A 57,671-nucleotide genomic window follows, 5' to 3' on the forward strand; every position below is an offset into this window, starting at 1 on the left:
CTCGACAATCAGATTACCCCTAACAAGGTGGGTCCCGATCTCGTCGACGATGTCCGCTCCTATCTCGATGGGCTCTCCAACCGGCAACTGGCGGAAACCCTGATCGGGGGGCTGTCGACCTTTGAATTTCCCGACTCCATCGGCGGGGAACGCATGAACCTCGTGCGCGACGCCGCGGGGGTGAACGAATATCTGCTGCCCCCGCTCCCCAACACGCTCTATACGCGCGACACCACCTGCTGGATCTATGGCGGGGTGACGCTCAACCCGCTCTATTGGCCGGCGCGGCACGAAGAAACGCTGCTCACGAGCTCGATCTACAAATTCCACCCCGACTTTGCCGGCAAGGTGAATGTCTGGTGGGGTGATCCGACAACGGAATGGGACCTCGCGACGCTCGAAGGCGGCGACGTCATGCCCATCGGCAAGGGCAATGTTCTTATTGGAATGAGCGAGCGCACCTCGCGCCAGGCGATCAGCCAACTGGCGAAAACGCTTTTTGAAAAGGGCGCGGTTGAGCGCGTCATCGTCGCCGCCATGCCAAAGCTGCGCGCCGCGATGCATCTCGATACGGTCTTTACCTTTGCCGATCGCGACTGCGTCTTGATCTATCCCGATATCGTCAATCCCATTGAATGCTTCTCCTATCGGCCGGATGGCAATGGCGGGCTGGAATTGACCAAGGACAAGGGCGGGCTCGTCGAAACCGTGCGCGAGGCGCTGGGGCTTTCTCAGATTCGCGTCGTCGAGACGGCGGGCAATGACTATACGCGCGAGCGCACCCAATGGGACAGCGGGGCAAATCTCGTCTGCGTCTCGCCCGGCGTCGTCTTTGCCTATGACCGCAACACCTATGTCAACACGCTGCTGCGCAAGGCGGGCGTGGAGGTCATCACCATTTCCGGCTCCGAACTGGGGCGCGGGCGCGGCGGCGGCCACTGCATGACCTGCCCGATCATCCGCGATGCCGTGGATTACTAAGGGTTCAACAAGCGTTATCCGAGGTGAAAAATGTCTAGCAATTTCTGGGAAGTTCTCTGGCTGATCCTCTCGACCTTCTTCCTCATCACCTATCTCATCGTGCTGTTCCAGATCGTGGTCGATCTGTTCCGGGACCGCGAGATTGGCGGCTTTGCCCGGGCCATCTGGGTGATTGCCTTGATCTTCCTGCCCATGCTGACCGCGCTTGCCTATCTCCTCACCCGCGGCGGGGGCATGGGTCAGCGGCAGATCCGGGCCAGCCAGGAGGCAAGGGCCGAGGCGGAGACCTATATCCGCAACGTTGCCGGCACTTCGCCGGCCGAACAGATCGCCCGCGCCAGTGGCCTGTTGAAGGATGGCGTGATTTCCGAGGCCGAGTTCAATACGCTCAAGGCCAAGGCGCTGGCCTGAGCCAGAGGTTTTGAGGGAGTGCGTGCCGGCATGACCGACGAAACTTTAGGGCGAGAGCACGACCCGATCATCCCGATTGTCGATGTTATCGTCGCCCAATTGCGCGAACGGGCGGGACGGCCCGATGCCGTCCTGACCTCGGCGGACCTTTTGGTCATGGTGGGGGAGCGCTCGCATGTGCTGGCCATCATGCTTTTTGCGCTGCTCAACCTCCTGCCCGGCCCGCCGGGCTATAATTTTTTGATGGCGGTCGCCATGTTCGCAGTCGCCATAGCGATGCTGCTGCGTCGCCCGATGAGTTTTGGCAGCTGGTTCGGGCGCATGCGCCTGCCGCTCAAGGTGATCCAGAAGCTGCTCGAGGCCCTGTCCGTCATCGTGCGCTGGGCCGCCAAAATTTCGGCGCCGCGCTGGCGGGTGCTGACGGGGCCGGGCGCCATGCCCTTTGTCGCCGTGATCGCCATCCTGCTCGCGCTGGTCAACATGGCCCCGGTGCCGTTCATGAATCTCATTCCCTCGGCGGGGTTGGCCGTCGTCTGCATGGGCGTTCTCAACGAGGACGGCATTGCCGTGCTGGTGGGGGTCGCCATCGGGGCCCTCGGCGCACTGGTGGCGCTCGTGGCCGTCTGGCTGATCCTCGTGCTCGTTTTTGCCTTGGGCGATATCGTCGAGCATGTGGTGGAGGGGGATATTCCCTGACGGCCGAGCTTTAAAAACCGGCCTCCGGGCCAGAGTGACAACACGGTGCAAGGAGAAAAAAATGGCGACGTCTTCCAAGCGTTGGGCAGTGACATTCAGCCTGTTGCGCGGCGCGCTTCTGCTGATCGGCGGGCTCGTCGCCGTGTTCCTCCCCGACTATGCGCTCAAAGTCGTGGTGGTGGTGGGCGGCACGGTGCTGCTGGTCGATGGTATATTGGGGGCCCTCGCGAGCCAGAACTATGGCATCGAATCGAGCTGGCCCTTCTGGCTGAGCCTCGTGCGCGGGGGTCTGGCAGCGCTGGCGGGCCTGATGCTGCTGCTCAGTCCCTTCCTTGCCGGCATGCTGACCGCGGAAATCCTCTCATGGGTGATCGGGCTCGGCGCGATTGCCGTGGGGCTCACCGAAGTCTTCATCCTCGTTCGCTATCGCAAGAATTTTCCGCCCGTCTGGACCTCGGTGGCGGGCGCCGCCATCTATATTGTGCTCGGCGCCCTGCTCATTGCCCTGCCGATGACCGGGGCGCTGCTGCTGATGCAGATCGGCGGCGGCCTCGTCGCCCTCTTCGGCCTGATCCAGATCATCCGCAGCTGGGGCGCGGCCAAGGAAAGGCTGGCGAGGGTCTGACATGGAGCCGTCCGCGCCGCCCCGAACGATCCAGGAGCCTTCGCTTTTAGACGCGCTGATTCCGCTCGTCGTGCTGGCCGTGCTGATTTCGGCGGCGGTCTATCTCTTCGGCAACGACGCCATGGCCGGACCGCTGCAGGTGGCGCTGATCTTTTCAGCGCTCACCGCCGCCCTCATCGTGCTCAAAAATGGCCATAGCTGGGAGGAGGTCGCGGCGGCCGGGCGCAAGGGCGTATCCTCGGTCGTCAGCGCCATCTTCATCCTCTTTGCCATCGGCGCGCTGATCGGCGCGTGGAACATGGCCGGCACCATCCCGACCCTGGTCTATTATGGCATCACGGTCGTCGACCCGGACTGGTTCTATCCGGCGGCGTTCCTCATCTGCGCCGCCATTTCCTTCGGTATCGGCAGTTCCTGGACCACGGCGGGGACCATCGGCGTCGGTCTTGTCGGCCTTTCCGTCATGGTGGGCGTCTCCGCCCCGATCACAGCGGGCGCCGTGATTTCCGGAGCCTATGTGGGGGAAAAAATGTCCCCGCTGTCGGAAACCGCGATCCTTGCCGCGCAACTGACGGACACGCCCATCCATACCCATTTGCGAGCCCAGGCCTGGAGCTCCGGCCCTGCCCTTCTCATCGCACTTATCGGCTTCGTCATCTTCGGCGCCTTCGATGGCACGGCCGGGGCGAGCGACGCGCTGATCGATTCCGAGCTCTCTGCGCTTTCGCAGCTTTTCCAAATCTCGCCCTGGACCTTGCTGCCGGTGGTTCTGCTCGTCGCACTCTCGATTTTGAAAGTGCCGGCATCGCTCGCCATTGCCGCCTCGGCGCTTTCCGCCGCCTTTCTGGCGCCCGTCCTCCAGTCCGAGGCGGTGCTACGCTTTATCGACGCCCCCGATCTGCCCCAGATCGTGGCGCATATAAAAGCCGGCTGGCAGGTGATGGCGACGGGTTTTGAGGCACGCTCGGGCATCGAACAAGTGGATGGCCTCCTCTCGCGCGGCGGCATGGCGAGCATGCTCCCCACCATCTGGCTCATTCTCGGAGCACTGGTCTTTGGGTCCTTGCTCGACGAATTCGGGCTGCTGCTCAAACTCGTGACCCCGCTCATCGCGCGGGCCAAAACCACCGGCGCATTGATCGCCACGGTCGTCGGCTCGGCCTTCGGGCTCAATGTCGTGGCGGGCGATCAATATGTGGCCGTGGTGCTGCCGGCGCGGATTTTCAGCGGCGAGTTCAAGAAGCGCGGGCTGGCTTCGAGCAATCTCTCCCGTGCCGTTGCCGATGGCGGCAGCGTCACCTCGCCACTGATCCCATGGAATTCCTGCGGCGCCTATATGGCGGCGGTGCTCGGCGTGCCGACGCTGGTCTATCTGCCCTTTTGCCTGTTCAACATCGCCAGCCCCCTCATGACCCTACTTATCGGGGTGACGGGCTGGCGGGTGATAAAGCTTGCCGGCAAGGCCTAGCGGAGCGACCCGACAAACTCGCCAAGACTGGGGGCCGTCAGGTTTTTAAGGCTCGGTCTGCGGGGCGCCGGCAAGTGGGTTTCGTGGCGCGCTTCGCTCGGGCTATAGCCAAAATGGCGCTTGAAGGCGCGGCTGAATTCCGAAGGCTCGAGAAAACCGCGTTCGGCGGCGATCTCGTATATCGGACGCATATCGGTGCCCGAGGAGAGAGCCCGGTGCGCATCCTGCAGCCGGGCCACTCGGATATAGTGCATGACACCGCCCAATTGCTCGAAGAGGCGATAGAGCGCTGTTCTCGACATGCCCAATTGGCGGCAGATATCCCTGACGCCGAGGCGGGGAGAAAGCAGGTTCTGGCGGATGAACAGCTTGGCGCGCTCCATCTGTGTCGCCTGCAGGGCCGGCATGGCCTCGGCCAGCGTATCCCTGCCCGGCGCTGTGCAGGCAACGAGCATGGCCCGCGTGGCCGCCACGACGGCGGGCAGATGTTCGGGGCCGAGCTGCGGCAATTGCCGCGCCAGCGAATGCAGATAATCGGCCAGAAGGCCGCCAAGCTGGGAAGCGACGTGCCGTTCGTGGAGGACATCGAGCCCCCGCGCCCCGGCCGGACAGAAATCGCGCGGCACCACCAGGGCGACCGCATCGAAATCGGTGGTCCAACCGGCACTGACGCGGTGCATGGACCGTACATAACAGAGCCCGGCGCCGGCCTTGTTCCCGGCCTCCGAACTCATGACACCACGCTTTGGCGCGACCAGAAGCCAGTGATCCACCGAATCCGCCCGGAGGCGCGGGGTATCGCGACGAAAATCGAGGGCGGGCATGACCGTATGGGTCAAGGCCAAGGCCCCCAGATCCCAGGCGAGCGACTGGGCCGGAAAACCCTTGTCGCGTGGACTGCGTGGTTCCATGGCCACCAGCGGTCGCATGATCGAGAGCCAGGCTTCGAACTGATGTTCCGCCTCCACCGCGGCGGTAGAAAACGCGTAATTGGGAATGCTGGTGGCAGGACTATCGATCGCTTCGGTCATCGTGCCCCCCGGCCGTCCTAGATCCGCGTTGCCGTGAAATTTCGGCGGGAAACGCCGGGAACGGTAGGATGATAGGTGCAGCGCAGCGTTCTGATGCGGGGGGTATCGCCGACGATGACGCGGCCGAGATTGCCCAGGAACCCGAGCGGGCGGCAATCGACCGAGGCTGCTTCCCAGGCTTGCCGGCGACCGCAGGAGGTGCGGTGCAGGTCCATGAAAATATCGCGCCCCGAAGTGTGCCAGTCCATGCGGCCATCGCAACTGGTGCCGCCCCCCCGGACCTGGAAGGAACCGCGCCGATCGAAACAGAAGGTCACCCGATAGGGACCGAAGAGCGTTTCATTGGCGCGGAAGCAGCCATTGACCGACACCCCGCCGGGATGATCAGGAACCATGACGAGGGGCGCAATATCCTGCGCCACCGTCGCAGAGCCGCAACCCGCAACTAATATGGCAGCTGCAAAAAGTAGTTTTAAATTAAAGCTTTTCATCAGAGCGCCCTCCTCCAAATGGTGAGCAGCCATTCCTGCTCATGCCAATCTTAGCCAATGGGCGGGGTGCTTTTGATGTGCATGGCGTCCCACCGCTTTACTCCCCGTCCCTATTTGCAAAGCCGCCCCGGGCGATGCTTTCCCGCGCCCGCATTCTTGGATTAGCTAAAACCGTGTCGCGGTTTTTAAAGAGGAGAGAGTGCATGACGAGGGATCACGAAGAGGGTTTTGATCGCCGCGATTTCATGATCGCGTCCATTGGGGCCGTTGGCGCTGCGGCCGCCTTGATGTCGGGTCCGGCTTTGGCCCAGGATGCTGCTACGCCCAAAGCCGAAGGCGGCACGATTTTTACCGGCGATATCATCAGCGGCAAGCAGGTGATTTCGGCGCTCGACATCGAGACGCTCGAGCCGGGCCGGCATTTTTTCTATTTTCAGGGCGTGCAGATGCCCACCGGGCAGCATTGGTATGTTTCGGTCGCCGTGATCAAGGGGGAAAAGCCCGGCAAGCGGCTTGGCCTGATCAGCGGCGTGCACGGGGACGAAATGAGCCCCATTCACACCATCCAGACCGTGCTGGCTGCACTCGATCCGGCAGAAATGTCGGGCAGCGTGCTGGCCGTTTTCGACCTGTCGCGGCCGGCGATCGAAGACATGACCCGCCGCTGGCACAATTCGGCGCGCGGCATGGACCTGATCGACCTCAACCGCCTGTTTCCGGGCAATGAAAATGCCCCGGACGCGCCGGTGCGCCATGCTGCGCTCGTCTTCAACCGTTTGCTGGTCAACAATCTCGACTATGCCATCGACTTCCACACCGCCGCCACCGGCATGGACGCCACCGCTTTCCACCTCGCGCGCATGGACCTGCCCGAAGTCCGCGCCATGGCCGAGCTTTATCCGATCGACCATATTTTCGATAACATTGCCTATCCCGGCCTTCTGACCAACGCCCTGATCGATGTCGGCATTCCCGCCTTCACCCCGGAAATCGGCCGCCCACGCATTTTCGACTACGAGATGATCCCGCGCTTTGTGGAAGGCACGATGAACGTGCTGAAGCTCCAGGGTATCATCGCCGGAGAGATCGGACGGACGGGGCAGGATAGCGGGGTTGTCGTCGGCGACGCCATGTCGCCCGTCATCACCACCCATGGCGGCTTCGTCGAATTGCTGGTCGACCTGAAGGAGGCGGTCGAGGCGGGGCAGAAGGTGGCGATCCAGCGCAATACTTTTGGCGAAATCGTCGCTGAATACACTGCGGCCCATAGCGGCGAGGTGCTGGCCCGCCGCACCGACGCCACCTGCGAGGAAGGGATGATTATTCTTTCTTTCCTCTTCGACAGCGCGACGCCCGAAGGCGGCGACCAGATCGTCGAATGATCCCAGGGGCCGGGCTCTGTCCGGCCCCGGTTTCCATCCATCTGATTTTCGGGAGTTTCATCCATGACGAACGGATTTCATCATTTTTTCGGAGCCGGCTTGCTGTTTGCTCTGGCGCCGCTGCTGTTGACCGGCGCGGCCGAGGCCGCCAACTGGACCGCGCGCGGCAATGAGCCGGGCTGGCAAGTCGAGATGAGCGACACCGCGATCAGCTTTTCCACCATGGAGGGCGAAGCCTTTGTCATCGAGCCCGTGCCGGAGCCGGTGCGCGCCGAGAGTATCGAGGTCTATTCCGGTGCGGCCGGCGACAAGACGGTGACGCTGGTGGCCATCGACAAGATGTGTACCGATACGATGTCCGGCATGCCCTTTCCCAAGGCCGTGGTGGTGACATCGGGCGAACGGGCGCTTGTCGGTTGCGGCGGCGATCCCCTGAGCCTGCTGGCCGGGGACTGGAAGGCCGAGGAGATCGACGCAAAGCCGGTTATCGCCAAATCAGAAACCTCGCTTGCCTTCGATCTCGACGGCAGCATGCATGGCAATGCCTCATGCAACCGCTTCTTTGGCGGTTTTACGCTAACCGGCGAGGGACTGACCCTGTCGCCCGGCGGCTCGACCATGATGGCCTGCGACGCCGGGCTGATGGAACAGGAACAACGCTTTCTGGCCGCCCTCGAAAAGATCGTCCGTTTTGAAAGCCCATCCGATGGCAGGCTGCAGCTGGTGGATGCCGAGGGCAATACGGTTCTCGCCCTCAGGCGGTAGGATTTGATTGGATGTTCACAACCGGAAATGATCGGGGAGCAATGGCTCCCGATCGCTAAGAAGCGGCAGCCTTGCGCTTCTGGCGCCAAGGCGCATTTGCTTCCCAGTCTAATCCGTGTTTGCCGGAGCAGCCAGAGCATCAGTGATGCCGGGCGCAGGCTGTTCGCCATTTCGCGCCTTGAGAAGGTCAAAGCCAATGATGCTGACCGGCTACGCAAATACCTGGCGCGGTTTGACCTGACTTTTGCGGCGCTCAGCGCGACAACCCTGCCAACAGGATAGCCACCAGCGTTTCTTGCAGCGGCTATTCATGGACGTCGGCAATACGCGTGTCCGGCCCGTGAAAGACTGCGACGCGCTGGTCCCAGTTTAAGGGGCTTGTCATTTTAACACCGCGACGAAATTCAGGTTAAGATTGCAACGCAGGAGTACTTTTCAGCCTAAGACTGCGGTTACAGATTAGGTGATGGAAATTCAAACACTTAAGGCTTTTCGATCCAGGTAGCCGAGTATTGACGGGGCGGAACCTTGGAAGTTCACCCTGTGAAAGACGCCGCGCCGGTAAAACGGCGTGACGGCTGTCTGGGGCGCTTGACCGGCCGCTGTCGGCTCCGGTTCAGGTTCGCAGGGATTCGAACACGGCAAGAAGGGGGCGATAGCCGACCATCAGCTTTGGTCAGATTTCCATGGAAAGCATTACATATAGCGGAGAGAGAGGGACTCTCACGCTAAGTTTCAAAACGCCAGCAAAACATGGGTTTTTGACCGAGCTTTCAGACCGTTGTGTACCAGTCGCGTGTCCGAGTGAATCGCCCGTCGCCTAGCGTGGCCATGCAACGGCATTCAGCTTGGAAAGACACTCGTCGCCGTAGTCCCGTTCGATCTGGCGGGCGAACATCGCCAGGCCGAAGACATGGTTCTTCATGCCGCTGATCGAGTCGAATCCTCGCGCCGCCGCATGAACGGCTATGTCCGCGCCGGGCACGCACAGGTAGTGCAGATGCCGCCTCATGTTCGCCCGGAAGTCCCTGGGAAGCCTTGGCTCGTCGCCGTCCACCAGCAGTCCGAGTACGACCTTGCGCGCCCCCGGCGACGCGACACGCGTCTTGGTTGCATTGGGAGACAGACCGAACTCGCCCATCTTGGCGTAGACCTTGCCGATCACCGCGGCGCAGCGGTCCCGGCCGAACTTCGCGTCTTGGCTGGAAAGCGCGATGTCGTCGGCGTACCGCGTGAAGGCAAGATCATTGGCGTCGGCAAGCTCCTGGATCGCTTCGTCGAACAGCCGGACCGCCAGGTTGGCGAGCATGGGACTTGTCGGGGCTCCTTGGGGAAGGTGCCCCATCCTGCGCCTCGAATAGACCTCGATGGTCGACCTTTCCCGTGTCAGCAGCCAACGCGGGCGCGACCTATAATGGGTAGTGGTGCCGAGGCGTGTACATAGCCTCGCCATCTCCATGCACACGAGTGGTTGGTAGCCGAGCGAACGGAAGACGCGGTAGACCGCGGTCTCGTTGATCGACTCGAAGAAATTGCTGACGTCCAGTTTGATCAGCCACCGCGCCCCGCAGTGGGGTCGCGCGGCCTCGACGAGCTTGTCGCCCTTGGAGAAAGCAACGCTGGCGCCATGGGGCCGGATTCGGGCCAGTATCCGCTGTGCGATCCAGCGCTGCGCCCGCATGAGTCCCGGTTCGGGCACTGCAATGACCCTGAAGCGCTTTTCGCCGTCATGCGCCGGCTTCTTCCTGATACGAAAGAGGCGGTAATGTTCGTTCTGCGACCTCATCGCGATGCCCCGCATCATGAGGTAGTCGGACCGGGTGAGCGCTGCCAGATGCCGAAGCGTCAGCACCGGCGGCAGGTCAGGGTCGACCGAGGTCACCAGACGTGCGGTCCTGATCGCGTTTGCGGTGACGGCGGGATCGAGACCTGCCCTCTCTGCGTCGCGCTTGAATTGCTGAGGGTTCCACCGAGTCATCTACTTAGACACCGAAAAGGTGAGACATCTCCCGCATCGAGGAAGGCTACGCCCTGCGCCGCCGTCAGGCGGACGATGTGGGAGATGCCTTGGCCTCAAGCGCGAGCTAGACCAAAGAGCTGCAGAATCTGCGCCCCGAGCAAACAGCACGGCGGCTGGATGCAGGTGCCGGCGGGGGGCCGGCATCAACTAGAACGTCCGAATGGAACCCTCAACGAGGTCGGATGATATGGTATCTCCTTGTCGTCGGGAAGGGCAGTATATACGGGCGCCGGTCCTCGGGCGTGATCCAACTCGGCGCGGCCTACATCGGTGAGCCTGTACTGGTCCGTGATCCAGCCGTGGCCCAAGGCGACCGCCAGCGCCTTGCGCACATCGAAGATCGTCAGACCGGTCTTCCCGGAGATGACCCGCTCGGTCCGCGGCGGACGGGACAGGGCAGCCATAACTGCCAACCAGGCCCGGGCCTTCGGGGGCGCGTTCTCCAGCCAGGGCGAAGAGGCGAGCCGGGATTGGCGCATGTCCAGCAACCGTGTCCTGACCGTCTCCACGTCGGTCTCGTCCGACACGAAGGTGTCGCGGGTGTCCGCAGTCACCCTCTTTCGGAACAAGGGGGCCCACTGCGATGACGAACCGTGGAGGATCGCCGGCGCGTTGTTCGGCACGCCGTGGGCGAAAGCGACAAGCGCGCCGACGCCTCCGTACCCCAATGGATCGCCGGACCCAGGATTGTACTTCGTGCAGAGACTCTTCAGCCGGTGCTTCCGCGCCATCGGCATGTCGGTGACGGAAACGCATTCCGAGACTACCGACACCAAAGGACTGGACACGTGCCCCTCGACCCGCTCCCGTCCCCCTTTGGTCGAGGCATAGGCGACGACCTCGAAGCCCATGCCCTTGACCGACCGGCTCGACCACCAACTCCTCACGGACCGGACGCGCCATGCCGCCCCGAGATACCGCATGACCCGGTCGCCGCTACCGATGAAGTCCGTGACCAGTACGAAGCGCCTGATCGAATGCTCGCGGATCAGGTTGGGCCCAGGATGGTCATATACCTGCACCGGATAAGACTTGCAGATCTCGGATACCATTTGCGCCACGATACCTTCGCTGCCGACAGCGGGCTTCCAGGGGAGCTCGGGGCGGACAGGTTGAGGACCGACACCGTGTGCGCGCCGAGGTGGTGAAGCTTCCTCTTTGAAAAGCCTGTGCGGTACGCCCTTGCGCTTCGGCACCTCCCTTTCGGCATAAAGTCCGATCGGCCCGTCACCCTCTGCCAAACGGCCCAGGATCAGACCGAGTAGCCGTTCGGCGAACGCGTCGCGGGTGACCAATCCCATATGTCCCAGGAGTTCGATCGCATCCGGCTGGTCCTCGGGTGCGAACTGCCCCAGCCATGCCAGTGTAGCGTCGGCTTTCAAGAACGCGGCGTTTCTCGCCATTCTGCTTTCACCTATCGATGCACCGACGCAGGGTCGTTGCAGCTTGGATGGTCCAAGCCGTTGGAATCTCGATATCTTGCTACAAACTCGGGAGGAATGTAGCAATCCGGGCCGAAGCGGCGGTCCCCCGAGGGTGGCACATCGCTTCCATTGTGACAAAAACCAGACACGGTCGCTGCCGCCGGTCCCTCAAGCGGCTGCATCGGCTTGCCCGGGCATGGCCGGATCCAGTTCTTCCTGTTCCAGTTCGACCGGTCGGGTCAGGCCCGCCATGAAGGTCCACAACGGCCCGATCAAGCTCGTCGTCAGATGGGCGGGCAGCGGCGTCATGCTTCTATCGGCGGAGCTTCCATGCTTGTCGAGCACCGCCGGATCCATGAGATGAGGAAGGAGGGTTATACCGACGCCGGCGAGGCTACGTTCGAGATGGGCAAATATCCTGAGCCCCCCGAGATCGATGTCACCCCAATGGAAGACAGGGCATACCGACTGGCTGATTAGCGATACGATGGCGCCCAAGACCGCGCGTGCGGGGAAGCCGCCGGTATAGATGATCAATCCGCCCGAGTGGCCATTCACCTCGCGGCAATGCCTGACGAACGATGCGTAGTTCTCCACCAGCAGCACATAGGAGGCCTTTTCGACGGTGAGGCGCCGGACCTGGTCCGCAGGCAGTCCGAAGAACGGGGTCGCGGGTAGGGGCGCGCCGTCGATGGCGAGGGTGCCGCCAAGCAGCAGCGGCTGCGCGAACCGCTCAACCCCCAGGCTTGCGAGAAGGTCCGCGTCCTCCAGCCCGCGGTCGGCCTCGATCTCGGGAAAGAATCGCCGGAATAGTTCGACGACGAGCCGGGTTCTCCTTTCCAGGGCCTTACTGTCGCCGGTGTTGCGCCGGGAGAACGTCCGGTAGTCCACCGAAACGAATTCACCCGCCTGTCCGCGCAGACGACCGAGGGCCGCGGCAAGCTTGATGGCGGCGACGAGGTCGTCGACTTCGCCTTGCCGGAGACCGGACCACGCCACGTTCCGCGACCAGGACGCCTCGATGGCGTCCAAGACCGTGGGAGCGGCATCCGGCAATTCCGGCATATCGCGGACGGGCCGTAGTGCGGACCGCGACATCGCCGCTGCCGGCGTCCGTTTGCGGAAGGCATACAGCTTGTCGAGATCACCCAAGGTGACATGAACCAAGGTATTCACGCCGTCGACGCGTGCCCGCTTCGCCCTGAGGGCACCGTCCACCTCGAGCGATCGTAGCCCCGCAAGGAAAGCGTCCTCCTCGGCGACGCTCCGGAAATCTCCTGGATAAGCCAGTAGCCTTCGTGCCTCGCCCCGCTCCTCGACACGGGAGAGCAAGTCGTCGACCAGCGCGACGATGTCAGTGAACCGCCTCATCCTCGTCGGCCCCCGGCAGGTCGGCCGCGTCTTTGACCGTTTCCGCCAGGCGGAGCAGCAACTGCTCGTCCGTCAGATGGTCGGGATTGGCTTCCCACATGGCGTCACGGACGCGCGGCTTCAGCTTGGACACCTCGGCCTCGGCGGCATTGCCGAAACGGTAGACGTCGACGACGCTGTCGAGGTTCTCGTAGACCACGGCCCTCTTCTCCGTCGGCGCGGCGATTAGCACCTGCAGCCCGATCTCGTTGTAGAATTGCAGCATGGTCCGTTGGTTCTGGCCGTCCATCTTGCTGAAGGCCTCGTCGAACACGGCCAGGCCCAAGCCCCTCAGGTCCTCGGTCCGGCGGGTCCCGTGGTAGATGCTCGACAGGGCGGCGCCGATGATCACGTAGAAGGGAACCTGACGCTCCGCCCCGCTGGCCACGTTGCGGCGCCGGTCGTAGGTCGTCTCGTGACCGTTGTCGACGTCCCGCATGCGCAACTCGAAGGTGTAGTAGTTCCGGTAGTCCTGGTAGCGTTCGAAACCCGAGGACTCGTCGCGGAGGAGGCGTTCCACCTGACCCACGACCTCCGCGTAGCGAGGATCCATCTCCTGGTCCGAAAAGAGCAAGGAGAGGATCTTGTCATCGGTCTCGCTGGCGCGAGCCAGATCGTAGAGCTGCCTGAACTCGGGTTTTACGAGGGCATGAAGCGAATAGACCTCGCCATGCAATTGCTTGCTGCGCAGAGCCAGCCTCACGTCGTCGATCTCGCGTTCGAGGTCCCGGAACCTGCTGTTGATCTCCTGGACGAAGGAAGTGCGGAAAAAGAAGGTGATCCGCTCGGCGGCCTCGTCGGCCTGACGCCGGTAGCGGACGAGGTCGTTGCCCTCGAGTATCTCGAGCGTCTGTATCAGCCACGGCTTGATCTGCCCGAAGATATTGGAGTTCGCGTCGAAGGGTCTTTGCACGCCGAACTTGTAGAGATAATCCGAGACATTGTCCCGAATGACGGCCTCGGAGCCTTGGCGCTCGCTCGCTAGACGCTTCAGGATAACCTCGAGATCACGGGCTACGGCGAGATCTGCCTTGGCGCCACGAAGTTCGGGATATTTGGGACGTAGACGACTGAAGAGCGCAACCGACCTCACGCGCTCCCTGAACAGACGCAGACGGTGCTTTACGGACCACCACGAGCCACGCATCTCCTGCGCGCCGTGCAGCATCCTGGCAAGCTGCCCCAATTCCGTTTCCAGGCTACCGAGAGCCTTCTGGTTGGTTTCCCTCTCCTCCCGCAGGTCAGCGATCCTGGCGACAAGCCGTTGACGGGAAGCGTCGAGTTCGGGATCCACCAACTTGTCGACCCGGTCAAGTCTCTCCCAGGCTTCGTCGCGGCGCGCGTCGATGTCGGCAAGCGCGATGGCGAGCCGCTCCAGCGCGTCCTCCTCTTCGAACGTTGTGCCGAGCCGCTGGAGGCGCGAATGTACGTCGACCAAGAGGCTTTCGTTCGCCTGATGCACTCTCGTTACAGCGCTTTCGTCGGCGAACTCCTTTTCAAGCACACCCGCCATGAGGCTGGCGGCCACCTTGCCGATCTTGAATTCTCCCGCACTGCGTATCTCGACCACGAGGCCATCGTAGTAGGTGCCATCGGCCATCACGGCGCGTCCGTCGGCCATCAGTTCGGCCTGAGACCCTGCCAGCCTGACCGTACCGAGACGGAACGTCACGAACGCCATGGCGATCGCGTCGTCGCCGGTGAATACCGAAGCCAACGAACCCGGCGGGGGCATGTGGGATGAGTGTTGCAGCTTTCGGGTGTTGGCAATCCTGCAGCCCGGGAATTCCGACCTCGATCGCCGGAGCAGGGTGACCGCTTCCTCGGCATGTTCGGGATCGACGATGATGGTCTCGCGATCCTTGCCGAGCAGTGCCTCGGCAGCCAGCCGCCAGCGCTCGTCCGACAGGTCGAGCACCTGGGATACGGCCCTCGGCTGCATGCCACGCTCGCGCAGCACTTCCATGAGGCCAGTCACACTACGGTTGAGCGAGAGGCGCCCCTTTCGGCTCTCGGCGAGGCGGGTTCCCAGTTCGGCAGCCCGACGGGCGCTCTCGACGCGCAGCGCGACGGTGTCGTCGCGCTTTGCCGCCACCCTGTCCAGGCGGTCGATGGCGGTTGCCGCCGCCGAAGCGACCAGCTGCTCCATCAGGCCGGGGTTCCGGGGCCATGCGGGCGGGACCAATCCGGCCCCCTCTTCCCTGATGCGCAGGAGATCGTCCAGCAGGCCTCCGAGTCCGAGGCCCAAAGACTGTATCGCCTCGCGGATGTCGAGCAACTTGAGTGCGGCGGCGACGGGTGCATGCCGCTCGCGAAGGCGGAGGACCAGCTTGTCGTGCTGGGCGGTGTCGAGGTCGATTTCCGTCTTGAGCTGATGCCGCTTGGCTTCGACACCGCTCGTGGCGATCTGCGCCCTGACGCTCTCGAGTTCCGCCGTGCAGGATATCACCTCCTCGCCGAGGCGGGCCATCTCGTCGTCGAGACGTCTTTTCTCGTCGGCCTTCCTTCGCCTCAGGCCCAGAAGGCGGTAGTGTTCCTTGGCAACGTCGAGCAACTCGGCGAGCCGGCGCATGCATTCGGCAGTGTCCTCCTGCTCCAGCAGGGAGGCCAGTCGCTCGATCTCTTCTCGAATGGGCACAAGCGCAGCCAGTTTCCGGTCCAATTCGGCGATATCGGCCTGGATCTGTTGGTAGCGCTGGACTGACCCCCTGAGTTCCGCGATATCGACGTCGTCGCGTTGGAGCAGGTAGTTGCAGACGAAGTCTTCCACCGACCGCATGTCCTCGAAAGACAACGCCATGATGAAGGCCTTGATGAACCGCTCGGGTTCCGGGACACGTCTGCCGGTGAACAGGACACGCATGTATTCGCGGATGAACTTAGGGGCCGAGGTTGATTGGTGCTCGAACAGTTCGCCACCGGAAGCCCTGCATTCCGTTTCCAACCTCCCCTTTAACGTCGGCCAGGACGAGGGGCGGGTTTGATCACCTTCGCGGTCGAGGAACATCGTCGAGTCGATGGACACGCCGGTGGCGACATATCGACCGACGACGCGGGCGACATCCTCGTTCTCCGCCACCTCTATGCACAGACCCAACGCGATCGGGCGCTCGAGACCTGCGCCACCGAAGTTGAGAACGAGATGGCTCACGCCTTGCCGGCGCAGGGAGACGCCCTGATCGGTTTGCCCCAGGCAATAGCTGCGCAGGGTACGGTCGGATCGCCCGCCACCCTCGCCTGCGGAACGGTTGAACTTATAGAACGAGGCGGAGCCGCCGGTCATCACGGCCTGGATCAAGTCTATGAGCGTGGACTTTCCGGTCGCGTTCTTGCCGAGCACGGCGGTGTTGCCGGAAAAGGCGATGTCCGCCACCGAGAACAGGTGCCAGTGCACTAGGGAGATACCGGTGAGCTGGATCATCGCTCCTCCTCCACTGTTTCTTCCGGTCCTGTCCGATCGTCGGCGGGCACCGGATTCTGGCCGAGGAAGGCCCCGAGCGAAACCAGGAACTCTTCGCCCGCGAGCAGGCTGACGATGGGACGGATAACCAGCTCCTGGTCCTGCCCCTCGTCGTCGAAGACGTGCAGCTTCACGACTGCCCTCCGCCCGAGGTCCTGGACGGCGTCTCGGAAATCCTCCACTCGCAAAGCCTGGCGACGGGATCGGGACACAAGATCGGTATACCCGTCATATGCCTCGTTGAGCGTCGTCAGGACGCTGCCGTAGTCGCCGACATTGCCGTCCTGAACGCCTTCCTGCCACTGCCGCGCGAGTACCAGCAGCACCATCGTCTCGTTGACGCTCATACGGGGATGGCCGACCCGCTCGACATCGGGAAATATCCCGGCCCACCCCTCGCTCTCGCGGATAACGAGACGATAGCCGGCAGTATCGAAGAAGCGCTCGATCGGCGCGACCACCGCAGGACGCCTCAGGATCTCGAGCATGGGCGGAGATCCACGGTCCTCGGTGTGCAGGAACTGATGCCGCAGCAGATGGTGTATGGTCTGCGTGACGCGGTCCATGACCCGGGGGTCCCGCGCTTCGAGATCCCTGAATTCAGCCAGCACGTGCTACCTCCGTCATCCCGAGCGTCCCGATCCGGCGGATGGAAAAATCCTCGCAGTCAAGCCAATCGTTGTCGACCCTGCTTTCCGGGATCGCCCGGAATTCGTAGACCCCCTTCAACCGCCGCGACAGCGCATCGGGATACTGACCGTTCAGCATGCCGCGGGCCGCTCGTCGCAAGGCCTCGAAAGCGAGGAAATCGTCGAGATCCGCGATGCCCAGATCGCGGGCGAAAACCACCGATTCCGAGACCCGGATATCGAGGAAGGAAAGCACCTTTTCAGGCACGATGGTTATCCGGTCCAGATAGTCGCGCTCGAGCTGCCGACGCAGGAGATGGATAGGCTCGGGCTCTGCCACAGTGACCGATTCCGTATCAACGACCGGTCGATCGCCCCGCGGTCTCGCCAGTAGCCCCGCGGAATATGGGCCGACCACCGGCTGCAGGAACCCCGGAACCGACAGATCTCTCCGTACCCCCTTGCGGTGCTCGATCAGACGGTCGAGGTCGATCGCGAGTTTCTCGCTCAACCTGAGGAAAGCATCGGCGCGCCGTCCGGCGTAGCGGACGGTGTTGCGCAACCGCACCTCCAGTCTCGCCCTTTGCTGCTGGATGCGCAGGAAGGCCTCGTCTATCTGCCCCAGTACGCGACGTATGCGGTAAAGGTCGTCGAACACCAGGTCACGTGCGCCATCGCGTCCTGCGGCGATGCCGGAATCCGAGTAGGCCGCGGCGAGACTATCGATGTCCACAGGAGAATCCTCGAGGCGTTGAATGGAGTCGAGGATGGCATAGCGAAAGCGGTACGGGTGCGCGGTGGTCGAAATCGCCGCGTAGTCCTTGAGCAGGATACGGTCCACGAAATCCTCGAAGAAGTGTTGTAGACGCTCGCTCAAGTCGTTGCTGGCAAGCACATGCCTCTCGATCTCGCGTAGGGAGGAAAGAACGCTGCGCAGATAGCGACCGAAACCCACCGCATCCTTGGCGGCCTTGTGCAATCCCAGGGCGTTGTGGGCGGCGCTCACCCTGACGGCGTCGAGGGCGTTCCGCACTTCGACGATCAGTCCGCCAAGCTGTTCGGAGCCTCCTTGCCGTAGGGTAGAGAGAAAGTCCGCAAGACGCATGGCCGAGGACGGCATGTCGACGGTCACGCGCATGCCATAGCGGGATTCTTCCAGCCAGCCCGTGTCAACCAGTCGGGCGTAGATGTGGCGGGCCCGCACCATGGCCTCTTGCGTAGCCTCCCTGTCCACCTCGGCGCGTTTGCGGGTACGCAGCCTGCGCCCCCGGGACGACACCTGATCGAGGGTGACGAGGTTCCCTTCGTCGTGCCAGAGTTCCGGATGGGATGCCAGCACGTCATAGGCGATGCCGACGAGTTCGTTCCTGGTAGGAAAAAGCAGGTCAGAACCGAAGCAGTCGTCGTAGATACGAAGAAGGACTTCTTCGTAGAGCCTGCGGTTCTCGCCCGCGAACAGCATGAAAATGTTTGGATGCAGCGTACCGAAGATCATTCCGTACAGCCGATCAATAATGAAACCGGGAACAACCTCGCGCTCCGAAATGGATCGACCGCCGCATACGATCGCGCAACCAGAACAACATGCTCAGCAGGCGACCGATAGTCCTTCTCATTGATATTCCACAGATGCCTCCCGCATGGCAAAGTGTCCGGGCTGTCTGAAAGAGACGAGATTCGAAACCGATCCGGTGACCTCCGGCCCGCCGAAAATCGATGGGGGGCAACCGGTGGCGGGAATATCTGGGCTACCTATATTGGCCTCGGAAACACTTGTGCTTCAGGGGCATTATCTTGAACGTGAAGGAAAAGCCGCTACGGACTCGCCGGGTGCTCCTCTTGGTCGGCGCAGGCGCCTCGATCGGATACGGGGCGCCGTCCACATGGCAGCTCACCGACGACATCGGGCACCGGCTTAAAGCACGCGAGTGGATGAAGAGCAGCGGTGCCGTGGAGGCTTATCGGCAGATCGCTGAAACCCTTTCGCGATATCTCAAGCATCCGAAAGGCGCCAACTTCGAGCAGATCTATCACGTGGCGCACGAACTGTCGGCGATGGAGACACCGGGCGACAATGCCGTGGACCAGTATCGGCCGCTCCTTGCGCCCTTCCTTAAAAGGACGGCAGGCCTGGACGCCGAGGCCTGCCGGATTCTTTGCGACGGGATCGTCGATGCCATTTACGGAAAGCTGTCGGAGTGCTGTGAAATCGCCCCGTCCAGGCTTGCGCCGTTGGGCGGTTTCTTGCGCGGCCTGCGCGAAAACTACGTCACACGCGTCTACACCACGAACTACGACGACTTCATTCTCCAGTCTGCGCCGGACCTTTTTACGGGCTTTCCTGCCTCACGCGCCTCCGGCCCGAAAATGGTCGACCCCGCGAGGATATGGGGCCGCGGCGATGACGACTGCGTCTTTCACTTGCACGGTTCGGTACATTTGGGGTTTGCCCCGACCGTGAACTGGGATGCCGACTTAGGCGACTTGTATTGGTATGACGAGAGGGACGAGGCAAGGCGTAATGCAGGATTCCACGGCAGCGATGTATCCCGCATGGACGGCACGGGATACATGAGGACGGCAGTCATTACCGGCTTGGACAAGCTGTCCCGTCTGCAACGCAGCCCGATGTCCCACTACTACGCATCTTTCGCGCGGGACGTGATGTCGGCCGACCTGCTGGTCATGGTCGGATACGGGATGGGTGACCTCCACCTCAATTCGTGGATATCGGCTGCACGCAGGAAGGGAGGAGCCCCGCCGATCGTGCTGATCGACAAGTGGGATCAGCCATTCCTCAGAGCCAGCGCCCATGAATGGGGCCGGCGCGAGACGGCGATGCTGCACGAGTTCCGGATTAACGCCAGGGGCTATGCCGGAGGAACCAAGTTCGGCACGGGCTGGACACTGGCGACGGACGGAGAGTCGGCGATTTGGGACCGTGGGTTCGACGCGTTTCTCGATTCGCCTGAAGAGTTCGGGGAGGCCCTGAGGAAGATCGGTTTCCTGAATACGAGCGAAACTCAGTAGCCCCGTACTGCCTTACCAGTGGCTACGGCGGCGGCGCCAAAAGCTGACGATCGGTACTGCAACAAGCAGGAGAACGGCACACACGGCAAGAATGACCGCGATCAAAGCGATGTCCATGGGTGCCCCAACAACCGATGCGATTGAATCGCGCGTACGCAGTACGGATCGCGCCAGGTCAGCGTGGGTGCTTCGTGTGAAGGAGTTCCTAACGGTGGGAAATCGTGATCAGGACGGGCGACGGGAAGCCTGTAGTTCAGTTCCGTCAACGATCCATAAAAGGAGTGATTTGCCGAGGCCGATTTTTCCTCGATGCTCCCGCCCAATATAGGATTGCCTTTTCCTCCACGAAGCCGCGTAATCAGGCATCGCGTTACTTGGAAGTGCACGGGAAGAACTTCTGCTTGGATAGGTCCTTCCATACCTGTGGGCCGATCTCAATCCGCTCGGGAAACAAGCGGCATCGTAAAACTTCGGTTCGGCCAGATTGGGGGAGAATTCACTTGCTGGAGTGTGATCTTGTTCTCAAAGGCGGCGTCACGTCCGGCGTCGTTTATCCGCAGGCCATCGTCGAGGTGGCGCGCAAGTATCGTCTGCGAAACGTAGGCGGGACGTCCGCCGGGGCTATCGCCGCGGCCGTCGCTGCGGCGGCTGAGTATCGGCGTCAGTCCTCGCCTGGGATCGACGATTTCTCCGGCTTCGACGCCACCGCGGCCATAGCGAAGGAATTGGGCGAAGACCTGCTAGGGCTGTTCCAACCTTCCCCCCCGCTGGCGGGAGTGTTCGCGATCGGAATCGAACTCCTGGGGGCCGAGAAGAAGCATCGTGCTTGGCGGGTCGCCAGGACGGTGGCGAGAGTCTTTCCGTGGCACTTCGCCGTCCCGGCTGCCGTTACTGTCATGCTTGTCGTCTTTGCCGCCCCGACCGAAAACTGGGCTCTCATGGCCCTGGGCACTCTCCTAGGAACGCTCATGCTGTTCGGTTCCCTCGCGTGGTCACTCGGGAGGACAGTCCTGCAGACGCTGCCCCGGCACGACTTCGGCATCTGCTCGGGTTTGTCCCAGCCGGGCTTTGCAAAAGATTCCGCCTCACCCACTGCGGCTCTCACCGAGTGGCTTGCCGACAAGATCGATGTGGTCGCGGGTAGGGATCCGAGCGGCACTCCCCTAACGGTGGGAGAACTAGAGGCAAAGGGAGTCCGGGTCGCTGCGGTGACAACCGATCTGTCGTCACGACGACCTTACGAGCTCCCTCTCAAGAGCAGGCACCACTTCTTCAGCAAGGCCGAGTTCGAATTGCTGTTCCCCAAGCGGGTGATCGACTATCTCGTGGAGGGGCAGGAGCCATTATCCGGAGCCAGTCCGCCGGACCTCTTCCAGTTGAAGGTCGGGGCGGAGTTCCCTGTCATTCTCGTTGCGCGTATGAGCCTCAGCTTTCCGGGACTCATCCGCGCGGTACCGCTCTACCGCTTCGACGATCAATTGCCTGCCGAGGGCGGTGATCGCGGTAGGGTGCGCCGCTGCCTTTTTTCGGACGGCGGTATTTCGAGCAATTTCCCGATCCACTTTTTCGACACCTTCCTCCCGCGGCGGCCGACATTCGGTATCACGCTTACGGATTGGAACGCCGCCCGTCACCGCGAGATACGGGTCTTCCTGCCGAAGCGATGGCGCCAAAGCACCGACCTGCCGATTGCGCCTATCGTCGGGTTAGGCGATTTCGCGGGGAGCATCCTGCAAACCGCGCGCGAATGGCAGGATACCTTGCAGTCGTTGTTGCCCGGATACGCCGAGCGCATCGTCGAAGTTCGGCTTGATCCCGAGAAGGAGGGAGGCCTGAACCTGACCATGTCCAAAGGCACGATCGAGAACCTCGTCGAATACGGTCGGCAGGCGGGAACTACCCTGACGAGCCAGTTCGATTTCGACGAACATCGCTGGCGCCGGGCGCTATCCCTATTGCCGGAACTCGAAACCACTCTTCGAGGCTTTGCGACCAGCCATGCCTCCAGACCCGACGGCGCCGATCCCGACGCGCTGACGTATGCCGCGATACTAGGGGAATATGAGCCGAGGTCGTACGAGAACCCGGCACCATGGCGCGAGACCGTACTCGCGCCGTTCGCCTCGGCGCTGGCGGATATCGGCACGGCGGCCCAGGACAGGCTCGGTTGCACGCCCGTGGAAACTGTTGTCGAAGGAACCGTGCCCGCAGTCGATTCAACCATTCGGCTGATGGCGGCCACCGACCGCGCGCCGCGCCGATCTACCGAGGGATGAGGGACAGGGATGTTCTTTTTCGACAATGCTCGCCGGGGCACCACGTTCCCGCGCTCGCTCGACCAGGACGCCTTGCGTGAACCACTGGACCAGATCCGAAGATACTTCGAGCTCGACGACAAGCGTCGTAGCCAGACGGATGTCCCTACGGTCTGGAAGCGTCCGTTCGATGAAGACGTTCTTCAGGCACTGACGAACCTTTCCCATGGGAAGTGCGCATTTTGCGAGCAACAAGGGTTGGTTCTCCAACCCTATAGGTTTCGCCCCCCTGCCTATGCAGAGCCAAGAACACAGTCCGATGACAAGGACAGCTACCTGTGGCTGGCGTTCAGCTGGGAGAACTTGTTCCCCATCTGCCAAGACTGTCGTCAATCGACGAAATCGATGTTCCCGGTGGAGGGAATTGTTCGGGAAGCCAAGCCTTCTCCGATGCTCCTCGACCCGCGCGCTCGCCTGAAGTTCAACGAGCGGCCGATCCTTCTCAGTCCCGGAGAACGCTCGGTAAGCTCGAGTGCCTTCGGAATTCGACTTGATGGAATACTTGTCGGTAAAGGGCCCCGGAGTCGGGAAACCGTCGAACGTTTCGATCTCAACCGCCGCCAGCTGGTAGAACGGCGAGCAATCGCACTTCAGGCTGAACTTGACCGTATATCGATGGGAAGTCCCACCCAACCCTTGCGCGACGCCGAATTCGGCGGCTCCATCTTTCTGCTTCAGAAGCGGTTGGCCGATGCAATGGGACGCCCCCCTGTACCAGCGGCAAGAATTGGCAGGGTATGGAGGGAGGCGGCTCAGGGCCCGCGGTTCCGAGAGCAATTCGCCGAAGCAGTCGAACGGTTGAAAACGCAGGATGCCGGCATCGAGGTCGCGCCTGCCGAACGCGTGAAGGCACCGAGAACCGAATCCCCGCTCAACCGCGTTCGAATACGCAACTTCAAATCGCTGGAGTTCATCGAGTTCGACATGCCGAAGGCGACGCCGGTTGCGACAACCACAGACTACACGGAAATGGCAAAGACGCCCTGCCTACTCATTCTGGGCGAAAACTCCACTGGCAAAAGCAGTATCCTCGAGGCGATCGCGTTGGCCTCGATAGAAGAGGCAACGAGACGCGCGCTCATCCCCGCCCCAAGGAAGCTGACCCTTAATCCGGACTACATGGGAGCGCAGGGGAGGCGACACGAGCCAAGGGAAAGCAACGTCATCCTTGATCTGGACGACGGTCGACTCGAAATCTCCATCGAAGGCAATTCCTTCATCGACCTTGGCTCACGGGCCCGCCCCCAGGTTTTCGCCTATGGCGCGCATCGCCTCTACGGTGACAAGAAACGGTCGGACGAATTGCGCCATGTAGACACGCTGTTCAAGAACGACCGGGCGGTGTCAAACCCCGAGCCTTGGCTCGTTGAACTCCACAGGCGAGACCCGAAGGATCTCGACGAAGTGGCAAGCGCCTTGAGACACATCATCCAGATCGAAGGAGAATTCCGGGATATCGAGGTTGCCAAGGAAGGTGGAAAATCACGCTGCTACATCAACATAAACCGGACCCGTGCGGACGGTACGACATACGTCCTGCGACAGCGCCTTGACGCTGCTTCCTCCGGATATCGAGCCGTCCTTGCCCTGGTCTGCGACATCTTCCAGGGTCTGATGGAAAGCCAGCAGAGAAGCGGAGGTAAGACCACCCGCGCCCGCGCTGCCCGCGAAAGCGCCGCCATCGTTCTCGTCGACGAAATCGAGGCCCATCTCCATCCGCGCTGGAAACTCCAGATCATCGCTGGCCTTCGGGCCGCCCTTCCGCAGGTGACATTCATCATCACCTCTCATGATCCGCTCTGCGTGCGTGGCATGGGCAAAGGCGAAGTGATGATGCTCAATCGCTACCAGAACGCGGCGCCCGATCAGGATCGCACCATGCCGGAGGTCGTGGAACGGATCACGGAATTCGACGACATCGAGAATTTCACTATAGAGCAGCTGCTGACCTCGGAGCTCTTCCAGCTCTATTCGACCGACGACCGGCGAACGGAGGAGACATTCGCAAGGGTGGCGAAACTGCTTGCCGAAAAGCGAGACGAACGCGAATTGAGCCCCGCGGAACGTGCAGACCTCGAACGCTTTCGATCGCAGATCGCGGATGCCTTGCCATATGGACGCAACGAGGTGACGCAACTCGTTCAGGAAGCGGTCGCCGAATACCTGGCGAACCGTCGGGCCATGGATTCCGCAAGCGCGAACTTGGCCCGAACCCGGGCGAAGGCGGAAGTCGCGGACTTCCTTCGGGAGATCCTGGAGTGATCAAGGCCAATCGTAGCACTGTGAAGACGCCACCCAATCTCCACAAGGGCCGTCCCTCGGACGGCAAGACCGAACTACAGCTCGTGACCGAACACATGGCAGGACCGGATGCTGCCACGGCCTACGACTTCACGAGATACAAGGAGGCAACTGTAAAGGACGCTCTCGAGCAACTTTTCCACGGCAAGTGCGCCTATTGCGAGAGCTTTTACGCAGGCGTCCATCCAGTCGACGTCGAACACTACCGGCCGAAGGGAGAGGTCGATGGCGTCGCTGGGCACCGTGGATATTGGTGGCTTGCCATGAACTGGGAAAATCTGCTGCCCAGCTGCATCGACTGCAACCGCCGAAGAAACCAGAAGGCGCCAAAGCCGAGCAAGGACGGGCGCCCCACCCTCCTCGAAACCGGCGATTTCGATCGGTCCAAGAGCATCCTGATGGGGAAGCAAAGCATTTTCCCCCTGGCCGGAAGCCATCGCGCGGCCGGCCCTGGGGACGACGTCAATGCTGAAGACCGCCTGCTTCTGGATCCAACCCGTGATGACCCAGACGACCATCTCGTCTTTCATGTCGACCGCGACCACCTGATTAGCATTGTTTATCCCAAATCGCTCGACATCGGTGGAGTGGCGCCCTTGCCCGACCCCATTGCCGACCACGAAAGCCTCGTATCCAAAGCGGCGGCTTCACACGTTAGCGCCAAGGGAATGGTTTCCGTCCAGGTCTACGGGCTGAACCGCTTGGGGCTGGTTCAGGCCCGAACCAGGGTCATGCGCGACCTGGAATTCCTGCTGGCCCTCTCGATCAACCTCTTGGAGGCGGCGATAGAGCTCGAAGTCCGGAATGACCGGCGTAGGGCAGAGCGCCCGACCGCTTCACCGGATCTAGCCTCGCGACTTGCTTCCGACATTGCGATCGATGAGCGGATCGCAACGAAGCTCCGCAGGTATGCCAACGAGACACGGGAAAAGATCCGGGAACTTACGGAACCGCGTGCTCCATACTCCAGGCTGGCACGCGCTTGGGTGGAAAGGTACTTGGCGCCCTGATCCGGCACTAGGGCCCGCCGTCACGGGGGGAGACCTGCTGGACGAGGGCGCATCCGGCAAGCTCAACTGACCTACTCACGCGGCTAGACCTGGCCGATTCTCCGTTGACCTCTCCACCTGCAGACGAACGTTCCGAAACGCGACGATTGCGGCAGCTTGATCGGCCTAATCGAGGCGCTCATGTCTCCTCATTCGTTCGCGCCAGGCGCATTCCCCACCGCGGGAGAAGGGGGCGACCCCACGTTTTGCCCTGCTACACTTGCTCGCCTTCGATGAGGGTGCTGGCTAGCAATCGATCGACCACGAGCTCGTTCCAGGCGTCCTCTAGACGCTTGTCGACCTTTGTCCGCGCATCAGCCAGCTCACCGTTGTCTTCGAACCATTCCTTCACCTGGTCGGCAATGTCCTCGCGGTAGCCCTTGCCGCCGCCGTAGCGCGCACGCAAATCCGACCAGAAGCCTTCCGCACCGTCCAGATAGGGCTTGAATGAATTGCGACCGATGCTCGACGCCCGGGAAAGAAACTCCTGTCGCCAGTCGGACAGGTCTTCCCTAAGCGTCTGCAGCAGGCCCAACACTTCAGGCAATTCCTCGAACCGTTGCTCGAGGCTCTCCACGCGGCCCTTGATCTTGACCAAGTGGTCAGCGGTCCGCCGGTAAGCGTCCGCACGGACGCCCGAACCGATCATGTGGTGGATGTCGAAATTGTCCCAGCCGCCTCGGCGACTTATCGAAGCGGCGATCGAACTCGGGTGTCCGGTCGCCAACTCCTCGATCAAAGTCTGATGAGCGGACCGTACGCTCGTCGGTAGCGACTTGTAGGCCTTTGCCATGGCCCTTGCCTCTTGGGCTATGGCAATCCGGGCTTGCTGGATCCGCGCAGCGTCGGCGTTGGTGACCAAGTCGTCGGAGAGGGCGACAAAGCGGTGGAGCCGATCAAGCTGGTGCTGCCTCATTCTCGCGATCCGGTCATTCAGCTCGTCCCACACAGGGCCTGGCTGGTCTGATAGCGCATTGAAGAATAGCGAGGGCACCTTTGGCAGTCCGGCTTCCGCGAGGCTTGAACGAATTTGATCCTCGCGGATGCCGTAGCCATGCTCGATGGACTCCGCTGGCTCGCCACTGCCGTCGATGACTTTCAGGGCCTGGTCGTTTTGCGGGAGAACAAGGATCGCTAGACGCTCTCGCTCGAACGCATCCGAACCGAGCGCCGACAAACTCTTCATGAGCTTGAGGGGGTCGGCTCCCGGTGCATCGTTGAAGGCCGAACACAAGACGATGAGGGTACGCCCCTCATTGGCCAGTTTCTCGAGGTCCGAGCGCTCGATCGTCCCGTGGATGCCCTTCGTATCGATTACACTTACGTCGAACGTGGAGTTCCGCATCGCGGCCTTGGGTACGAAGACCGTCACCCTCTGAGGCAGGGAGAAGCGAGGATCAAGACCGAAGTTGATGGCTGTGATGTTCTTGGATAGCCAAGCCAAACCTTCTTCATTCGTCTCGGAAAGGATCAGTTGGGTTTCCGTGCGTTCTGGCAACTTCATCCTGTTTACGATCGCCTCCACGACGTCCTCTGCACTAGAGCTGTCGAGGAGTTCCGCGATCGGATCGATCTGCGATTTGATGTCTGACGGGTTCCGGCGCTTGCGGATATCAGCCATGTTCCGGACCGCCCGTTCGAGTTCGGTGGGAATGCCGCCCTTACCCTCTACGACCGCCCGCACCATCTCGGAGACGAGGAGGCGGATTTCGTCTTCGCTTCTGGGTTCCACCCCGATCCCATATGCGGGCTGTACGCGGATTATGACTTCGCTGGTCGTCGTACGGCCGCCGGTAGCGGGGAACACCGGCTGTGGCACCCCACCCTTGTCGGGAATGACCAGGTTGGTAAGCAGGGATAGCGCGGTGGTCTTGCCGACACCAACGCTGCCGACGAACGCTACCGCATGGTCGGTTTTGTCCAAGAACGCCGCACTTGACTCGAGGTTATCGCGGATGAGTGTCAGCGGCGCATCGAGCAAGGCGTCGTATTGGCTGCTTCGCTGGAATTCGTCGAGCTTTTGGAGCGCCAGTTCGGCCTCCCAAAGGGATTCGCGATCCGGATGCATGACGCTTGGGCGCTCCGACATCCGCCAGTCCCGCCCGTAGAACTCAAGCACCTCTTTACTTCCCGGTGTATCGAGCGCCTCGAGGTAACGGCGAGCCATCTGGTCGTCGGTCATCTCGCTTTGCTCCAGCCGCGAAATGACGCTCGGGTTCACACCCAGAAGCTTGGCCATTTCGGTCTGCTTGACCTTGGCGAGCTCGCGGGCACGTTTTAAGGCCGAGGTGGGTATCGACATGGTCGCCTCCAAAATTGCTAAGCCAGTATCCACGCAATCAGCAATTTTGCAATAGTGTATTTTCAATATTGCAGCAAACTCTTGTTCTTTGCGTGACTTCGTGCAATTTCTGGGGTGTCGCCCGCGGCGTAAACCAAGCTGCGGCCCCGCGTAACGATGTGCTATGGGTATGCATATGGCTGGCAAGAAGAAGTTTCCGCTCCCCGATCGCCTGGGCGATTGGGTTCTCGGCGAAAAGATAGCCTCGGGCGGCAATGCCGATGTCTTTCACGTTTGCAATTCCGTCGACGGACGAACCGCGGCGATCAAAGTCCTTAACCAACTGGGTAAGGAGCCGTACACCCGCTTTCAGAACGAGATAGCGGCACTGGGGCAACTCGATAAACTAGATGGCATCGTCCCGATGCTCGATCATCGTTTTCCGGACGATCCCAAGGCCAAGCCCTGGTACGTCATGCCCTTGGCTCAGGCGAGCGGCTCTTTCCTTTCCGGGAAAGACAGCAAGGCCGTGGTAGAAAGCTTTGTCCGTTTAGGAGAAACCCTGGGCGAACTGCACTCCCGCGGCATGGCTCACCGGGATATCAAGCCACAGAACATTCTGGCTTTAGGCGGCAGGCTCTGCTTCTCCGATTTCGGCTTGGTGAAGTATCCGGATTTGAGTCCCGTCACCCCCGATCGACGGGACGTCGGGGCAAAGTTCACAATGGCCCCCGAAATGAGGCGGCAGGCTGCGGCGGCGGACGGCCTTCCCGCAGACGTGTTCTCTTTCGCCAAGACATTGTGGATCTTCCTGTCACGGGACGAGCTGGGCTTTGACGGCCCGTATATCGCCTCGTCCCGGGTTGGCTTGAAGAACTTCCTCGGCGATCAATACACGACCGGCCTCGACGAGCTGATGTCGGAATGCACCGAACATGACCCCGCCGCCCGACCCTCCATCGCCGACGTCGTCACGCGATTGCGCGAATGGCTCAAGGTGATCGATGACTTCTTCCTGAGGAACCACCTGGAATGGCGCGAGTTCGCAACCCGGTTCTTCCCGATCCGCACGCCGTCGGAAGCGACATGGACGGATTTCGACGCCATGGTGGATGTGCTCGACCAGGTGGCCAAGGTGCCCAGCCTCAACCACATGTTCTTGCCCACTGGCGGGGGATTTACCCTTTTGGGGGCGAAACCTGCCGCCGAACCCGGCTTCATCGAGCTGGACGTCGATCTGACCATCCTGCTGAAACCGCGCAAGGTCAGCTACGTCTCGTTCGGCATGGACACCAAGTGGGATTATCTTCGGCTGGAGGCAGAACCGGTCAAGCCAACAGGGCACTACAAGGTCTCCGACGACTCGCTTCACGAGTACCTGTCCGAGCTCGGGCCGGGCAGATACGCCCATCCCGACGTTTGGGACCAAGGCCGGGAGGACGGACGTCCTCTACCCCGGGGCTCCAGGGGCGTGACGCGCTACCTTGGCGGGAGCTTTGTGTTCTTCAGTACTGCATCGCCCTACAATCGCGACCCTTCCACGTATGACGCGCGCCACCAGAAAATGTCCGAGTCGGGGTTCCGTGAGTACATAGAACGAAACGCCTCGAACTCCGCAGCAAAGGCAACCGAGAAAGCAGGAAGGGCTCTCACCGAGATCGGACAACCGTCCATATAGCGGTTGGCGTCAAGCGACCTAGCCGGGCCGCTCTATGCTTTTTGCACTCGGTCCTCGAAGTGCGTTCGCCTTGTCGAGATCAGTGATCGTCGCCTTGGTCGCCAGATGCGTGCTGCGGTAGACAGTGAACGCGACGAAATCCACGAGTTGAATAAGCGGGCCCACGCCTCTCGTGGTGGCGGCATCGAGTCCCGGGCCTTGAGAAGCAAGAGGAAGAACACGCGCCCGTCCCGCTCGGAGAGATCGATACCATCGGCGGTGAAGTCCCCGAGCCGGCATACTTGAGACAAAGAGCTAATGGCAGCTTTCAGGAATTCGAGATGCGGGTCCGAGCGACCGGAACGGGCGCCTTGCAGTTGGACAGCTGTTGACCTCATGGTGGTCGCTCATGCGACATCAGCCAGTGATAAGACCACCGCTGACGAAAACCATGAAGATGCTCGGGTTCAACGCGCCTAAAAGCATAATCTCCCCCACGAAACAAGCGTCGCCGCGGATATCGGCGAACTGGCTATTTCTCCAGCATCCGATACTCGATGCCCGTCCGGCACCAGGCGGAGCAGCGCCTGCGGACACCCGACCTGTCAGGTGTCGCAGGGGCCATGATCGCGATCATGCGAGGGCCGCCTCCGTCAGGATGTCTTCGTCCGGGAAGATGCCTGCGTCCCTGACCTTTCGCTCGGCCAGTGCCGGATCCGACGAGAAATAGACGACTACAAGGTCCTTCAAAGCCCGGGTGCAACAGACATAGAAGAGACGACGGGTACGTTCGACCGCAGTCTCCTTTCCTTCCTCCAGGTTCCTCAGGTCGGTCTTGGACGGAGGCTTCACGCCGAAATACTTGTCGTAGGAAAACTGGACATGGGTGCCCTCGTCATCGTCGAGGACGACCAAGACGCGTTCGAACTCGGCGCCTTTGATGCCTTGGTGGGTGGAGAACGGGGAAAGTTGCTGAGTGTATCTCCGGTACCCGAGGAACTGGCTGGCCGGGCAGGCCAGATACCGGTCCATGGCGAGGACCTCCCTGTCCGTGTCGTCCTGCTCGCCGTCTTCTTCTTCGTCCTCGGCATTTTCGTCGGCTTCGGGCTCGGCAACCGGCAGCCCGAGATAGGACGTCAGCCGAGGGTCGAGCGACATGAGGCCCTCGGTATGGACGTGAAGAAGCACGTCCCTGACCGTAGCCTTTTCGTCCGACATCAACCTATCGAGCTCCAGCACCGCTTTGCGCAGGGCGGCGAGCAGTTCCGCCGCCGTTGTCCGGGCCAAAGCCGAACGCTCCAGTAGCGGACTGTAACTGCGGAGCAGCGACATGACTGCGAATTCTTGGCCCAACGATATCGCCTCGACGACCGGAAGAACGAACTTATCGAACGGCTTGAGGGGCCAGGCGGTGGCGTCTAGGAAACCGTTGGCGAAGGCTGCGGGCGCTTTGTCGTTCATCGAGGCGTAAAGTTCTCCGAACCCCAGCCGATTGGCCGCCATGCGATGCACGATCACCAGCAGCTTGTAGTCCGCTTCCTGGCCGTCGCCCCAAGCGGGATCGTCCACTTTCCCGGCCATGAAATGTCTGACCGCTGCCAGTCTCCGGTCACGCCCGTCGCCTGCTGGGAGGACGAAGATGCGCGCCGAGCCCTCCACGGGCTCCCGGAGACCGGTCGTCTGGTTCAGTTCCGAGCGCCCCCCGGTCTGTACCAAGTCGTCACCATCGCGGCGTATCGCGTTGGCGACTGCCAGCACCCTGGTGGGGCACCGGAAGTTCTCCTCTTTCGGGATCGTCTCCCAACCTTCCTCGATATCGATCGCACCTGTCCCGGTCGGATAGATCCGCTGCATCGGATCGCCGAAGAATCCCAGGCAGAAGTCGGCACCCGCTTGCAGCGCTACTGCCTTGAGTGCGGCGACGACCGCCGGTTGAGTGTCCTGGCTCTCGTCAACGAAAACGATCGGGAATTGCTGGGCCAGCAATGTACGGAAAAGGGGGCGTTCCGCCAGGAAGTACGTGGCCATGCGGATGATGTCGTCGTGGCCGAGGACGCCTTTCGGGTAGTCGCTGCCGGTGCCGTAGGTGAAGCCTTGCACCTTCTCTACAGCCGGGAGCGAGCTCTCGTAACGCTCGATGTCGAGCCTGTTCTTGTCCCTTGTGCGTTGCTGGACCGTCGGACCGAATTCGGCTGCGGCCTGAAGCAGCTCGGCGATGCGCTCCTCGATCCGGTGTAGCACCCAAGCCTTGATGTCGGCCTGGAACGACCTTGTGATCGACCAGAGGAAACTATGGATGGTTGAGACGTGGATCAGGGGATCGTTGCCGACATCGGCCCAAATCTCGGCTGCGGCAATTTCGGTGTACGTGATGCAGGCAACCCGTCGCCGGCTACGCTTGAGTTCCTTGCCGCGCACCTTGATCGCGGCGTCGAGCGCTACTGGCAAGGGCGAACGCTTGCCTGGCAGTTGGATGTTCAGGGTCATGAGACCTCCTTGGTTGTGCACTCAGACGCGAGAACAAGCCTCTGCCCTTGACTAAACGAATCAGTCAATGCAGTATTGTTTTGCGCTTTTTGGTGCGTTTGAAAGAACTAGGTGGAGGCCTTGGCCTGTGAAACGGGCCTCCATTTAGTTTCCATGTATTCCTCCTCAGAAAACAACGATCATCATCGCGGCTAAAAATCGCCGACAACACGATACTGTCTGATTCCTTCTAAAGTGAACATACCATATTATTCGATAATCCTTTGATTTTTCCCGTAATTATCTATCCTTCACTTGAGAATACTCTAACCTTTAGAGCAGCAAACTTCCAAGGATTCAGGCGATGACTATCCTTGGTGGCGAAGGATAGATGGACCTGAGGTCGTGCCTAGGGTCATCAACTCTCAGTCGAAAGTTCGGGCCTAGGGCCAAGTCTCGTTGCCGCTGGATTGAAATTCCCCGGGCGCGAACTTCCCCACCCCCGGTTTGAAGAATTCGAAATGCCGGAGTTGATGAGGCCTCGACGCGGACACCCGCCCCAACCGTCAGCTGTGAACTCCATCCCTCCAGGACGCATTCCGGGTCATAACGCCGGTGGGAGGTTTTCGGGCCAGGATTGAGAGCGAGGTGTGAGGGGCACTGGAGCCAAACGCTCAACAAGATCCCAAAATGCCGCCCAAAGCCAAGTCGACGCAAGAAAACCAGAAATCTGAGTGGTCCTGATCCGACGGACCGGTCCGATCCATAGCGCGGCCAAAAATTGGGATCGAAGTCGACCGGCGCCGTCAGCGTCGCAGTCTTAAGGCGCAATCGTCGCAGTTATTCGCGGTGCGGACAACGCACAATCATTGGCTGGGGTGCTAGGATTCGAACCTAGGAATGCCGGTACCAAAAACCGGTGCCTTACCACTTGGCGACACCCCAACTGGCGCGGTTCCTACACCGTTTGCCGGGGTCGTGCAACACGGCTTGTGAAAGCTGAGCGGGAGGTTGAAAACCAGCGAGCCGATCTGGCCTTGGGCGAGCAAAAAGCTCATGTTTCGTGGTACTTAGCTATTCAGATGCGCCACTCGTACTCAGGGGATAAAGCGAGAGGTCCAATGTTGGGATCGCCGCTTCTTCGCGTGCGCCCGGCGTAGAATTATAGCTAAGCCGCTCTATGGCGATGGCGGGACAAATCGGGACGTCCGGATTCGGTCGACGCGGCGGCGGCCCTACCCGGCACTTAACCCGATTGGCGAGCGAAGCTTTCGGCGCCATTCCGGCCCGAGCATAGGAATGCCCGGGCCGGATGGGACGGTGATGGGCGCGCTCTAGAAATGGACCGACTTGGAATCAATCGGGGTCACGTTCGGCGGAGCGAACTTGGTCAGATCGATCCCTTCCACGGCGGCCTTATATTCCGCGGTGCTCGGGGTGCGGCCAAGAATGGCCGACAGCACCACGACCGGGGTCGAGGCGAGGAGGGATTCGCCCTTCTTTTCGGCGGTGTCTTCGACAACGCGGCCCTGGAAGAGGCGGGTCGAGGTGGCGAGAACGGTGTCGCCCTTTTCGGCCTTTTCCTGGTTGCCCATGCAGAGATTGCAGCCCGGACGTTCGAGATAGAGAATGTTCTCGTATTCCGTGCGGTTGGCGGTCTTGGGCTTGAGGTCATCGAACTCGAAGCCGGAATAGCGCTGGAGGATTTCCCAGTCGCCTTCGGCCTTCAGCTCATCGATGATGTTGTAGGTCGGGGCGGCGACGACGAGCGGGGCTTTGAACTCGACCTTGCCTTCGGCCTTTTCGATGTTTTTCAGCATCTGGGCGACGATCTTCATGTCGCCCTTGTGCACCATGCATGAGCCGACAAAGCCCAGGTCCACCTTCTTGGTGCCGCCATAGTAGGAAACAGGGCGGATGGTATCGTGGGTGTAGCGGCGCGAGATGTCGGAATTGTTGACGTCCGGATCGGCGATCATCGGCTCGTCGATCAGGTCGAGATCGACGACGACTTCGGCAAAATATTTCGCATTGGCATCAGGCGCCAAAGCCGGTTTTTCGCCCGAGCGGATTTCGGCGATGCGGCGATCGGCCTTGTCGATCAGGCCCTTAATCGTCTGAGCGGCATTGTCCATGCCCTTGTCGATCATGATCTGCATGCGCGACTTGGCGATTTCGAGGGACTCGATCAGCGTCGCGTCTTCGGAAATGCAGATCGACGCCTTGGCCTTCATTTCGGCCGTCCAGTCGGTGAAGGTAAAAGCCTGATCGGCGAGCAGGGTGCCGATGTGGACTTCGATGATGCGGCCCTGGAAGACGTTGTCGCCATGCTGCTGCAGCATCTGCGCCTGGGTGGCATGCACCACGTCGCGGAAATCCATATGGGGCTGCATTTTGCCCTTGAACGTCACCTTGACCGATTGCGGGATCGGCATGGTGGCTTCCCCGGTAGCCAGGGCCAGAGCCACGGTGCCGGAATCGGCGCCGAAGGCGACGCCCTTAGACATGCGGGTGTGGCTATCGCCACCGATGATGATGTCCCAGTCGTCCACGGTGATGTCGTTGAGGACCTTGTGGATCACGTCGGTCATGGCGTGATAGCCGCCCTTGGGATCGCGCGCCGTGATCACGCCAAAGTTGTTCATGAAGGCCATGAGTTTTGGAATGTTGGCCTGGGCCTTCTTGTCCCAGACCGATGCCGTGTGGCAGCCCGACTGATAGGCGCCATCGACCAGCGGCGAAATGACGGTGGCCGCCATCGCTTCGAGTTCCTGGGCGGTCATCAGGCCCGTCGTGTCCTGCGACCCGACGATATTCACCGTGACGCGAACGTCCGAGCCGGCATGAAGGACCTTGCCCGGCGTGACGCCGACGGCGTTGCGGTTGAAAATCTTTTCGACCGCGGTGAGGCCCTGGCCTTCGTTCGAGATTTCCTTGTTCGGGGCAAAGACCTGCGGGGCGGTGACGCCGAGAGTCTGGGCGGCAAACGTTTGCAGCTTCTTGCCGAAGACGATGGCGTAGGACGAGCCGGCCTTCATGAACTCCACCTTTTGCGGGGTGAAGGCAGAAGCGATATCGACCAGTTCCTTGCCGTTCTCGTCGCGCAGCGTCTTGGTCTTGGCGTCGATCTTGAGGACAGTGCCGGTCTCGACCGAGTATTTCTGTTCGAGGATCGGATTGCCCTCGTTGTTGAGGATCGGCTTGCCGTCCTCGCCTAGCTTTTTGACCCAGTTCTTGAGGTTGAGACCGATGCCGCCGGTCACATCGACCGTGGTGGCGAAAATCGGGGAAATGCCATTGGTGCCGGCAACGATCGGCGCATAGTTGACGAAAGGCACATAGGGGCTGGCCGGCTTGCCGGTCCAAAGCGCCACATTGTTGACGCCCGACATGCGCGAGGAGCCCACGCCCATCGTGCCCTTTTCGGCGATCATCATCACGTGCTTGTCGGGATGCTGCTTTTGCAGCGCGACGATTTCCTGCTGCGCGGCCGGGGTGATCATGCACTGGCCATGCAGTTCACGATCGGCGCGCGAATGGGCCTGATTGCCGGGGGACAGCAGGTCGGTCGAGATATCGCCCTCGGCGGCGACGAAGGTGACAACCTTGATCTCGTCGGCGACTTCGGGAAGTTTTGTGAAAAATTCGGCCTTGGCGTAGCTTTCGAGCACGTCCCTGGCGACGGCATTGCCGGCCTTATAGGCATCGCGCAGCCGGAACATGTCGGCGTCATAAAGGAAGACCTGGGTCTTGAGCACATCGCCGGCCTGGCTTGCGATCGCAGCATCATTGCCGAGGGCGACATCGAGCAGCACTTCGACCGAGGGGCCGCCCTTCATATGCGACAGGAGTTCGAGCGCGAAGGCGGGCGTGATTTCGGAGACGATGGCTTCGCCGAGGATAATTTCCTTGAGGAACGCGGCCTTGACGCCCGCGGCGCTCGTGGTTCCCGGCAACGTGTTGTAAATAAAGAATTTTAGCGCATCCGCGCGATGCTCGTTTCCGCCATCCCGGATGATGGCGATGATTTCGCCGGTGAGGCCGCCGGCATCGATCGGCTTGGGTGCCAGACCTTGATTAGCTCTGCTTTCGATTTCGGCCAGGTAATCTGAGTAGAGGGTCATCGCGATCTCAACATCGTGGGGGGTGCGGCGGTGATAGCCAGCGCCGGAAAAAGGGACTGTTTGTGCTCAGGTCATACGAGGTTCAGCGCCCGCGTGCCAAGGCCGGCCGCGAACCTAATGCATCTGGGCAAAAAAAGTATTTCCGATTCAGCAAGGAGCGGTCGAAAAATAGCAACGCTCAGAATTGTCCAGCCGCAGAGCCGGCAGGCAAACGCTAAAGCGTTAAATTTTCTGAGAAATTTGGTAGCGAAGCCCAGATTCGAACTGGGGACACACGGATTATGATTCCGTTGCTCTAACCAACTGAGCTACTCCGCCCCAAAGGGCCCGACCTGCGTCGATGGCGCCTTACTAGGATTGACGGACCGTGTCTGTCAAGAGTTGCGGCAAACGGGTCATGATTTTTCCAGACGTTGCATGTGCGTATGGATCAGGGCGAGGTCCTCCTGGAATTTCTGGCGCTCGCGAGCCTTGGTTTCCGGGTCGGGAATGCGGAGCAGATAGGAGGGGTGGTTTGTTATATAGAGCACCGAACCATCCGCAAGATCGATCGGCTGGCCACGCATGCGCGAGATGGAAACCGCTTTTCCGACAAGGCTTTGTGCCGCCGTGGCACCCAGGGCAACGACGATCCTGGGCTTGACGAATTCGCGTTCGAGATTGAGCCAGAAGCGGCAGGCCTGGATTTCGCCGGCATTGGGCTTCTGGTGAATGCGTCTTTTGCCACGCGGGATAAATTTGAAGTGTTTCACCGCATTGGTGACATAGAGACGACTGCGGTCGATGCCGGCGTTTTTGATAGCGTCGTCAAAGACTTGCCCCGCGGGACCAACAAAGGGGCGCCCGGCCAAATCTTCCTGGTCGCCCGGTTGTTCACCAACGAACATGACCTCCGCTGCTTTCGGCCCCTCGCCGAAGACAGCCTGCGTCGCATGTTCGTAAAGCGGGCATCGGCGGCAGTTGTCGATTGCCACGGCGGCATCGGCAAGTGATTGAATTGGCTGACTTTCTTCCTCGATTACGCGCGCTTTCTGGCGCATGTGACGAGCCGGAGGCTGGGTGGTGGCGCGAGCGATCATGTCTTGCTCCATTTGCCGTGCATTGCGGATCAAGGGAGCAATGCGGTCGGCTTCGGGGAGGTTGCGCCAGTATTTGACCGGCATTTCCGATTTCATCATCGCGACCTTGAGGCGGGCCGGGTTGAAGATCGCGCCGTAGTAGGTGCGCCAATCATCCTCCACTGCGTCTTCGGTGGGGATATCTTTTTTGCTGCCGCCCGGGCCAAAGTGCAAATTCTCTTTGTCCCATAAGGCGCTAGCATATGGGGTAATGATGCCCCAATGCATGCCGGCAAAGCGGCGCGTGAAGAAAGGTGCGGTGGATTCGAGGGTAAAGTGTTCGGGTTCGAACCAGGCGATATAGCGCTCATCACCATTCTGGTGGACGGCGCGAAAGCGCACGAAAGCCTTCATCTTGTGAGCATCGCGATGTACCCCCGAGGCCATTCGGGTTAGCAGACTGTTAACACCATCGGCAGCGTTATCGAGAATGCGTCTATCATCCTGTAGCCGCCAGAGAAGATGATAGAGCAGCGCGAAACGCTGCGGGTCGGAATGCTGGATCACATCGCCGGCCAGCTCGATGAATTGGCGCGGTACGGAGCCGATCGGACCATCGGTATTGGGCAACATGTCGTCGCCGGCTTCAAAGAGGCCACTCTCTTCCGAACCCACCCGCCAGACGACTTGCGACGGCTTCATGCCGGCAATGAGGAGACGCCGCGCCTTGCCGCGCCACTCTTCGAAGTCATTGGGGCGTTCGAGCCGAACCGATAGCATCAGAAAAGCTCCAGCTGCTTTGGGGGTGGCGCTAATTTCTGCCTGAGGCGCAGATCGTCGGTGAGACCGCGAGGCGTCCAGTCGGCAGCGGCGATGAAGGGGCGCACCTTGTCGATGGAAGCGGTGAGCCTTGAGACATCAGCCAGGGTCAGACGATGGTGCCGGCGCGAAGAGAGGACACGATCGACGCCGCTGACGCCGAGACCGGGCACACGCAGCAGCAATTCCCGATCGGCGCGGTTGACGTCCACGGGGAAGCTGGCGCGATGTTTGAGCGCCCAGGCAAGTTTTGGATCGATCGACAGATCAAGATGACCGCCCTCCCCGCCTGCGACGATTTCGGGAACGTCGAAACCATAAAAGCGGATGAGCCAATCGGCCTGGTAGAGGCGATGCTCGCGCATGAGCGGCGGTGGGGCGAGCGGCAGGCGCGAGGATGCGTCGGGAATGGGAGAGAAGGCGGAATAATAGACCCGCTTGAGCCGATAGCCCGAATAGAGCCCGGCAGCGCGTGTGAGGATGGCGGCATCATCTGCCTTGTCGGCGCCGATAATCATCTGGGTCGATTGACCGGCCGGCGCAAATTTTTCCGGCTTTGCCTTGCCCGGCTTTTTCTCTTCGGTGGTTTCATCGAGTTTGCCGCGCAGGCGCGCCATGGCGGTGCGTATTTCGGCGGGACGTTTTTCCGGCGCGAACTGTTCGAGCGCCGTGTCGGTGGGCAGTTCGATATTGGTGGAGAGCCGATCGGCCCAGCGGCCGGCTTCGGCCAAAAGCTCGGGCGCGGCATTGGGAATGATTTTGAGGTGGATATATCCGGCAAAAAGATGGGTTTCGCGCAGGGTGCGGGCAACGCGCACCATCTGCTCCATCGTATAGTCGGGCGTGCGGATGATGCCCGAAGAGAGAAAAAGCCCCTCTATATAGTTGCGCTTATAGAAGTCGAGCGTCAGGCGAACGACCTCTTCGGCGGAAAATCGCGCCCGCTCGACATTGGACGAGGAGCGGTTGATGCAATAGGCGCAGTCGTAAATGCAGAAATTGGTCAGCAGAAGTTTTAAGAGCGAAATGCAGCGACCGTCGGGCGCATAGGAATGGCAGATGCCGCTACCTTCGGTCGAGCCGATGCCGCCCGACCTGCTGCTGTCGCGTTTTTCCGAACCACTCGAAGCGCAGGACGCGTCATATTTTGCCGCATCGGCGAGAATGGCGAGTTTTCGAGTGAGGGTAAGAGCGACCATTTGTTCATCCTTTGTTCTAAACAAATAGGTCAAGTCGTGCCCCGGCGCATGTCAAAAAGACATGAGCGCGAGATTCGTGAACGCCCGGACGTTCGTTCAATAAACGACACCAGTGCGTTGCAATTGTATCGCTGGGAATAGCGGGTGGGCTCGCTTACATTCCAATTCGAACACGGCGGCAGACGCCGCGATATTGGGAGTTTTGGAAATGACCCTGGAACTTGGCGGCATCCACCACCTGACCGCTGTGACCGCGGACGCACCGCGCAATCTTAAATTCTATACCGAGACGCTGGGGATGCGCCTGATCAAGAAGACGGTGAACCAGGACGACACCTCGGCCTATCACCTGTTTTATGGTGACGGCGTCGCTTCGCCCGGCGCGGATCTGACCTTCTTCGATTTCCCCACCATGCGCGAACAGCGCGGCAACCACACGGTGGGCCGCACGGGTCTGCGCGTCGATAGCGAGGAAACGCTGCAATGGTGGAAGGAGCATCTTGAAGCGAGCAAGGTTTCCACCAGCGGCATCAAGGAACGTTTTGGCCATGTGTCGCTCGATTTCGAGGATTTTGAAGGCCAGCGTTTTCGGTTGGTTGTCGATGGCACCAACAAGGTGATCCCATGGGCCAAGTCGCCGCTGCCGGCCGACAAGCAGATCATCGGGCTTGGGCCGATCACCCTGTCGGTGCCGAAACTGGAGCCGACGGACAGCATGCTGACCCGCGTGATGAACATGCGGCAGGTGCGGCACTATCCGGCGCGCGAACGCGGCGGGGAAACCTTTGTTTATGAAATGGGTCCGGGTGGTCCCAGTGCGGAACTGCATGTCTCGGTCGATCCGAGCCTGCCGCGGGCGCGGCCCGGCGCCGGGGGTGTGCACCATGTCGCCTTCCGCACGCCGGACGAGAATTCGCTGCGCGAATGGATCGAACGGGTGAACAGCTTTGGCATTCGCTCTTCGGGCGAAGTGGAGCGGTTTTATTTCACCTCGCTCTACTTCCGGGAGCCGAACGGCGTGCTGTTTGAGATCGCCACCGACGTGCCGGGTTTTGCCGCTGATGAGCCGATGGAAACGCTGGGCGAAAAACTATCGCTGCCCCCGTTCCTTGAAAGCCAGCGGGCGAACATCGAGGCTGGGTTGAAGCCGCTGGTTTAAGAAGAGCGCACGCTAATGAAGTAGCCTCATGGTGAGGTGCCCCGGGCTTCGCCCGGGGCCTCGAACCACGGGGCGTGGCACACTGGTTGAGGTGCCACGCCCCCGTCCTTCGAGGCTACGCTACGCTTCGCACCTCAGGATGAGGGCTACTTATGGTGGGATGCCATTTGATATCCCTCACCCGGCTGAAGGCCCCCTCACCCGGCCCTATGGGCCGACCTCTCCCCCAAAGGGAGAGGTGGGTGGCTCACAATCTACTTTGCGTCTGGCTCCAGCATGGCGGCGTCCTGCACCAGCCGGATGAATTCGGCGCGGTAGCCGCTTTCGTCTGTGCCGCGGCTGGCTTTGGCGAGTGCGAGGATTTCGGCCCAGGTCATGTCGGTGCCATAGACGCTGCCTTTGAGCTTTTGGCCGAAGGCGGCGACGGCGGTGGCGAACTGGGCGTCAATACCGGCCGCCGCGATGTCGTCATAGGTGACTTCGGGGGTAACGGGCTGCTCGATCAACTGACTGACGCTTTCGCCGGGCAGCTTGTAGCGCATTTTCAAAAACGCGATTTCGTCGCTGCCGCCGGTCGTGGCCTCGCTATTGCCATAGCGCAGGGGATCGACCTGGCCTGACCCCGCCGGGGTGATTTCATAAAGCGCGGTGACCGTGTGACCGGCGCCGATATCGCCGGCATCCACCGCGTCATTGTTGAAATCTTCGCGTTCCAGATGCCGGGTTTCGTAGCCGATGAGCCGATATTCCGACACCAGAGCGGGGTTGAACTCGACCTGGATTTTGACGTCCTGGGCAATGGTATGGAGCGTGCCGCCGACTTCCTCGACCAGCACCTTTTTGGCTTCGGCGAAGTTGGAAATGTAGCTGGCATTGCCATTGCCGTTCTGGGCGAGGGCCTGCATGGTCGCATCGTCGAGATTGCCGCGGCCGAAGCCGAGCACCGAGAGGCTGATCCCCGACTGGCGCTTCTTGGCGATGAACTGTTTTAAGGCATCAGGATCATCGATGCCGACATTGAAGTCGCCATCGGTGGCAAGGATGACGCGATTGGTGCCGGAGGTCTTGCCCTCTTCGGCGAGGCGATAGGCAAGCTCGATACCATCGGCGCCGGCCGTCGAGCCCCCTGCCCCCAATTCATCGAGCGCTGAAAGGATTTTGGCCTTTTCATTCGCCTTGGTCGGATCGAGAACGACACCGGCCGAACCGGCATAGGCGACGATCGAGACCGTATCATCATCCGAAAGCTGATCGAGCAGCAGCGCGAAGGAGCGCTTGAGGAGCGGCAGCTTGTCGGGCTCGTCCATCGAACCGGATGTATCGATGAGGAAAACGAGATTGCTCGGCGCGATCGCTTCGGCTGGCGGCTCATAGCCACGAATGCCGATCGAAAGGATCTGCGTCTTGGCGTTCCATGGCGTCGGGAAGACTTTCAGGGTCGGCTGGAAGGGCACCGTGGCGCTGGGGGCGGCGGGATAATCATAGGGGAAATAATTGATCAGCTCCTCGATGCGCACGGCATCGGGCTCGGGGAGATAGCCGTCTTCAAGCATGCGCCTGACATAGGAATAGCTGGCGGTATCGACATCGATGGAGAAAGTGGACACTGGTTCTTCGGCGGCGATTTTGAGGCGCTGCTCGTCAAAGCTGGTGAACTGATCCCCGCTCGGCTGGGGCGCCATGCGGCTCGCTTCATCGGCGAAAACGCTCTGCTGCTTGGCAAGGCCCCCAGCGGGCGCGCCATAAGCCTCGTTCTGGACAGCCGAGAGCGATTGCGTAATCGCCGGGGCGGGCGCCGGCATGGTGGAGGGCGGCACGGCCATGCGCATTTCGGGCGCGGCTTCGCTTTCGAGCAGCATGGGTTCGGGGGCGGCGATGGCGTCGCTATCGGCAGCGGCCGGAGCCTGCTGCACGGCGATTTCGGCGACCTCGTTGCGCGCCCGAGCCGAACCCGGATCGGTGGCGGGCGCGGAAATTTGCGGGCGCGGGACCGGATTGACCGAGGTCATCGCCGTCGTCGAATAGAGTTGATAGCCGAGCGGCAGCAAAAGGAGGGCGACGGCCGCAGTGCCAACGGGAATGCGCATGTCCATGATCGAAAATCCTTTGAAGATCGACGTGATGGACATGTGACGGCGGCGGCGATCCGATCCTTGGGTTTCGGACGCGGTTTTTTTTGCCTCGGTCTCGGCAAAGGCAGCGCGAGCGGCGGCGAGCGCGGCGGCCTTGGCCCCGGCACGCGGCGGCGGCACTGCTGTATTGCCAAGATTTTCGAACGGATCGGGGCGGTGATCGGTCATAGGAGCCCCCTCAAGGTCTTGCGGGCTTCGTGGACGTGAAAGGAAACGGTGGCCTCCTTGATCCCCATGATCTCGGCGGCCTTGGCGTGGCTCAATTCTTCGGCATAAACGAGCAGCACGGCATCGCGCTGCTTTTCAGGAAGGGTGCGGACCGCCGACCAGAGCTGGCTGCTGGTTGCAGCGTCTTCTTGGGCCGGCGGTTCCTCGGTGGGGACGATTTCGGCATAGGCATCGACATGGGCGCCGCGGCGGCGGCCGGCGCGTTGCCAATCGCGCACCATATTGAGCGTGATACGATAGACCCAGCTCGAAAAGGCGCTGCGGCCATCGAAGGATTTGAGCGCGGCCCCGAGGCGCACGCAGACATCCTGCGCGATGTCTTCGGCATCGTGCCCATTGCCACACCAGCGCCAGGCGGTGCGGTAGATGCGCTCATATTGGTCTTCGATCAGCTCGGCAAAAGCCTCGGCATCGCCATTCTGGGCGCGCCGAACCAGCGCCTCGGTCAAGGCGGCCATTGGATCGGATATGGATGCGGCAGTCAGTCCCACCAATCGTGCCTGCACAGAAAGCCTCTTTGCAGCTAGTTTAGCTTTAAGACGCCGGTGCCGCTGCAATCCTTTGGTCGTCGCGGAAATTTTTCTGTATGGAGACGAGCATGTCCGAAAGCCCCTTCAAGCTCAACCGCACGCGTATCTTCATCCTCGCCATGGGGGCGCTGGTGGTGCTGATCGGCATTTCGATGATGATGGGCGGGCTGGGATCGTATCAGGAACTGCGCGAAGCCGCGAACGCGGCGCGGGAGCCGGTGGCGGAACCGGCGGGGCAGTAGGGCCCGGCGCTCAAATGACGATTAGCGCCAAGAAATTCGTTTCGGATATCGCCGACAATTTCGAGGCTCTGCGGCCCGAATTCGAGGCAAGTCTTAGGGATAATTTTGGGGAAATAATTCCGCACCTCATTATGGCGGATTATTGCAGGGCAGTAATTTCGGCCGATCCAGGTTCCACATGGGTAAGAGAGTTTCTATCCACTCTCGAAGAGAATTTCTCCGACTCGGAGGACGATGAGGTCAGCAACGCCATTGCTGTCTCGTTCGTTGAGCATCTTCCTCAATCAAACGAGAATCATGGCGTCGTGCCGATGTTGGGAAGAAAACTGCGGAACCAATACGAAGCCATCATGACGGTAGATGGCCCCCGGCCTGCGCCGGGGTGACATCCTGTGTCGGGTATGAGGAGGTGCTCAGGCCACCAAAGCCTGTGGCACTGCTTCGGCGATAAACCCGCCGCCCAGCACTTCGGCCGTCTGGCTGTCGTCGGCGTAAAAGACGCAGGCCTGGCCCGGCGAGATGCCGTATTCGCCGGTGACGAGGGTGACGAAAACCTCGCCGTTCTGCATCTGGATGACGGCGGGCTGGGGGCCGCGGGTGGAGCGGACCTTTACTTCGACCGGGGCGCCATTGCCGGCGCTGGCTTCGGCGAGGGGCGTGGCCCCGAGCCAATTGACATTGCGGAGCCTTACGGTGTGCGTCTTGAGGGCTTCGCGGGGGCCGACGATGACGCGGCCGGCGCGGTGGTCGAGCTTGACCACATAGAGCGGTTCGCCGGCGGCGACGCCGAGGCCTTTGCGCTGGCCGATGGTGTAATTGACGATGCCTTCATGGGTACCAAGCACGCGGCCATCGAGATGGACGATCTCGCCCGTGGCCAGAGCCTCGGGGTGCATCTTGCGGATGATGTCGGCATATTTGCCCTGCGGCACGAAGCAGATGTCCTGGCTGTCGTGCTTTTCGGCGATTTCGAGACCGAATTCGCGGGCGAGTTCGCGCACCCCCGGCTTGCTGAGGCCGCCGAGGGGGAAGCGCAGGAAATCGAGCTGGTCCTGGGTGGTCGCGAAGAGGAAATAGGTCTGGTCACGGTCTGAATCCACCGGGCGAAACAGCTGGCGGCGGCCGTCTTCGAGAAGGCGGGTCTGCACATAGTGGCCGGTGGCGAGGACGTCGGCGCCGAGGTCGCGGGCGACGGTCATCAGGTCGACGAATTTGACCGACTGGTTGCAGGCAATGCAGGGGACCGGGGTTTCGCCCTGCTGATAGGCATTGGCGAAGGGCTCGATCACCGAGGCTTTGAAGCGCTCTTCATAGTCGAGCACATAGTGCGGAATACCGAGCTTGGCGGCAACGCGGCGGGCGTCATGAATGTCCTGCCCGGCGCAGCACGCCCCCTTGCGATGCGTGGCTTCGCCATGATCGTAAAGCTGCAGGGTGACGCCGATGACTTCATAGCCCTCTCGGGCGAGAACACCGGCAACGACGGAGGAATCGACGCCCCCGGACATGGCGACAACAACGCGCGTGTCCTCGGGACGCTTGGCGATATCAAGCGAATTCAACATGTCTTTCCAATCCGGATGGGTTCAAGGGCCAACGGATAAGTGTAAGGGCGCGTCATACCGCCATTGGGCCATTCTGGCAATTGCCCAGCCCGGCAGGAATTGCCGGGTTGAGGGGCCAAACTGGCCCGAAGGGCATCGGAGACCGGGCGGGCGGCGTGGGGATGAGGGAGGGTTTTATGAGCCTAGAGGCCTGAAAACAAAGGGGTTTGAAAGGGCCGAAAGAACTTGGCAAGGCGCTTGCATTGTCCGGCAGGAGTTCTTTCGTGTTTGAAGAGGCGCAATCGTGGCTTCACAGCTGGTAAATCTTCTGGTCTCGACCGTGAGCGCGGCCGTCAAGCCCGCGCTGCCGGCCCCGGCGAAATCCGCCGAGCGGAACGACGACCAGTTCGCGCGCCTCCTCGACAGCCCGCCTGCGAGCCCCAAGCGCGACGAGGCGCCGGCGGCCAAGGACAATACGGCAAGCGCCGACAACAAGCCGGCAAACACCGACGCCGGCGCGAAGTCCGCTAGCGATGCCAACGCAAAGCCCGCCAACGACGCCACCGAGACGGCGGCAGCCGCCCCGGCTGAGACCGCCAAGGACGACGAAACCAGCGAAGGCACCGGCACCACATCGCTGGCCGATGCATTGCTGGCCGCACTCGCCGCGCTCGGGCTGAACGGGGAAGCAACGAAGGGCAAAGGCGAGGGTGATCTCGCCGATCCGGCGGCGCTCAAAGATATCAAGGACGCGATCGGCGAACTGTCGCAGATGCTGGGTGTGGATGTCGCCACGCTGATGCAGCAATTGGCCGCGCTCGCCAAGAACGTTGCCGCCGAGGGTGGAGGCGAGGTCGAACTTGCCGCCAAGCTCAATGGCTGGCTCGGTGAGCGCCTTGGCGCAGCCGGCGTGACGCTCGATGCCAATGTCGAAGCGAGCCTTGCCAAACTGATGAACGGGCTCGGCGATTTCGCCAAGGCCATTCCGGCCGAGCCGAAACTGGCCTCGGCCCAGCTGAAACTGCCCGAGCCGGTACTGGCGGCCAAGATGGCAGTGACCGAGCCCAAGCTTGAGATTGCGGAGCCCGAACTCAAGGTCGAGCCGCAAAGCCTTGAACGCAAGGCGGAGGCAAAGCCGGTCGAGCCGGGCGATGCCGGCCAGAACAAGGCGCCCGTGCAGCAGGCCGCGCGGCAGAATGGTCCTCAGGACAACACTCTCAACCTGACCCCGACAGCGGCCGCCGCGGCCCAGGCCGATACGCCCCCCCAGATCGATGCGGCAACGACGCCGCGCGTGGTGCAGACCGGCTATCAGACGAGCCAGCAGCAATTGAACCTGCCCCAGATCGCCTTCGAGCTGTCGCGTCAGGTGGGCGACGGCAATACGCGCTTCCAGATCCGGCTCGACCCGGCCGAGCTTGGGCGCATCGACGTCAAACTCGATATCGACAAAAATGGTCAGGTGCATGCGCGGCTGACGGTCGAAAAGGCGGAAACGCTCGACCTGATGCAGCGCGACCAGCGGGCGCTGGAAAAGGCCCTGCAGCAAGCGGGCCTTGATCAGAACAAGACCAATCTCGAATTCTCGCTCAAGCAGAACCCTTTCGCCGGTGATCAGAACCAGCGGCAGGGCGAGGAGCGCAGTGGGTCGGGCAGCGGCCAGGATAGCCAAGAGGAGACAGAAGTCTCCGCCCCCGCCATTACCCTTTATCGCGGCGCGCTCCAGGCGAGCGGGCTCAATATCCTGGCATAAGGACGTTTTACCATGGTCGACGGCATATCCAATTCGTCCGCTACGAATAACAGCTCGCTCAACTCTTCACGCCAGACGCTCGCGCAGAACTTTGACACCTTCCTCTCGATCCTGACGACGCAGCTCAAGAACCAGAACCCGCTCGACCCGCTCGATACCAATCAGTTCACCCAGCAGCTCGTGCAGTTCACCGGCGTCGAGCAGCAGCTCAAGACCAATACCTTCCTTGAAAGCCTCCTTGCCTCGACCCAGACCGCCGGCCGCATGGACGCTGTGAGCTATATCGGCAAGCAGGTGACCGTTTCGGGCAAGACGACCCAGCTCACCGGCACCCACGCCATGTGGGGCTACAATGCCGAGGCCAATGTCGCCAACGCCACGATCACCATCAAGAACGCGCAGGGCAATGTCGTCTACACCCAGTCGGGCTCGCTCAACATGGGCGCCGGCACCTTCGCCTGGGACGGCATCTCGTCGGACGGCCAGCCGCAGCCCGATGGCCTTTATACGATGAGCATCGACGGCACGAACCTGTCGGGCAAAACGGTCAAGGTCACGACCTCCGCCATCGGTATCGTCAGCGCCGTCGACTTCTCGAGCGGCACGCCCATGGTCACCGTCGGCGCAGCCAAGGTGCCGCTGAGCGATATTTCGGAAGTGCGCATTCCCGACGCGCCGGCGACCCCCGATAAGGCCTGATGCAGGGTGGCGGAGGCGTCCCGGCGCATACGCGTCAGGCCTCCGCCGCGATCTTGAGCCCGGCCAATTGCTCGGACACCTGCCAGAGGCGACGGGCGACGGAGGGATCGGTTGCCCGGTCCGGGATTTTGGAGAGGGCCGGATAGCCACGCGTTTCACTGAGGGCATGGGGTCCATAATAGGCGCCCGGTGCTGCATCCTCGGCGGTCGCGGCAAACAGCGTTGGCAAGGCGCCCTGCGCTGCCGGCTGGAACAAAAACCACATGGCGGAGCGCGCCGCGCTCATCAGGCTGCCCCGGCCGGGCGCATTGTGCAAAAGCTCGGTGCGCGAAACACCGGGATGGGCGGCAATGCTGGTCATGCCCCAGCCTTCCGCCGTGCTGCGGCGCTGCAGCTCGAACGCGAATATCAGGCAGGCGAGCTTGGATTGGCTATAGGCCCGCATGGGGATATAGGTCTTGCGACTTTGCATGTCCTCGAAATCAATCCGTCCCTGTCGCGCGGCAACGCTGGAGAGGCTGATGACACGAGGCTGCTTCCCGCGCCGCAGCAGCGGCACCAAATGCGCCGTGAGTGCGAAATGCCCGAGATAATTGGTGCCGAACTGCAATTCGAAACCATCGGCGGTTTCCTGCCGTTCAGGCGGCACCATGACGCCCGCATTGTTGATGAGGAGATCGAGGCTTTCCAACTGGCCGCCGAGGCGCCTGGCGAAATCCTCGACGGACCTGAGGCTGGCAAGGTCAAGGCTTTCGAAGCGCACCGGGGCACCCGGCACGGCCTCGCGGATGCGGGCGACGGCCTCGGCGCCCTTTTGCGCATTGCGGCCGGCGAGAATGACATCGGCCCCGGCCCGCGCCAGAGCCAGCGCATCCTCATAGCCAAGGCCGCCCGTGCCGGTGACGACGGCCGACCGGCCCTGTTGCGGCGGAATATCTGCTTCAACCCACTTTTTCATCAGTCTCGACCCTTCTTGCATTTATGCACTCAGTGCAAAAATATATATTGCACCCAGTGCAGAAATTTCAAGAGGTCTGCGCAATGACCACGCCAGATGACGCCGGAGGTGTGCGGGAGAAGAAGCGGCGAGAGACGCGGCAGCGCATCGTCGAAGCGGGCCTGGGGCTCTTCAAGGCCAATGGCTATGAAGCGACGACGCTCGACGCCATCGCCGCTGCGGCGGGCATTTCGCGCCGCACCTTCTTTCACTATTTCAAGTCCAAGGACGAAATACTGATCTCGATGCAGGCCGGGCTCGGGGAGCAATTGTCGGCAGCGATCGGCAGGGAACCTGCCGAAAAGTGCCCGCTTACCGCCCTGCGCGATGCCATGCTGGGCCTTGTCACGCCCTACGCTCCCGCCGAGCTGCTTGTTATCGACAAGCTGATGCGCTCGAGCGAGATCGTGCAGGCCCGCAAGCAGGCGAGCTATATAAGGGATGAAGCCTTGGTGCTTTCGGCCTTGCGCGAACACTGGCCCGGTGAACCCGAACCGCAGATGCGGCTCCTTGCCAGCTTTGCCATCGCGACCGTCCGCCTCTCGCTCGATAGCTTCAGCCGCGAGGAGGGAAGGCGCTCGCTCGCCACGCTCGTCGAGGAAAGCTTTGAGGCACTGGAGCAGCTCACCCAGCGCAGATGAAGTCCCGATGACGGTTCAATTGATTGATTTTCCGTCGTATTCTTAACTGGTTGTAAGTTTCCTTTTAGCGGTATCTTAAGGTCAACGGCCTACTCTTCCTCGCATATGGTCAGGTTGAGTAGAGAGTAAAATGACCGTACAGATGCGTCCTCGCGTAAAGTACGTTATCGGTCCGGACGGCAGCCCGCTCACTATTGCGGATCTGCCTCCAGCCAACACCCGACGTTGGGTAATTCGCCGCAAGGCGGAAGTCGTTGCTGCCGTGCGTGGTGGTCTCCTGAGCCTCGAAGAGGCTTGTGAACGCTACACGCTCAGCGTCGATGAATTCCTCAACTGGCAGGCTGCCATCGACAAGCATGGCCTTGCCGGTCTGCGGACGACCTGGATTCAGCACTACCGAGAGGGCTGAATCCCGGTTCACCACTAGAGCGTAGCCCCCACGGCCCGAGGCCCTGGGGGTTTTGCGCGTTTTGGAGGCTGTTTCCAGCCAAGGGCGGAAGGCGGTAACACCCCCTCCCATCCTCCCCCATCAAGGGGGAGGTGTTGCATCGAGTGTGTGGCACGATCTAGCCAAAGTCGCTGGCCCAGCACCTCCCCCTTGATGGGGGAGGTTGGGAGGGGGTGCGGGAGCCACCATCACCCTGTCATCCCGCGAAAAGCGGACTTCCGCTTTCGTGGCGAAGGTAGGGATCTCCGTTTCAAAACAAGGATTCCCGCTTTCGCGGGAATGACACCGTGGGTTGGCTGCCTCCGACCGCTCCCGACGCCCAAAAAGCTACACCATATCGTCCGGCATCCAGCGAATGCCGGCGGGGCGCTGCTTGATCCGTTCGTAATAGGCCTGGGCGTGCGGCATGGGCTTGTGATCGAAGGGGGCGACGAACCAGCGGTGGATCGAGAGGGCGAGAACGATATCGGCGATGCTGAATTCGTCGCCGGCAATGAAGGCGTTGCCCTTGGCAAGTTCGGCTTCGAGCAGATCCATGCGCCTCGTCCAGGTGGCGATTGATTCGGCAATTTTTGCCTGGTCGTCATAGCCGGGCGTCTTGCGGGCCAGGGCGTGGACCGCATATCCCCAGGGCGGGTTCAGTTCGGTTGCCTGCCAGATAAACCACTGCAAGGCGAGGCCAAGGGCCCGCGGCGCCTGGGGCAGGAGGGCCGAACGGGTCTGGGCAAGGTAGACCAGAATGGCATTGCTCTCCCAAAATGCACTGCCGTCATCCTCGATGAAGACCGGCACCTGGGCATTGGGATTAAGCGCCAGGAACTGCGGCTCCCGGGGGTCGCGCAGCGGCAGGCCCCAGTCCTCGCGCTCATAGGAAATTCCCAATTCGTCCAGTGCCCACAGCACTTTGCGCACATTGATCGAGGTCACCCGACCTAAAACTCGAACCATCTTCAACCCCGGAATCGAACTAGGCAGTTTTTGCCTGATTTTTCGTTTTTGGGCGAGAGGTTAAGACATTGTTTACCATCTGGTGGGTAATTTTTGCCCAGCGGTCGACGGGGGCTCCGACGATTGCACTTGATCAAACTCGAGTGGCAGCGTGGAAAGTCTAACTACTCTCATCAACCGCATCGGCATGCCCCGCATCGCCGCGATGGCGACGGTTGCCGTCCTCATCATGGGCTTCTTCGTTTTCCTGATGATGCGGGCGCAGACCCCGAACCTCTCCCCGCTCTATAGCGGGCTCAGCCTCGAAGATTCGTCCGCCATCATCTCCCAGCTCGAAACCGCCAATGTTCCCTTCCAACTGCGCGGGGACGGCGACACCATTCTCGTGCCGCGCGACCAGATCACCACGCTGCGGATGAACCTCGCCGGTGAAGGCCTGCCGACCCGTGGCCAGGTCGGCTACGAAATCTTCGACCAGCAATCGACGCTCGGCGCCACGAGCTTTGTCCAGAACATCAACAATGTTCGCGCCCTCGAAGGCGAACTGGCCCGCACCATTGCCTCGCTCGCCCGCATCAAGGGCGCTCGCGTCCATCTCGTCCTGCCCGAGCGCGAACTTTTTCGTCGCGAACGCAAGGACCCCTCGGCTTCGATCGTGCTGTCGGTGCGCGGCGCGCTCTCGAACGGGGAAATCCGCGCTATCCAGCATCTCGTGGCCTCGGCCATCGAGGGCCTGAGCCCCCAGCGCGTTTCGATCGTCGATGATGCCGGCAATCTGCTGGCTTCGGGCACCGAGGATGACGGTATCGGCGCCATGGCCGGCCAGGCAGAGGAGCGCTCGCTGGCCTTCGAAAACCGCATCCGCACCCGTGTCGAAGACATGCTGGCCAATGTGGTCGGCGCTGGCCGGGCCCGCGTCGAAATCTCGGCCGAGATGGATTTCAACCGCTCGACCGTGACCCAAGAAACCTTCGACCCCGAAGGCCAGGTCGTCCGCTCGACCCAGACCCGCGAGGCCCAGAACCAGTCCGGGGCAGCCGCAGGCCAGGTGACCGTCGCCAACGAACTGCCAGGGGCCAGCGGCAATGGCGCCAGCAACGGCAATACCGAACAGGGCAATTCGACCGAGGAAGTCGTCAATTACGAGATTTCCAAGAAAACCCAGACGGCTGTGACCGAAGCGGGCGCGCTCAAGCGCCTGTCGGTCGCCGTGGTGGTCGATGGCACCTATGCCGACGATGGCGCGGGCAACATGACCTATACGGCGCGCTCGGCTGACGAAATCGCCCAGATCCTGACGCTGGTCCGCTCGGCAGTCGGTTATTCGGCCGAACGCGGCGACAATGTCGAAGTCGTCAACATGCAGTTCGCCGAGCGTCCCGAACTGGCGCCCCCCGGCACCGACCAGGCTGGCGGCCTTCTCGACTTCACCCGCGACGACCTGATGAATGGCGCCGAGATGGCGGTGACCCTGCTCATCGCGCTGGCCCTGCTGTTCTTCGTGCTGCGTCCGCTGCTGAAGAAAGTGATCAGCCCCGAGCCCGAACCGCTGGCCCTGCCGGCCGCCGTGGAACTGGGCCAGGGCACGACGCTCGATGCGGAAGGCAATGTCATCACCTCGATCACCGGCGACCCGATGAGCGATGCGGCCCGCGCGGCGCTCGCCAATCACGACTGGATCGAGGATGCCAAGGCGCTCGGCGAACAGCAGCTTCAGCAGCTCAAATCCGTCGGTTCGCTCGTCGAAGAAAACCCCAAGCAGGCAGCGCTGATCGTGCGCGGCTGGCTCTCCAACGCAGCGTGATCTGACATGGCACTCGTCTCCCAGGCTGTTGAAACTCCCGAAGCCGGTCGCGGCATGGGCGCCCAGCTCCGCATCGGCGGCGCTTCGAGCTACCGCGCCCTTGCCGGGGACGAAAAGGCCGCCGCGCTGATGCTGGCGCTCGGCCCCGATCACGGCAAGCCGATCTTTGAAGAACTCGACGAGCACGAGATCAAGACGCTGTCGCGCGCCATGGTCAAACTGGGCCCGATCACCCCGGCCATGCTCGACGAACTGATGGCCGAATTTGTCACCAACATCGCCTCCAACGGCAATGTGGCGGGCAATTCGGACTCGACCGAACGGCTGCTCCTGAGCTTCCTGCCGGCCGATCGCGTCGATGCCATCATGGAAGAAATCCGTGGCCCGGCCGGGCGCAACATGTGGGAAAAGCTTTCCAACGTGCAGGCCGACGTCCTCGCCGCCTATCTCAAGAACGAATATCCCCAGACCGTCGCCGTGATCCTCTCCAAGATCGCGCCGGACCATGCTTCCGACGTGCTGGCCTCGCTGCCCGAGGAACTGGCCATGGACGTGGTGCAGCGCATGCTGGGGCTCGATGTGGTGCAGAAGGACATTCTCGAAAAGGTCGAGCAGACGCTGCGCACCGAATTCATCTCGACGCTCAACACCTCCAAGCGCCGCGACAGCCACGAATTGATGGCCGAAATCTTCAACACCTTCGATCGTCAGACCGAAGCGCGCTTCATCACCAGCCTTGAAGAACGCAGCCGCGAAGACGCCGAGCGCATCAAGTCGCTGATGTTCACCTTCGAGGATCTCGCCAAGCTCGACATGTCGGCCATCCAGACCCTACTCGGCCGCGTCGACAAGCGCGAACTGGCCCTCTGCCTCAAGGGCGCCAACGACGAAATCAAGGAATTCTTCCTCAAGAACATGTCGACCCGCGCCGCAAAACTGCTGCAGGACGACATGATGGCAATGGGCCCCGTGCGTCTCAAGGACGTCGACGAAGCCCAGAGCCGCATTGTTTCCATGGCCAAGGATATGGCGGCGAAGGGAGAAATCCTCATCGTCAAATCCAAGGGCGACGACCAGATGATCGGGTAACGCCATGGCCGCCCTTTCCCGCTTCACCTTCGATCTCGACCTGGCGGACTATCCGGTCCTGCCCAAAAGCGTCATGCCCGAACTGCCGCCCGAGCCGGTCGGCATTCCCCAAGACATGGTCGAACGCCTCGTGCGCGAAGCGCGCGAGGAAGGCTATGCCGAAGGTCTCGTGGCGGGCGAAAGCAATGCCACCTCCATGGCCACCCAGACCATTGCCGCAGCTGCCGGAACGCTCGCCGCCCATGCCGCCGGCATGACCGCCGCACTCGATGAAGCCCGCGCCGAAAGCCACAAGCACGCCGTTGACCTTGCGGTCAGCGTCGGCCGCAAATTGGCGTTCCATCTCGTCACCCGCGAGCCGGCCGCCGAACTCGAAGCGCTGATCGCCGAATGCATGCCGAGCCTTTCGGGCGTGCCGCATCTGGTGATCCGCTGCCACGCGGACCTGGCCGACCAGATCCGCGACATTGCCACGGCTCAGATCGCCACCTCCGGCTATGCCGGGCGTCTCGTCGTGATGGGCGAACCTGATATCCGTCTCGGCGACGGCCGGCTCGAATGGGTCGATGGCGGCCTTATTCGCGATTCCGACGGGCTCGACGCCGAAATCAACGAAACTATTGCTGCCTACCTCGCTGCCAAGGCGAACAAGGCCGGCTCACACAGACCTACGGAGAGCGGTGAATGAACCCGACCGATCCTGAGACCGATACCGCCGAAGTTCAAGATTTCGGCATGGACGAAATGTCCGCCCCGGGCAGCGAAAGCCGCGCCGAAGCCTATATCGAACGCACTGCCGACGACCTCGAAGCCGTGTTCGATGTGCCGGTGCGTGTTTCGGTCGTCCTCGGCCGCACCAAGATGCCGGTGGCGAGCCTTCTCAAGCTCGATACCGGCACGGTGGTTGAACTCGACCGTCAGGTCGGCGAAGCCGTCGAAATCTACGTCAATGACCGCCTCGTTGCCCGTGGCGAAATCGTGCTGGTGGAAAACCGGCTCGGCGTCACCATGACCGAGATCATCAAGCCCCAATAATAAGAACGGGAGTGACTGGTATGCGTCTCCTCATCGTCGGAGCCCTCGAAGGTCAACTGAGCCAGGCCACCAAAATGGCCATGGATGGCGGCGCCAAGGTCGCCCATGCCCCGAGCATCGAAATCGCGCTGGCGGCCCTGCGCACCGGGCGCGGCGCCGACCTCTTGCTGGTCGATGTCATGATGGACATTGCCGGGCTCATCGCCGGACTTGAAGCCGAACGCATCGCCATTCCCGTCGTCGCCTGTGGCGTCGAGACCAATGCCGCCGCCGCCGTCAACGCTATCCGCGCCGGCGCCAAGGAATATATCCCCCTGCCCCCCGACGCGACGCTGATCGCCGCCGTCATCCAGGCCGTGTCGCGCGATAGCGAAGATTTCCTCTTCCGCGATCCGGCGATGCAGCGCGTCGTCAAGATGGCCGAACAGGTAGCCGCCTCCGAAGCCTCGATCCTGATCACCGGCGAGAGCGGCACCGGCAAGGAAGTCGTCGCCCGCTTCGTCCATTCGCGCTCCAAGCGCGCCAACAAGCCCTTCATCTCGGTCAACTGCGCCGCTATCCCTGAAGCACTGCTCGAATCCGAACTCTTCGGGCATGAAAAAGGTGCGTTCACCGGCGCCATCGCCCGCCGCATCGGCAAATTCGAGGAAGCAACAGGCGGCACGCTGCTGCTCGACGAAATCTCGGAAATGGATGTGCGCCTGCAGGCAAAACTGCTGCGCGCCATTCAGGAGAGGATCATCGACCGCGTCGGCGGCACCAAGCCCGTGCCCGTCGATATCCGCATCCTTGCAACCTCGAACCGCAATCTGACCGATGCGGTGCGCGAAGGCTCGTTCCGCGAAGACCTGTTGTTCCGCCTCAACGTCGTGAACCTGAAGCTGCCCGCGCTGCGCGAACGCCCCGGCGACATCGTGGCGCTGGCCGATCACTTCGTTGCCAAATATGCCAAGGCCAATGGCCTGCCCAAGCGCGAACTGTCCGAAGACGCGCGCCACGCTCTCCTCCACGCGCCCTGGCCGGGCAATGTGCGTGAACTGGAAAATACGCTGCACCGCGCGGTACTCCTCGCCACCGGCACCATGATCGGGGCCGAAGCCATCGTGCTGCCCGACGGCATGGGTCTGAGCGAAGCCGCTCGCCTGCATTCGCCGGCCCAGCAGCTTGCCGAAACCGCCGAAGCCATGTCCCGCGCCCTTGTTGGCCGGACCGTGGCCGATGTGGAACGCGAACTGATCCTCGATACGCTCGATCACACCTGGGGCAACCGCACGCATGCGGCCAATATCCTCGGCATCTCGATCCGCACCCTGCGCAACAAGCTCAACCAGTACTCGGATGAGGGGATGACTATCCCCGACCCCGGCGAACGCCGGAACGTCGCTTGAGCGCCCGCCGCGCTCCGCAAACCCTGACTTCCCCCTCTCCCGTCCCGGGAGTGGGGTTTTCGACTTTGGCCTGAGGCCATAGGACCGGCACGATGACCGATATTTCTGCTTCCCCGTCTCGCTCAAACTTCAAGCTGCCTCCGGTAAAGAGCATTCTGGACACGCTGCGTTCAGGCGATATCGCGCTCGCCACCGGCGTGATGGGGCTGATCATCATCCTCATCGTGCCGCTGCCGGCGCTGATGGTCGACATGCTGCTCGCCATCTCGATCGTCTTTTCGGTGATGATCCTGATGACCTCGCTGTTCATTCAGCGGCCGCTGGAATTTTCGAGCTTTCCGACGGTTCTGCTGATCGCGACCATGTTGCGCCTCGGCCTCAACCTCGCGACGACCCGTCTGATCCTTTCTGAAGGCCACAATGGCACGGCCGCTGCCGGTCACGTCATCGAAGCCTTCGGCAACTTCGTGACCCGCGGCAATTTCGTCATCGGTATCGTGATCTTCATCATCCTCGTGATCGTGAACTTCATCGTCATCACCAAGGGTTCGGGCCGTATCGCCGAAGTCGCGGCGCGCTTCAGCCTCGACGCCATGCCCGGCAAGCAGATGGCCATCGACGCCGACCTTTCGGCGGGCCTGATCGATGAAGATACCGCCAAGAAGCGCCGTGCCGACCTCGAAGGCGAAAGCGCCTTTTTCGGTAACATGGACGGTGCCTCCAAATTCGTGCGCGGCGACGCCATTGCCGGCTTGATCATCACCTTCATCAACGTGTCGGCGGGCATGGCCATCGGCATCATGCAGGAAGGTCTTTCCCCAGCCGAAGCCGGCAGCGTCTATACGCTTCTTACGATCGGCGACGGCCTCGTGTCGCAGATCCCGGCACTGATCGTTTCGACCGCAGCCGGTATTCTCGTGTCGAAATCGGGCGTGACCGGCGCCGCCGACAAGGCGCTGACCGCCCAGTTCAGCGGCTATCCCAAGGCGCTCGGCATGGCTTCGGCCGTTATGGCCGGCCTTGCCCTGCTGCCCGGCATGCCGCTCCTGCCCTTCCTCGCCCTGTCCGGTGGCGTCGGCTATGCCGCCTTCCGCGCCTCGAAAACCAAGACCGCTCGCGAAGTGGTGGAACGCGCCAAGACCGTCGCCGATGCCGCCGCCAAGGCGCCACAGGGTGCGCCCGGCATGCCCGGCGCCGCACCAGCCGGCGAACCGCCGATCAGCGACAGCCTCAAGATCGACGATCTCAAGCTCGAACTCGGCTATGGCCTCCTCGGTCTCGTCAAGGAAGACGAGAGCGGCACCGACCGCCTGACCGAGCAGATCAAGGCGCTGCGCCGGCAACTGGCGCTCGAACTGGGCTTCGTCATGCCCCCGGTCCGCATTCTCGACAACATGCAGCTCGAGCCCAACGACTATAAGGTTCGCATCAAGGAAGTGGAGGCCGCCCACGGCCAGATCCACGCCAACCTCCTCATGGTCATGGACCCCTATGGCAATCCGATCGACCTGCCCGGCAACCAGACGACCGAGCCAACCTTTGGCCTGCCGGCAACCTGGATCGATCCGGCGCTGCGCGACGAAGCTGAACTGCGCGGTCTCTCGATCATCGATCCTTCGACGGTGATTTCGACCCACCTGACCGAAGTGCTCAAGGCCAACGTTGCCGAGCTTTTGAGCTATGCCAATGTGCAGACGCTGCTTTCGGGCCTGCCCAAGGATCAGCAGAAGCTGGTGGAAGACATTATCCCGAGCCAGATTTCGGTTTCCGGCGTGCAGCGCGTGCTGCAGGCGCTTCTCACCGAACGCATCTCGATCCGCGATCTCTCGACCATCCTTGAAGGCATTGCCGAAGTGGCGGCCCCCGGCCGTTCGATCCAGGCGATCACCGAGCATGTGCGCAGCCGCCTCGCCCGCCAGATCTGCGCCGCCAATCTGGGCCA

Annotated in this window: 43 protein-coding genes and 2 tRNA genes (2 of these 45 cut by a window edge); 25 read left to right on the top strand and 20 right to left on the bottom strand. The window is 61.6% G+C overall.

The window, feature by feature from the left end:
- The 5 genes from ASD83_RS12740 to ASD83_RS12760 all read left to right on the top strand — a co-directional run.
- On the top strand, window positions 1–981 hold the 3' portion of the coding sequence (locus ASD83_RS12740) for an arginine deiminase (RefSeq protein WP_056311398.1). The gene continues 258 nt to the left of window position 1, outside the view; the window shows 981 of its 1,239 coding nt (coding positions 259–1,239); its start codon lies off the left edge, out of view; its stop codon occupies window positions 979–981.
- A gap of 30 nt (window positions 982–1,011) precedes the next feature.
- Window positions 1,012–1,392 (top strand): PLDc N-terminal domain-containing protein, encoded by a 381-nt coding sequence (locus ASD83_RS12745; protein ID WP_056311400.1) that lies wholly within the window; start codon window positions 1,012–1,014, stop codon window positions 1,390–1,392.
- Between the two features lie 30 nt (window positions 1,393–1,422).
- The gene (locus ASD83_RS12750; protein WP_056311402.1) at window positions 1,423–2,088 is read left to right on the top strand and encodes an exopolysaccharide biosynthesis protein; all 666 of its coding nucleotides are present in this window, start codon (window positions 1,423–1,425) and stop codon (window positions 2,086–2,088) included.
- A 61-nt stretch (window positions 2,089–2,149) separates the two neighbouring features.
- On the top strand, window positions 2,150–2,713 hold the full coding sequence (locus tag ASD83_RS12755; protein ID WP_162249162.1) for a DUF308 domain-containing protein: 564 nt from the start codon (window positions 2,150–2,152) through the stop codon (window positions 2,711–2,713).
- A 1-nt stretch (window position 2,714) separates the two neighbouring features.
- A complete protein-coding gene (locus ASD83_RS12760) occupies window positions 2,715–4,181 on the top strand; it encodes a Na+/H+ antiporter NhaC family protein (RefSeq protein ID WP_056311406.1) in 1,467 nt (488 codons plus the stop codon).
- On the opposite strand, the gene ASD83_RS12765 is transcribed toward ASD83_RS12760, so the two are convergent.
- On the bottom strand, window positions 4,178–5,212 hold the full coding sequence (locus ASD83_RS12765) for a helix-turn-helix domain-containing protein (RefSeq protein ID WP_056311407.1): 1,035 nt from the start codon (window positions 5,210–5,212) through the stop codon (window positions 4,178–4,180). The genes ASD83_RS12760 and ASD83_RS12765 overlap by 4 nt on opposite strands.
- Before the next feature lie 17 nt (window positions 5,213–5,229).
- Window positions 5,230–5,703, bottom strand: a complete 474-nt coding sequence (locus ASD83_RS12770) for a hypothetical protein (protein WP_156385940.1) — start codon at window positions 5,701–5,703, stop codon at window positions 5,230–5,232.
- Between the two features lie 203 nt (window positions 5,704–5,906).
- On the opposite strand from ASD83_RS12770, the gene ASD83_RS12775 reads away from it, so the two are divergent.
- Together ASD83_RS12775 and ASD83_RS12780 are read left to right on the top strand one after the other, a co-directional pair.
- Window positions 5,907–7,085, top strand: coding sequence for a succinylglutamate desuccinylase/aspartoacylase family protein (locus ASD83_RS12775; RefSeq protein ID WP_056311412.1), 1,179 nt, complete (start codon window positions 5,907–5,909; stop codon window positions 7,083–7,085).
- A gap of 63 nt (window positions 7,086–7,148) precedes the next feature.
- The gene (locus tag ASD83_RS12780) at window positions 7,149–7,850 is read left to right on the top strand and encodes an META domain-containing protein (RefSeq protein ID WP_056311414.1); all 702 of its coding nucleotides are present in this window, start codon (window positions 7,149–7,151) and stop codon (window positions 7,848–7,850) included.
- 820 nt (window positions 7,851–8,670) lie between these two features.
- On the opposite strand, the gene ASD83_RS12790 is transcribed toward ASD83_RS12780, so the two are convergent.
- The 6 genes from ASD83_RS12790 to ASD83_RS12815 all read right to left on the bottom strand — a co-directional run bounded on the left by ASD83_RS12790 (window position 8,671) and on the right by ASD83_RS12815 (window position 18,288).
- Entirely contained in the window at window positions 8,671–9,828 is a 1,158-nt protein-coding gene (locus ASD83_RS12790) for a reverse transcriptase family protein (protein ID WP_056311418.1), read from the bottom strand.
- Window positions 9,829–10,013: 185 nt separating this feature from the next.
- Entirely contained in the window at window positions 10,014–11,273 is a 1,260-nt protein-coding gene (locus ASD83_RS12795) for a hypothetical protein (protein WP_056311420.1), read from the bottom strand.
- Between the two features lie 189 nt (window positions 11,274–11,462).
- On the bottom strand, window positions 11,463–12,665 hold the full coding sequence (locus ASD83_RS12800) for a Wadjet anti-phage system protein JetD domain-containing protein (protein WP_056311422.1): 1,203 nt from the start codon (window positions 12,663–12,665) through the stop codon (window positions 11,463–11,465).
- Window positions 12,649–16,125 (bottom strand): SbcC/MukB-like Walker B domain-containing protein, encoded by a 3,477-nt coding sequence (locus tag ASD83_RS12805; RefSeq protein WP_056311424.1) that lies wholly within the window; start codon window positions 16,123–16,125, stop codon window positions 12,649–12,651. Before ASD83_RS12805 ends, ASD83_RS12800 begins: the two co-directional genes overlap by 17 nt.
- Window positions 16,122–16,775, bottom strand: coding sequence for a DUF4194 domain-containing protein (locus ASD83_RS12810; protein ID WP_056311426.1), 654 nt, complete (start codon window positions 16,773–16,775; stop codon window positions 16,122–16,124). Before ASD83_RS12810 ends, ASD83_RS12805 begins: the two co-directional genes overlap by 4 nt.
- Window positions 16,765–18,288: a Wadjet anti-phage system protein JetA family protein gene (locus tag ASD83_RS12815; protein WP_056311427.1), complete on the bottom strand. Its 1,524-nt coding sequence runs from the start codon at window positions 18,286–18,288 to the stop codon at window positions 16,765–16,767. Before ASD83_RS12815 ends, ASD83_RS12810 begins: the two co-directional genes overlap by 11 nt.
- Before the next feature lie 305 nt (window positions 18,289–18,593).
- Between ASD83_RS12815 and ASD83_RS12820 the strand changes: the two genes are divergently transcribed.
- From ASD83_RS12820 to ASD83_RS12835, 4 genes are all read left to right on the top strand, one after another.
- Window positions 18,594–19,823 (top strand): SIR2 family protein, encoded by a 1,230-nt coding sequence (locus ASD83_RS12820; RefSeq protein WP_244489199.1) that lies wholly within the window; start codon window positions 18,594–18,596, stop codon window positions 19,821–19,823.
- Between the two features lie 500 nt (window positions 19,824–20,323).
- Window positions 20,324–22,099, top strand: a complete 1,776-nt coding sequence (locus ASD83_RS12825; RefSeq protein ID WP_056311431.1) for a patatin-like phospholipase family protein — start codon at window positions 20,324–20,326, stop codon at window positions 22,097–22,099.
- A gap of 9 nt (window positions 22,100–22,108) precedes the next feature.
- Window positions 22,109–24,400: an AAA family ATPase gene (locus tag ASD83_RS12830; protein ID WP_056311433.1), complete on the top strand. Its 2,292-nt coding sequence runs from the start codon at window positions 22,109–22,111 to the stop codon at window positions 24,398–24,400.
- Window positions 24,397–25,449, top strand: a complete 1,053-nt coding sequence (locus ASD83_RS12835; RefSeq protein WP_056311435.1) for a hypothetical protein — start codon at window positions 24,397–24,399, stop codon at window positions 25,447–25,449. The genes ASD83_RS12830 and ASD83_RS12835 overlap by 4 nt, the downstream gene beginning before the upstream one ends.
- Before the next feature lie 253 nt (window positions 25,450–25,702).
- Here the strand turns inward: ASD83_RS12835 and ASD83_RS12840 are convergent, their stop codons facing one another.
- Window positions 25,703–27,790, bottom strand: a complete 2,088-nt coding sequence (locus ASD83_RS12840; RefSeq protein WP_056311437.1) for a helix-turn-helix domain-containing protein — start codon at window positions 27,788–27,790, stop codon at window positions 25,703–25,705.
- A 175-nt stretch (window positions 27,791–27,965) separates the two neighbouring features.
- Between ASD83_RS12840 and ASD83_RS12845 the strand changes: the two genes are divergently transcribed.
- Window positions 27,966–29,447, top strand: coding sequence for a protein kinase domain-containing protein (locus ASD83_RS12845; RefSeq protein ID WP_162249164.1), 1,482 nt, complete (start codon window positions 27,966–27,968; stop codon window positions 29,445–29,447).
- Window positions 29,448–30,059: 612 nt separating this feature from the next.
- Here ASD83_RS12845 and ASD83_RS12850 read toward each other — a convergent pair.
- The 6 genes from ASD83_RS12850 to ASD83_RS12875 form a co-directional block, all read right to left on the bottom strand.
- Entirely contained in the window at window positions 30,060–31,913 is a 1,854-nt protein-coding gene (locus ASD83_RS12850; protein ID WP_056311441.1) for a UvrD-helicase domain-containing protein, read from the bottom strand.
- Window positions 31,914–32,762: 849 nt separating this feature from the next.
- Window positions 32,763–32,837, bottom strand: a tRNA-Gln gene (locus ASD83_RS12855).
- 389 nt (window positions 32,838–33,226) lie between these two features.
- Complete coding sequence (locus ASD83_RS12860; RefSeq protein ID WP_056311443.1) at window positions 33,227–36,016, bottom strand: bifunctional aconitate hydratase 2/2-methylisocitrate dehydratase; 2,790 nt, start codon at window positions 36,014–36,016, stop codon at window positions 33,227–33,229.
- Between the two features lie 241 nt (window positions 36,017–36,257).
- Window positions 36,258–36,334: transfer RNA gene (locus tag ASD83_RS12865), tRNA-Met, on the bottom strand.
- A 77-nt stretch (window positions 36,335–36,411) separates the two neighbouring features.
- On the bottom strand, window positions 36,412–37,854 hold the full coding sequence (locus tag ASD83_RS12870) for a UdgX family uracil-DNA binding protein (RefSeq protein WP_056311445.1): 1,443 nt from the start codon (window positions 37,852–37,854) through the stop codon (window positions 36,412–36,414).
- On the bottom strand, window positions 37,854–39,092 hold the full coding sequence (locus ASD83_RS12875) for a putative DNA modification/repair radical SAM protein (RefSeq protein ID WP_056311447.1): 1,239 nt from the start codon (window positions 39,090–39,092) through the stop codon (window positions 37,854–37,856). The genes ASD83_RS12870 and ASD83_RS12875 overlap by 1 nt, the downstream gene beginning before the upstream one ends.
- 208 nt (window positions 39,093–39,300) lie before the next feature.
- Here ASD83_RS12875 and ASD83_RS12880 point away from each other — a divergent pair, with 208 nt between their 5' ends.
- Window positions 39,301–40,251 (top strand): ring-cleaving dioxygenase, encoded by a 951-nt coding sequence (locus ASD83_RS12880; protein WP_056311449.1) that lies wholly within the window; start codon window positions 39,301–39,303, stop codon window positions 40,249–40,251.
- A 254-nt stretch (window positions 40,252–40,505) separates the two neighbouring features.
- On the opposite strand, the gene ASD83_RS12885 is transcribed toward ASD83_RS12880, so the two are convergent.
- Both ASD83_RS12885 and ASD83_RS12890 read right to left on the bottom strand, forming a co-directional pair.
- On the bottom strand, window positions 40,506–42,551 hold the full coding sequence (locus ASD83_RS12885) for a vWA domain-containing protein (RefSeq protein WP_056311451.1): 2,046 nt from the start codon (window positions 42,549–42,551) through the stop codon (window positions 40,506–40,508).
- The gene (locus ASD83_RS12890) at window positions 42,548–43,060 is read right to left on the bottom strand and encodes an RNA polymerase sigma factor (protein ID WP_156385994.1); all 513 of its coding nucleotides are present in this window, start codon (window positions 43,058–43,060) and stop codon (window positions 42,548–42,550) included. The genes ASD83_RS12885 and ASD83_RS12890 overlap by 4 nt, the downstream gene beginning before the upstream one ends.
- A 149-nt stretch (window positions 43,061–43,209) precedes the next feature.
- Here ASD83_RS12890 and ASD83_RS12895 point away from each other — a divergent pair, with 149 nt between their 5' ends.
- Together ASD83_RS12895 and ASD83_RS12900 are read left to right on the top strand one after the other, a co-directional pair.
- Entirely contained in the window at window positions 43,210–43,383 is a 174-nt protein-coding gene (locus ASD83_RS12895) for a hypothetical protein (protein ID WP_156385941.1), read from the top strand.
- Between the two features lie 14 nt (window positions 43,384–43,397).
- Window positions 43,398–43,769 (top strand): hypothetical protein, encoded by a 372-nt coding sequence (locus tag ASD83_RS12900; RefSeq protein WP_056311456.1) that lies wholly within the window; start codon window positions 43,398–43,400, stop codon window positions 43,767–43,769.
- Window positions 43,770–43,796: 27 nt separating this feature from the next.
- On the opposite strand, the gene mnmA is transcribed toward ASD83_RS12900, so the two are convergent.
- On the bottom strand, window positions 43,797–44,948 hold the full coding sequence (gene mnmA / locus ASD83_RS12905; protein ID WP_056311458.1) for a tRNA 2-thiouridine(34) synthase MnmA: 1,152 nt from the start codon (window positions 44,946–44,948) through the stop codon (window positions 43,797–43,799).
- Window positions 44,949–45,231: 283 nt separating this feature from the next.
- Between mnmA and ASD83_RS12910 the strand changes: the two genes are divergently transcribed.
- Both ASD83_RS12910 and ASD83_RS12915 read left to right on the top strand, forming a co-directional pair.
- A complete protein-coding gene (locus ASD83_RS12910; protein ID WP_056311460.1) occupies window positions 45,232–46,680 on the top strand; it encodes a flagellar hook-length control protein FliK in 1,449 nt (482 codons plus the stop codon).
- A 12-nt stretch (window positions 46,681–46,692) separates the two neighbouring features.
- The gene (locus ASD83_RS12915; RefSeq protein ID WP_056311462.1) at window positions 46,693–47,379 is read left to right on the top strand and encodes a flagellar hook assembly protein FlgD; all 687 of its coding nucleotides are present in this window, start codon (window positions 46,693–46,695) and stop codon (window positions 47,377–47,379) included.
- A 34-nt stretch (window positions 47,380–47,413) separates the two neighbouring features.
- On the opposite strand, the gene ASD83_RS12920 is transcribed toward ASD83_RS12915, so the two are convergent.
- Entirely contained in the window at window positions 47,414–48,337 is a 924-nt protein-coding gene (locus ASD83_RS12920; RefSeq protein WP_056311463.1) for an SDR family oxidoreductase, read from the bottom strand.
- An 83-nt stretch (window positions 48,338–48,420) separates the two neighbouring features.
- Between ASD83_RS12920 and ASD83_RS12925 the strand changes: the two genes are divergently transcribed.
- Together ASD83_RS12925 and ASD83_RS20700 are read left to right on the top strand one after the other, a co-directional pair.
- Entirely contained in the window at window positions 48,421–49,017 is a 597-nt protein-coding gene (locus ASD83_RS12925) for a TetR/AcrR family transcriptional regulator (protein WP_056311464.1), read from the top strand.
- A 130-nt stretch (window positions 49,018–49,147) separates the two neighbouring features.
- Window positions 49,148–49,426, top strand: coding sequence for a DUF1153 domain-containing protein (locus ASD83_RS20700; protein ID WP_035085775.1), 279 nt, complete (start codon window positions 49,148–49,150; stop codon window positions 49,424–49,426).
- Between the two features lie 366 nt (window positions 49,427–49,792).
- Here ASD83_RS20700 and ASD83_RS12935 read toward each other — a convergent pair whose 3' ends face one another.
- On the bottom strand, window positions 49,793–50,413 hold the full coding sequence (locus tag ASD83_RS12935) for a glutathione S-transferase family protein (RefSeq protein ID WP_056311468.1): 621 nt from the start codon (window positions 50,411–50,413) through the stop codon (window positions 49,793–49,795).
- 151 nt (window positions 50,414–50,564) lie between these two features.
- On the opposite strand from ASD83_RS12935, the gene fliF reads away from it, so the two are divergent.
- From fliF to flhA, 6 genes are all read left to right on the top strand, one after another.
- Window positions 50,565–52,217, top strand: a complete 1,653-nt coding sequence (gene fliF / locus ASD83_RS12940) for a flagellar basal-body MS-ring/collar protein FliF (protein WP_082561165.1) — start codon at window positions 50,565–50,567, stop codon at window positions 52,215–52,217.
- 54 nt (window positions 52,218–52,271) lie between these two features.
- Window positions 52,272–53,306, top strand: coding sequence for a flagellar motor switch protein FliG (gene fliG, locus ASD83_RS12945; RefSeq protein ID WP_056312418.1), 1,035 nt, complete (start codon window positions 52,272–52,274; stop codon window positions 53,304–53,306).
- Window positions 53,307–53,310: 4 nt separating this feature from the next.
- Entirely contained in the window at window positions 53,311–53,994 is a 684-nt protein-coding gene (locus ASD83_RS12950) for a hypothetical protein (protein ID WP_056311471.1), read from the top strand.
- 47 nt (window positions 53,995–54,041) lie between these two features.
- Window positions 54,042–54,341 (top strand): flagellar motor switch protein FliN, encoded by a 300-nt coding sequence (gene fliN / locus ASD83_RS12955; RefSeq protein WP_056312420.1) that lies wholly within the window; start codon window positions 54,042–54,044, stop codon window positions 54,339–54,341.
- A 20-nt stretch (window positions 54,342–54,361) separates the two neighbouring features.
- A complete protein-coding gene (locus ASD83_RS12960; protein ID WP_056311473.1) occupies window positions 54,362–55,729 on the top strand; it encodes a sigma-54 dependent transcriptional regulator in 1,368 nt (455 codons plus the stop codon).
- Window positions 55,730–55,821: 92 nt separating this feature from the next.
- Window positions 55,822–57,671, top strand: partial view of a flagellar biosynthesis protein FlhA gene (gene flhA, locus ASD83_RS12965; protein WP_056311476.1) — the 5' portion only. It continues 307 nt past the right edge of the window; the window shows 1,850 of its 2,157 coding nt (coding positions 1–1,850); its start codon is at window positions 55,822–55,824; its stop codon lies off the right edge, out of view.

Source organism: Devosia sp. Root685, assembly GCF_001427875.1.
GTDB lineage: Bacteria > Pseudomonadota > Alphaproteobacteria > Rhizobiales > Devosiaceae > Devosia.

What these genes read in the sequence shown, in the direction of transcription:
- ASD83_RS12885 (WP_056311451.1), bottom strand. Translation starts at nt 42,551, where the DNA reads ATGACCGATCACCGCCCCGATCCGTTCGAAAATCTTGGCAATACAGCA.
- ASD83_RS12935 (WP_056311468.1), bottom strand. Translation starts at nt 50,413, where the DNA reads ATGGTTCGAGTTTTAGGTCGGGTGACCTCGATCAATGTGCGCAAAGTG.
- ASD83_RS12800 (WP_056311422.1), bottom strand. Translation starts at nt 12,665, where the DNA reads ATGAGGCGGTTCACTGACATCGTCGCGCTGGTCGACGACTTGCTCTCC.
- ASD83_RS12845 (WP_162249164.1), top strand. Translation starts at nt 27,966, where the DNA reads ATGGCTGGCAAGAAGAAGTTTCCGCTCCCCGATCGCCTGGGCGATTGG.
- fliG (WP_056312418.1), top strand. Translation starts at nt 52,272, where the DNA reads ATGGGCGCCCAGCTCCGCATCGGCGGCGCTTCGAGCTACCGCGCCCTT.
- ASD83_RS12915 (WP_056311462.1), top strand. Translation starts at nt 46,693, where the DNA reads ATGGTCGACGGCATATCCAATTCGTCCGCTACGAATAACAGCTCGCTC.
- ASD83_RS12900 (WP_056311456.1), top strand. Translation starts at nt 43,398, where the DNA reads ATGACGATTAGCGCCAAGAAATTCGTTTCGGATATCGCCGACAATTTC.
- ASD83_RS12790 (WP_056311418.1), bottom strand. Translation starts at nt 9,828, where the DNA reads ATGACTCGGTGGAACCCTCAGCAATTCAAGCGCGACGCAGAGAGGGCA.
- ASD83_RS12745 (WP_056311400.1), top strand. Translation starts at nt 1,012, where the DNA reads ATGTCTAGCAATTTCTGGGAAGTTCTCTGGCTGATCCTCTCGACCTTC.
- ASD83_RS12860 (WP_056311443.1), bottom strand. Translation starts at nt 36,016, where the DNA reads ATGACCCTCTACTCAGATTACCTGGCCGAAATCGAAAGCAGAGCTAAT.
- ASD83_RS12755 (WP_162249162.1), top strand. Translation starts at nt 2,150, where the DNA reads ATGGCGACGTCTTCCAAGCGTTGGGCAGTGACATTCAGCCTGTTGCGC.
- ASD83_RS12960 (WP_056311473.1), top strand. Translation starts at nt 54,362, where the DNA reads ATGCGTCTCCTCATCGTCGGAGCCCTCGAAGGTCAACTGAGCCAGGCC.
- ASD83_RS12920 (WP_056311463.1), bottom strand. Translation starts at nt 48,337, where the DNA reads ATGAAAAAGTGGGTTGAAGCAGATATTCCGCCGCAACAGGGCCGGTCG.
- ASD83_RS12770 (WP_156385940.1), bottom strand. Translation starts at nt 5,703, where the DNA reads ATGAAAAGCTTTAATTTAAAACTACTTTTTGCAGCTGCCATATTAGTT.
- ASD83_RS12795 (WP_056311420.1), bottom strand. Translation starts at nt 11,273, where the DNA reads ATGGCGAGAAACGCCGCGTTCTTGAAAGCCGACGCTACACTGGCATGG.
- ASD83_RS12950 (WP_056311471.1), top strand. Translation starts at nt 53,311, where the DNA reads ATGGCCGCCCTTTCCCGCTTCACCTTCGATCTCGACCTGGCGGACTAT.
- ASD83_RS12875 (WP_056311447.1), bottom strand. Translation starts at nt 39,092, where the DNA reads ATGGTCGCTCTTACCCTCACTCGAAAACTCGCCATTCTCGCCGATGCG.
- ASD83_RS12850 (WP_056311441.1), bottom strand. Translation starts at nt 31,913, where the DNA reads ATGACCCTGAACATCCAACTGCCAGGCAAGCGTTCGCCCTTGCCAGTA.
- ASD83_RS12840 (WP_056311437.1), bottom strand. Translation starts at nt 27,790, where the DNA reads ATGTCGATACCCACCTCGGCCTTAAAACGTGCCCGCGAGCTCGCCAAG.
- ASD83_RS12880 (WP_056311449.1), top strand. Translation starts at nt 39,301, where the DNA reads ATGACCCTGGAACTTGGCGGCATCCACCACCTGACCGCTGTGACCGCG.
- ASD83_RS20700 (WP_035085775.1), top strand. Translation starts at nt 49,148, where the DNA reads ATGACCGTACAGATGCGTCCTCGCGTAAAGTACGTTATCGGTCCGGAC.
- ASD83_RS12830 (WP_056311433.1), top strand. Translation starts at nt 22,109, where the DNA reads ATGTTCTTTTTCGACAATGCTCGCCGGGGCACCACGTTCCCGCGCTCG.
- mnmA (WP_056311458.1), bottom strand. Translation starts at nt 44,948, where the DNA reads ATGTTGAATTCGCTTGATATCGCCAAGCGTCCCGAGGACACGCGCGTT.
- ASD83_RS12780 (WP_056311414.1), top strand. Translation starts at nt 7,149, where the DNA reads ATGACGAACGGATTTCATCATTTTTTCGGAGCCGGCTTGCTGTTTGCT.
- ASD83_RS12775 (WP_056311412.1), top strand. Translation starts at nt 5,907, where the DNA reads ATGACGAGGGATCACGAAGAGGGTTTTGATCGCCGCGATTTCATGATC.
- ASD83_RS12815 (WP_056311427.1), bottom strand. Translation starts at nt 18,288, where the DNA reads ATGATCTTCGGTACGCTGCATCCAAACATTTTCATGCTGTTCGCGGGC.
- ASD83_RS12870 (WP_056311445.1), bottom strand. Translation starts at nt 37,854, where the DNA reads ATGCTATCGGTTCGGCTCGAACGCCCCAATGACTTCGAAGAGTGGCGC.
- fliN (WP_056312420.1), top strand. Translation starts at nt 54,042, where the DNA reads ATGGACGAAATGTCCGCCCCGGGCAGCGAAAGCCGCGCCGAAGCCTAT.
- ASD83_RS12750 (WP_056311402.1), top strand. Translation starts at nt 1,423, where the DNA reads ATGACCGACGAAACTTTAGGGCGAGAGCACGACCCGATCATCCCGATT.
- ASD83_RS12760 (WP_056311406.1), top strand. Translation starts at nt 2,715, where the DNA reads ATGGAGCCGTCCGCGCCGCCCCGAACGATCCAGGAGCCTTCGCTTTTA.
- ASD83_RS12895 (WP_156385941.1), top strand. Translation starts at nt 43,210, where the DNA reads ATGTCCGAAAGCCCCTTCAAGCTCAACCGCACGCGTATCTTCATCCTC.
- ASD83_RS12765 (WP_056311407.1), bottom strand. Translation starts at nt 5,212, where the DNA reads ATGACCGAAGCGATCGATAGTCCTGCCACCAGCATTCCCAATTACGCG.
- ASD83_RS12805 (WP_056311424.1), bottom strand. Translation starts at nt 16,125, where the DNA reads ATGATCCAGCTCACCGGTATCTCCCTAGTGCACTGGCACCTGTTCTCG.
- ASD83_RS12925 (WP_056311464.1), top strand. Translation starts at nt 48,421, where the DNA reads ATGACCACGCCAGATGACGCCGGAGGTGTGCGGGAGAAGAAGCGGCGA.